At 49.5% G+C, this 57671-nt stretch carries 56 protein-coding genes, 2 tRNA genes, 1 other RNA gene and 1 pseudogene (1 of these 60 running past the window's edge); 24 read left to right on the forward strand and 36 right to left on the reverse strand.

Annotated features, from left to right (window positions below; genetic code table 11):
- Positions 1-20 precede the first annotated feature (20 nt).
- From ACJHX3_RS21995 to luxS, 5 genes are all read left to right on the forward strand, one after another.
- A tRNA-Arg gene (locus ACJHX3_RS21995) sits at positions 21-97 on the forward strand.
- Between the two features lie 210 nt (positions 98-307).
- The gene (gene yqaB / locus ACJHX3_RS22000; RefSeq protein ID WP_000273309.1) at positions 308-874 is read left to right on the forward strand and encodes a fructose-1-phosphate/6-phosphogluconate phosphatase; all 567 of its coding nucleotides are present in this window, start codon (positions 308-310) and stop codon (positions 872-874) included.
- Positions 871-1299, forward strand: coding sequence for a YqaA family protein (locus tag ACJHX3_RS22005; RefSeq protein ID WP_001287455.1), 429 nt, complete (start codon positions 871-873; stop codon positions 1297-1299). Before yqaB ends, ACJHX3_RS22005 begins: the two co-directional genes overlap by 4 nt.
- Positions 1300-1371: 72 nt before the next feature.
- The gene (gene gshA / locus ACJHX3_RS22010) at positions 1372-2928 is read left to right on the forward strand and encodes a glutamate--cysteine ligase (protein WP_000611804.1); all 1557 of its coding nucleotides are present in this window, start codon (positions 1372-1374) and stop codon (positions 2926-2928) included.
- Positions 2929-3077: 149 nt separating this feature from the next.
- A complete protein-coding gene (gene luxS / locus ACJHX3_RS22015; protein ID WP_094308535.1) occupies positions 3078-3593 on the forward strand; it encodes an S-ribosylhomocysteine lyase in 516 nt (171 codons plus the stop codon).
- Between the two features lie 63 nt (positions 3594-3656).
- Here the strand turns inward: luxS and emrB are convergent, their stop codons facing one another.
- The 14 genes from emrB to ACJHX3_RS22085 form a co-directional block, all read right to left on the reverse strand.
- Positions 3657-5195: a multidrug efflux MFS transporter permease subunit EmrB gene (gene emrB / locus ACJHX3_RS22020; protein ID WP_001295176.1), complete on the reverse strand. Its 1539-nt coding sequence runs from the start codon at positions 5193-5195 to the stop codon at positions 3657-3659.
- 16 nt (positions 5196-5211) lie between these two features.
- On the reverse strand, positions 5212-6384 hold the full coding sequence (gene emrA, locus ACJHX3_RS22025; protein WP_001295175.1) for a multidrug efflux MFS transporter periplasmic adaptor subunit EmrA: 1173 nt from the start codon (positions 6382-6384) through the stop codon (positions 5212-5214).
- Positions 6385-6510: 126 nt separating this feature from the next.
- On the reverse strand, positions 6511-7041 hold the full coding sequence (emrR, locus tag ACJHX3_RS22030) for a multidrug efflux transporter EmrAB transcriptional repressor EmrR (protein WP_000378442.1): 531 nt from the start codon (positions 7039-7041) through the stop codon (positions 6511-6513).
- 90 nt (positions 7042-7131) lie between these two features.
- On the reverse strand, positions 7132-7467 hold the full coding sequence (gene ygaH, locus ACJHX3_RS22035) for an L-valine transporter subunit YgaH (protein ID WP_000119745.1): 336 nt from the start codon (positions 7465-7467) through the stop codon (positions 7132-7134).
- On the reverse strand, positions 7457-8194 hold the full coding sequence (ygaZ, locus tag ACJHX3_RS22040; protein ID WP_000445658.1) for an L-valine exporter subunit YgaZ: 738 nt from the start codon (positions 8192-8194) through the stop codon (positions 7457-7459). Before ygaZ ends, ygaH begins: the two co-directional genes overlap by 11 nt.
- A 123-nt stretch (positions 8195-8317) precedes the next feature.
- Positions 8318-9502, reverse strand: coding sequence for an MFS transporter (locus tag ACJHX3_RS22045; RefSeq protein ID WP_094308534.1), 1185 nt, complete (start codon positions 9500-9502; stop codon positions 8318-8320).
- Between the two features lie 452 nt (positions 9503-9954).
- The gene (proX, locus tag ACJHX3_RS22050) at positions 9955-10947 is read right to left on the reverse strand and encodes a glycine betaine/L-proline ABC transporter substrate-binding protein ProX (RefSeq protein ID WP_001216531.1); all 993 of its coding nucleotides are present in this window, start codon (positions 10945-10947) and stop codon (positions 9955-9957) included.
- Between the two features lie 57 nt (positions 10948-11004).
- Positions 11005-12069 carry a glycine betaine/L-proline ABC transporter permease ProW gene (gene proW / locus ACJHX3_RS22055; RefSeq protein WP_000774975.1) on the reverse strand — a complete coding sequence of 355 codons (1065 nt, stop codon included), beginning with the start codon at positions 12067-12069 and terminating at the stop codon, positions 11005-11007.
- Positions 12062-13264: a glycine betaine/L-proline ABC transporter ATP-binding protein ProV gene (gene proV, locus ACJHX3_RS22060; protein ID WP_000985490.1), complete on the reverse strand. Its 1203-nt coding sequence runs from the start codon at positions 13262-13264 to the stop codon at positions 12062-12064. The genes proW and proV overlap by 8 nt, the downstream gene beginning before the upstream one ends.
- A gap of 355 nt (positions 13265-13619) precedes the next feature.
- The gene (nrdF, locus tag ACJHX3_RS22065) at positions 13620-14579 is read right to left on the reverse strand and encodes a class 1b ribonucleoside-diphosphate reductase subunit beta (RefSeq protein ID WP_024216519.1); all 960 of its coding nucleotides are present in this window, start codon (positions 14577-14579) and stop codon (positions 13620-13622) included.
- Between the two features lie 9 nt (positions 14580-14588).
- Positions 14589-16733 carry a class 1b ribonucleoside-diphosphate reductase subunit alpha gene (nrdE, locus tag ACJHX3_RS22070; RefSeq protein WP_042096242.1) on the reverse strand — a complete coding sequence of 715 codons (2145 nt, stop codon included), beginning with the start codon at positions 16731-16733 and terminating at the stop codon, positions 14589-14591.
- A complete protein-coding gene (gene nrdI / locus ACJHX3_RS22075; RefSeq protein ID WP_000080947.1) occupies positions 16706-17116 on the reverse strand; it encodes a class Ib ribonucleoside-diphosphate reductase assembly flavoprotein NrdI in 411 nt (136 codons plus the stop codon). The genes nrdE and nrdI overlap by 28 nt, the downstream gene beginning before the upstream one ends.
- Positions 17113-17358: a glutaredoxin-like protein NrdH gene (gene nrdH, locus ACJHX3_RS22080; RefSeq protein WP_001223227.1), complete on the reverse strand. Its 246-nt coding sequence runs from the start codon at positions 17356-17358 to the stop codon at positions 17113-17115. The genes nrdI and nrdH overlap by 4 nt, the downstream gene beginning before the upstream one ends.
- 247 nt (positions 17359-17605) lie before the next feature.
- Entirely contained in the window at positions 17606-17935 is a 330-nt protein-coding gene (locus ACJHX3_RS22085; protein WP_001295174.1) for a DUF883 domain-containing protein, read from the reverse strand.
- Positions 17936-18086: 151 nt separating this feature from the next.
- Between ACJHX3_RS22085 and ACJHX3_RS22090 the strand changes: the two genes are divergently transcribed.
- Complete coding sequence (locus ACJHX3_RS22090) at positions 18087-18431, forward strand: DUF2002 family protein (protein WP_000281320.1); 345 nt, start codon at positions 18087-18089, stop codon at positions 18429-18431.
- A 36-nt stretch (positions 18432-18467) separates the two neighbouring features.
- Here ACJHX3_RS22090 and alaE read toward each other — a convergent pair whose 3' ends face one another.
- Positions 18468-18917: an L-alanine exporter AlaE gene (gene alaE / locus ACJHX3_RS22095; RefSeq protein ID WP_000492661.1), complete on the reverse strand. Its 450-nt coding sequence runs from the start codon at positions 18915-18917 to the stop codon at positions 18468-18470.
- 667 nt (positions 18918-19584) lie between these two features.
- Here alaE and stpA point away from each other — a divergent pair.
- The gene (stpA, locus tag ACJHX3_RS22100; protein WP_000115383.1) at positions 19585-19989 is read left to right on the forward strand and encodes a DNA-binding protein StpA; all 405 of its coding nucleotides are present in this window, start codon (positions 19585-19587) and stop codon (positions 19987-19989) included.
- Positions 19990-20035: 46 nt separating this feature from the next.
- Here the strand turns inward: stpA and ygaP are convergent, their stop codons facing one another.
- On the reverse strand, positions 20036-20560 hold the full coding sequence (ygaP, locus tag ACJHX3_RS22105; RefSeq protein ID WP_001229441.1) for a thiosulfate sulfurtransferase YgaP: 525 nt from the start codon (positions 20558-20560) through the stop codon (positions 20036-20038).
- 9 nt (positions 20561-20569) lie between these two features.
- A complete protein-coding gene (locus ACJHX3_RS22110) occupies positions 20570-20869 on the reverse strand; it encodes an ArsR/SmtB family transcription factor (RefSeq protein ID WP_094308531.1) in 300 nt (99 codons plus the stop codon).
- 182 nt (positions 20870-21051) lie between these two features.
- Between ACJHX3_RS22110 and ACJHX3_RS22115 the strand changes: the two genes are divergently transcribed.
- Both ACJHX3_RS22115 and kbp read left to right on the forward strand, forming a co-directional pair.
- Positions 21052-21210, forward strand: a complete 159-nt coding sequence (locus tag ACJHX3_RS22115) for a YqaE/Pmp3 family membrane protein (RefSeq protein WP_000508177.1) — start codon at positions 21052-21054, stop codon at positions 21208-21210.
- A gap of 83 nt (positions 21211-21293) precedes the next feature.
- Positions 21294-21743, forward strand: a complete 450-nt coding sequence (gene kbp / locus ACJHX3_RS22120; RefSeq protein WP_000522413.1) for a potassium binding protein Kbp — start codon at positions 21294-21296, stop codon at positions 21741-21743.
- On the opposite strand, the gene csiR is transcribed toward kbp, so the two are convergent.
- The 7 genes from csiR to ACJHX3_RS22155 all read right to left on the reverse strand — a co-directional run bounded on the left by csiR (position 21744) and on the right by ACJHX3_RS22155 (position 31682).
- The gene (gene csiR, locus ACJHX3_RS22125) at positions 21744-22406 is read right to left on the reverse strand and encodes a DNA-binding transcriptional regulator CsiR (RefSeq protein WP_000156814.1); all 663 of its coding nucleotides are present in this window, start codon (positions 22404-22406) and stop codon (positions 21744-21746) included.
- A gap of 20 nt (positions 22407-22426) precedes the next feature.
- Complete coding sequence (gene gabP, locus ACJHX3_RS22130; protein ID WP_001295173.1) at positions 22427-23827, reverse strand: GABA permease; 1401 nt, start codon at positions 23825-23827, stop codon at positions 22427-22429.
- A gap of 237 nt (positions 23828-24064) precedes the next feature.
- Positions 24065-25345 (reverse strand): 4-aminobutyrate--2-oxoglutarate transaminase, encoded by a 1281-nt coding sequence (gene gabT / locus ACJHX3_RS22135; RefSeq protein ID WP_000097678.1) that lies wholly within the window; start codon positions 25343-25345, stop codon positions 24065-24067.
- A 13-nt stretch (positions 25346-25358) separates the two neighbouring features.
- Positions 25359-26807 (reverse strand): NADP-dependent succinate-semialdehyde dehydrogenase, encoded by a 1449-nt coding sequence (gabD, locus tag ACJHX3_RS22140; RefSeq protein ID WP_094308530.1) that lies wholly within the window; start codon positions 26805-26807, stop codon positions 25359-25361.
- 22 nt (positions 26808-26829) lie between these two features.
- Complete coding sequence (gene lhgO, locus ACJHX3_RS22145; protein WP_000272003.1) at positions 26830-28098, reverse strand: L-2-hydroxyglutarate oxidase; 1269 nt, start codon at positions 28096-28098, stop codon at positions 26830-26832.
- Positions 28099-28117: 19 nt separating this feature from the next.
- Positions 28118-29095 (reverse strand): glutarate dioxygenase GlaH, encoded by a 978-nt coding sequence (gene glaH / locus ACJHX3_RS22150; RefSeq protein ID WP_001308899.1) that lies wholly within the window; start codon positions 29093-29095, stop codon positions 28118-28120.
- A 334-nt stretch (positions 29096-29429) separates the two neighbouring features.
- The gene (locus tag ACJHX3_RS22155; RefSeq protein ID WP_094308529.1) at positions 29430-31682 is read right to left on the reverse strand and encodes an alpha-amylase family glycosyl hydrolase; all 2253 of its coding nucleotides are present in this window, start codon (positions 31680-31682) and stop codon (positions 29430-29432) included.
- Between the two features lie 559 nt (positions 31683-32241).
- On the opposite strand from ACJHX3_RS22155, the gene ACJHX3_RS22160 reads away from it, so the two are divergent.
- From ACJHX3_RS22160 to ypjA, 5 genes and pseudogenes are all read left to right on the forward strand, one after another.
- Positions 32242-32317 (forward strand) — tRNA-Ile (locus tag ACJHX3_RS22160).
- A 751-nt stretch (positions 32318-33068) separates the two neighbouring features.
- Positions 33069-34487: a DUF5507 domain-containing protein gene (locus ACJHX3_RS22165; RefSeq protein ID WP_094308528.1), complete on the forward strand. Its 1419-nt coding sequence runs from the start codon at positions 33069-33071 to the stop codon at positions 34485-34487.
- 337 nt (positions 34488-34824) lie between these two features.
- Positions 34825-34950, forward strand: a pseudogene (locus ACJHX3_RS22170) (recombinase family protein); the annotation flags it as partial.
- A 264-nt stretch (positions 34951-35214) separates the two neighbouring features.
- Complete coding sequence (locus tag ACJHX3_RS22175) at positions 35215-35334, forward strand: hypothetical protein (RefSeq protein ID WP_001131441.1); 120 nt, start codon at positions 35215-35217, stop codon at positions 35332-35334.
- A 64-nt stretch (positions 35335-35398) separates the two neighbouring features.
- On the forward strand, positions 35399-39967 hold the full coding sequence (gene ypjA / locus ACJHX3_RS22180) for an adhesin-like autotransporter YpjA/EhaD (protein ID WP_167777297.1): 4569 nt from the start codon (positions 35399-35401) through the stop codon (positions 39965-39967).
- A 160-nt stretch (positions 39968-40127) separates the two neighbouring features.
- Here the strand turns inward: ypjA and ssrA are convergent.
- Together ssrA and smpB are read right to left on the reverse strand one after the other, a co-directional pair.
- Positions 40128-40490, reverse strand: a transfer-messenger RNA (tmRNA) gene (gene ssrA / locus ACJHX3_RS22185).
- 214 nt (positions 40491-40704) lie between these two features.
- Complete coding sequence (smpB, locus tag ACJHX3_RS22190; protein ID WP_000162574.1) at positions 40705-41187, reverse strand: SsrA-binding protein SmpB; 483 nt, start codon at positions 41185-41187, stop codon at positions 40705-40707.
- Positions 41188-41357: 170 nt separating this feature from the next.
- Between smpB and ratA the strand changes: the two genes are divergently transcribed.
- Positions 41358-41795, forward strand: a complete 438-nt coding sequence (gene ratA / locus ACJHX3_RS22195; protein WP_001300750.1) for a type II toxin-antitoxin system toxin RatA — start codon at positions 41358-41360, stop codon at positions 41793-41795.
- Positions 41785-42075, forward strand: a complete 291-nt coding sequence (locus ACJHX3_RS22200; protein ID WP_001117834.1) for an RnfH family protein — start codon at positions 41785-41787, stop codon at positions 42073-42075. The genes ratA and ACJHX3_RS22200 overlap by 11 nt, the downstream gene beginning before the upstream one ends.
- Before the next feature lie 60 nt (positions 42076-42135).
- On the opposite strand, the gene bamE is transcribed toward ACJHX3_RS22200, so the two are convergent.
- The 3 genes from bamE to nadK form a co-directional block, all read right to left on the reverse strand.
- Positions 42136-42477, reverse strand: a complete 342-nt coding sequence (gene bamE / locus ACJHX3_RS22205) for an outer membrane protein assembly factor BamE (protein ID WP_001203437.1) — start codon at positions 42475-42477, stop codon at positions 42136-42138.
- A 148-nt stretch (positions 42478-42625) separates the two neighbouring features.
- Positions 42626-44287, reverse strand: a complete 1662-nt coding sequence (gene recN, locus ACJHX3_RS22210) for a DNA repair protein RecN (protein ID WP_094308546.1) — start codon at positions 44285-44287, stop codon at positions 42626-42628.
- A gap of 85 nt (positions 44288-44372) precedes the next feature.
- Positions 44373-45251, reverse strand: a complete 879-nt coding sequence (nadK, locus tag ACJHX3_RS22215; RefSeq protein WP_094321879.1) for an NAD(+) kinase — start codon at positions 45249-45251, stop codon at positions 44373-44375.
- Between the two features lie 122 nt (positions 45252-45373).
- Here nadK and grpE point away from each other — a divergent pair, with 122 nt between their 5' ends.
- Complete coding sequence (gene grpE / locus ACJHX3_RS22220) at positions 45374-45967, forward strand: nucleotide exchange factor GrpE (RefSeq protein ID WP_001296310.1); 594 nt, start codon at positions 45374-45376, stop codon at positions 45965-45967.
- Between the two features lie 54 nt (positions 45968-46021).
- Here the strand turns inward: grpE and ACJHX3_RS22225 are convergent, their stop codons facing one another.
- Positions 46022-47308 carry an HlyC/CorC family transporter gene (locus tag ACJHX3_RS22225; protein ID WP_010723175.1) on the reverse strand — a complete coding sequence of 429 codons (1287 nt, stop codon included), beginning with the start codon at positions 47306-47308 and terminating at the stop codon, positions 46022-46024.
- 20 nt (positions 47309-47328) lie between these two features.
- Positions 47329-48120 carry an inner membrane protein YpjD gene (locus ACJHX3_RS22230; RefSeq protein ID WP_001338897.1) on the reverse strand — a complete coding sequence of 264 codons (792 nt, stop codon included), beginning with the start codon at positions 48118-48120 and terminating at the stop codon, positions 47329-47331.
- A 166-nt stretch (positions 48121-48286) separates the two neighbouring features.
- On the opposite strand from ACJHX3_RS22230, the gene ffh reads away from it, so the two are divergent.
- The 5 genes from ffh to rplS all read left to right on the forward strand — a co-directional run bounded on the left by ffh (position 48287) and on the right by rplS (position 51899).
- On the forward strand, positions 48287-49648 hold the full coding sequence (ffh, locus tag ACJHX3_RS22235) for a signal recognition particle protein (RefSeq protein ID WP_000460035.1): 1362 nt from the start codon (positions 48287-48289) through the stop codon (positions 49646-49648).
- Between the two features lie 248 nt (positions 49649-49896).
- A complete protein-coding gene (gene rpsP, locus ACJHX3_RS22240) occupies positions 49897-50145 on the forward strand; it encodes a 30S ribosomal protein S16 (RefSeq protein WP_000256450.1) in 249 nt (82 codons plus the stop codon).
- Between the two features lie 18 nt (positions 50146-50163).
- Positions 50164-50712: a ribosome maturation factor RimM gene (rimM, locus tag ACJHX3_RS22245; protein ID WP_000043335.1), complete on the forward strand. Its 549-nt coding sequence runs from the start codon at positions 50164-50166 to the stop codon at positions 50710-50712.
- 30 nt (positions 50713-50742) lie between these two features.
- Entirely contained in the window at positions 50743-51510 is a 768-nt protein-coding gene (gene trmD, locus ACJHX3_RS22250) for a tRNA (guanosine(37)-N1)-methyltransferase TrmD (RefSeq protein WP_094308548.1), read from the forward strand.
- Positions 51511-51551: 41 nt separating this feature from the next.
- Positions 51552-51899 (forward strand): 50S ribosomal protein L19, encoded by a 348-nt coding sequence (gene rplS / locus ACJHX3_RS22255; protein ID WP_000065253.1) that lies wholly within the window; start codon positions 51552-51554, stop codon positions 51897-51899.
- A 75-nt stretch (positions 51900-51974) separates the two neighbouring features.
- Here the strand turns inward: rplS and ACJHX3_RS22260 are convergent, their stop codons facing one another.
- The 4 genes from ACJHX3_RS22260 to ACJHX3_RS22275 all read right to left on the reverse strand — a co-directional run bounded on the left by ACJHX3_RS22260 (position 51975) and on the right by ACJHX3_RS22275 (position 54723).
- Positions 51975-52457: an OmpA family protein gene (locus ACJHX3_RS22260; protein ID WP_000589825.1), complete on the reverse strand. Its 483-nt coding sequence runs from the start codon at positions 52455-52457 to the stop codon at positions 51975-51977.
- Between the two features lie 15 nt (positions 52458-52472).
- Positions 52473-53699, reverse strand: coding sequence for a diguanylate cyclase DgcN (dgcN, locus tag ACJHX3_RS22265; protein WP_000969021.1), 1227 nt, complete (start codon positions 53697-53699; stop codon positions 52473-52475).
- Positions 53689-54207 carry a YfiR family protein gene (locus tag ACJHX3_RS22270; RefSeq protein WP_001212391.1) on the reverse strand — a complete coding sequence of 173 codons (519 nt, stop codon included), beginning with the start codon at positions 54205-54207 and terminating at the stop codon, positions 53689-53691. The genes dgcN and ACJHX3_RS22270 overlap by 11 nt, the downstream gene beginning before the upstream one ends.
- Positions 54208-54357: 150 nt before the next feature.
- Entirely contained in the window at positions 54358-54723 is a 366-nt protein-coding gene (locus tag ACJHX3_RS22275; RefSeq protein ID WP_000976004.1) for a DUF2799 domain-containing protein, read from the reverse strand.
- Between the two features lie 208 nt (positions 54724-54931).
- On the opposite strand from ACJHX3_RS22275, the gene aroF reads away from it, so the two are divergent.
- Positions 54932-56002: a 3-deoxy-7-phosphoheptulonate synthase AroF gene (aroF, locus tag ACJHX3_RS22280; protein WP_024043869.1), complete on the forward strand. Its 1071-nt coding sequence runs from the start codon at positions 54932-54934 to the stop codon at positions 56000-56002.
- A 10-nt stretch (positions 56003-56012) separates the two neighbouring features.
- Positions 56013-57134: a bifunctional chorismate mutase/prephenate dehydrogenase gene (gene tyrA / locus ACJHX3_RS22285; protein ID WP_000225203.1), complete on the forward strand. Its 1122-nt coding sequence runs from the start codon at positions 56013-56015 to the stop codon at positions 57132-57134.
- 42 nt (positions 57135-57176) lie between these two features.
- On the opposite strand, the gene pheA is transcribed toward tyrA, so the two are convergent.
- Positions 57177-57671, reverse strand: the end of a protein-coding gene (gene pheA, locus ACJHX3_RS22290) for a bifunctional chorismate mutase/prephenate dehydratase (RefSeq protein WP_000200119.1). It continues 666 nt past the right edge of the window; the window shows 495 of its 1161 coding nt (coding positions 667-1161); the start codon falls outside the window, past its right edge — the gene reads right to left on this strand; the stop codon is at positions 57177-57179.

Consider the following 57671-nt stretch of genomic DNA (forward strand, 5'->3'; position numbering starts at 1 on the left):
AGTAAAATAAATTTCCCGATGCATCCGTAGCTCAGCTGGATAGAGTACTCGGCTACGAACCGAGCGGTCGGAGGTTCGAATCCTCCCGGATGCACCATATTCTCCGTAATCTTCAGCAATGAAGGTATCGAAGAGGTAGCGGTACTAACCGCAGGCACCATCTTCTCCCACAAATTTCCTTCAAAAATATCTCATTTCTAAATAACTACTTTATCCATTTCCTGAATTTTCTTCTCCTTCGCCATCAGCGACAAAATCAAGCAATTACGCTAAAGTAGCGTCATATTTTTCGACTTGCGAGAAGACCATGTACGAGCGTTATGCAGGTTTAATTTTTGATATGGATGGCACAATCCTGGATACGGAGCCTACGCACCGTAAAGCGTGGCGCGAAGTATTAGGGCACTACGGTCTTCAGTACGATGTTCAGGCAATGATTGCGCTTAATGGCTCGCCCACCTGGCGTATTGCTCAGGCGATTATTGAGCTGAATCAGGCAGATCTCGACCCGCATGCGTTAGCGCGTGAAAAAACAGAAGCAGTAAGAAGTATGCTGCTGGATAGTGTCGAGCCGCTTCCTCTTGTTGAAGTGGTGAAAAGTTGGCATGGTCGTCGCCCAATGGCTGTAGGAACGGGGAGTGAAAGCGCCATCGCTGAGGCATTGCTGGCGCACCTGGGATTACGCCGTTATTTTGACGCTGTCGTCGCTGCTGATCACGTCAAACACCATAAACCCGCGCCAGACACATTTTTGTTGTGCGCGCAGCGTATGGGCGTGCAACCGACACAGTGTGTGGTCTTTGAAGATGCCGATTTCGGTATTCAGGCGGCCCGTGCAGCAGGCATGGACGCTGTGGATGTTCGCTTGCTGTGAGTGAAGCGTTATCGCTTTTCTCGTTGTTTGCCAGTAGTTTTCTCAGCGCTACACTATTACCCGGCAACTCCGAAGTCGTGCTGGTGGCAATGTTGCTTTCCGGGATCAGTCATCCCTGGGTTTTAGTTTTAACAGCAACAATGGGTAATAGCCTTGGAGGGTTAACTAACGTTATCCTTGGGCGTTTCTTTCCACTGCGTAAAACATCGCGCTGGCAAGAGAAAGCTACCGGCTGGCTGAAACGCTATGGTGCAGTCACGCTATTATTAAGCTGGATGCCCGTGGTTGGCGATTTACTGTGTCTGTTAGCGGGATGGATGCGCATCTCGTGGGGACCGGTAATCTTTTTTTTGTGCCTTGGTAAAACGTTACGCTATGTTGCAGTTGCAGCAGCTACCGTTCAGGGCATGATGTGGTGGCACTAATTGTAGGCCTGCACATATGGTCACCATTACAGTTATGCTAATTAAAACGATTTTGACAGGCGGGAGGTCAATTTGATCCCGGACGTATCACAGGCGCTGGCCTGGCTGGAAAAACATCCTCAGGCGTTAAAGGGGATACAGCGTGGGCTGGAACGCGAAACTTTGCGTGTTAATGCTGATGGAACACTGGCAACAACAGGTCATCCTGAAGCATTAGGTTCCGCACTGACGCACAAATGGATTACTACCGATTTTGCGGAAGCATTGCTGGAATTCATTACACCAGTGGATGGTGATATTGAACATATGCTGACCTTTATGCGCGATCTGCATCGTTATACGGCGCGCAATATGGGCGATGAGCGGATGTGGCCGTTAAGTATGCCATGCTACATCGCAGAAGGTCAGGACATCGAACTGGCACAGTACGGCACTTCTAACACCGGTCGCTTTAAAACGCTGTACCGTGAAGGGCTAAAAAATCGCTACGGCGCGCTGATGCAAACCATTTCCGGCGTGCACTACAATTTCTCTTTGCCAATGGCATTCTGGCAAGCGAAGTGCGGTGATATCTCGGGCGCTGATGCCAAAGAGAAAATATCTGCGGGTTATTTCCGCGTTATCCGTAACTACTATCGCTTCGGTTGGGTCATTCCTTATCTGTTTGGTGCGTCTCCAGCGATTTGTTCTTCTTTCTTGCAAGGAAAACCAACGTCGCTGCCGTTTGAGAAAACCGAGTGCGGTATGTATTACCTGCCGTATGCGACCTCTCTTCGTTTGAGCGATCTTGGCTATACCAATAAATCGCAAAGCAATCTTGGTATTACCTTCAACGATCTTTACGAGTACGTGGCGGGCCTTAAACAGGCAATCAAAACGCCATCGGAAGAGTACGCGAAGATTGGTATTGAGAAAGACGGTAAGCGACTGCAAATCAATAGCAACGTGCTGCAGATTGAAAACGAACTGTACGCGCCGATTCGTCCAAAACGCGTTACCCGCAGCGGCGAGTCGCCTTCTGATGCGCTGTTACGTGGCGGCATTGAATATATTGAAGTGCGTTCGCTGGACATCAACCCGTTCTCGCCGATTGGCGTAGATGAACAGCAGGTGCGATTCCTCGACTTGTTTATGGTCTGGTGTGCGCTGGCTGATGCACCGGAAATGAGCAGTAGCGAACTTGCCTGTACACGCGTTAACTGGAACCGGGTGATCCTCGAAGGTCGCAAACCGGGCCTGACGCTGGGTATCGGCTGCGAAACCGCGCAGTTCCCGTTACCGCAGGTGGGTAAAGATCTGTTCCGCGATCTAAAACGCGTCGCGCAAACGCTGGATAGCATTAACGGCGGCGAAGCGTATCAGAAAGTGTGTGATGAACTGGTCGCCTGCTTCGATAATCCCGATCTGACTTTCTCTGCCCGTATCTTAAGGTCTATGATTGATACTGGTATTGGCGGAACAGGCAAAGCATTTGCAGAAGCCTACCGTAATCTGCTGCGTGAAGAGCCGTTGGAAATTCTGCGCGAAGAGGATTTTGTAGCCGAGCGCGAGGCGTCTGAACGCCGTCAGCAGGAAATGGAAGCCGCTGATACCGAACCGTTTGCGGTGTGGCTGGAAAAACACGCCTGACAGAAAAGAAAAAGGCCACTCGTGAGTGGCCAAAATTTCATCTCTGAATTCAGGGATGATGATAACAAATGCGCGTCTTTCATATACTCAGACTCGCCTGGGAAGAAAGAGTTCAGAAAATTTTTAAAAAAATTACCGGAGGTGGCTAAATGCCGTTGTTAGATAGCTTCACAGTCGATCATACCCGGATGGAAGCGCCTGCAGTTCGGGTGGCGAAAACAATGAACACCCCGCATGGCGACGCAATCACCGTGTTCGATCTGCGCTTCTGTGTGCCGAACAAAGAAGTGATGCCAGAAAGAGGGATCCATACCCTGGAGCACCTGTTTGCTGGTTTTATGCGTAACCATCTTAACGGTAATGGTGTAGAGATTATCGATATCTCGCCAATGGGCTGCCGCACCGGTTTTTATATGAGTCTGATTGGTACGCCAGATGAGCAGCGTGTCGCTGATGCCTGGAAAGCGGCAATGGAAGACGTGCTGAAAGTGCAGGATCAGAATCAGATCCCGGAACTGAACGTCTACCAGTGTGGCACTTACCAGATGCACTCGTTGCAGGAAGCGCAGGATATTGCGCGTAGCATTCTGGAACGTAACGTGCGCATCAACAGCAACGAAGAACTGGCGCTGCCGAAAGAGAAGTTGCAGGAACTGCACATTTAGTCAGTAAACTATCTTCACAATTAATTGAAAAAAGCCAGTTCAAATGAACTGGCTTAGTTGTACTTAGTGCGCACCGCCTCCACCGCCACCTGCGCCAAAGGGCGGTTTAGCAAACCACACCAGCCCCAGCAGGACGAGGAATATTCCGGCTGACATCCAGAAGATCTCATTGGCGGAAATAATCAGCCCCTGATTGGTGATCTGCTGGGCAATCCAGCCTGATGCCTGCTGTTGCGTCATCCCAAGCCCTTCCAGTTGACTGTACATCGCCTGGGCATTCGGGTTGAACGGGTTTACCGACTCGGTTAACTGTGCGTGGTGCATCGACTCGCGGTTGGTCCACATGGTGGTGGTAATGGATGTGCCGATAGACCCCGCCAGCGTTCGCGTAAAGTTAGAGAGGCTCGATGCCGCCGCCAGTCGTTCCGGTGGCAAACCAGACAGCGTAATGGTGGTCAGCGGCATAAAGAAGCAGGCCACTGCGAAGCCCTGGATAAACTGCGGCCAGGCCGACGCACCAAAATCCATACCCGGTTCAAAGGTATAGGCACGCCAGTAGAAGCAGACGGCATACATAATAAAGCTGAAGGTTACCAGCCGCCGCATATCCAGTTTATGCGCGAAGCGGCCGATAATCGGCGACAGGATCACCGGAATAATCCCTACCGGCGCAGAGGCCAAACCTGCCCAGGTCGCCGTGTAACCGTAGACCTCCTGCAACAACTGCGGCAGCAGAACAATCGCGCCGAAGTAGAGCATATACGCGAGGCTGATACACAAGCAGCCGATGGTGAAGTTGCGCGACTTAAACAACGACAGATCGACTATCGGGTTATCGTCGGTCAGCTCCCAGACAATCAGGAAGCAGATAGCCACCACCGCCACCACGGTAAGGATGATAATTTCCTGTGATGAAAACCAGTCCAGCTCTTTACCGCGGTCGAGCATAATCTGTAGGCTGCCGATACCAATAACCAGCAGTGCCAGCCCCACGGCATCAATCCGCCGCCGTTCGGTGCGGGTTTCGCGTCCGCGCAGGGTTTGCAGTGTCATCAACACCACCGCCACGCCAATCGGCACGTTGATGAAGAATATCCAGCCCCAGTGGTAATTATCGCTGATATAACCGCCGAGGATCGGGCCGCAAATTGGCGCGACAATCACCGTCATCGACCACAACGCCAGCGCGATCGAGCGTTTGGCTGGCGGGTAGTTATTCAGCAATAGACTTTGCGAAAGCGGGATCAGCGGCCCGGCGACAATCCCCTGAATTACGCGGAAGAAGATCAGCATATTCAGGCTGCTGGAGACACCACACGCCCACGACGCAATAGCAAAGGCGATGGTTGACCAGAGGAACAGTTTCACTTCCCCGACGCGCTTTGCCAGCCAGCCGGTAAGCGGGATCGAGATGGCATTCGCTACCCCGAAGGAAGTGATTACCCACGTTCCCTGGCTGAGCGATGAGCCCAGGTTTCCGGCGATAGTGGGGATCGCCACGTTAGCAATGGTGGAGTCCAGCACCTGCATGAATGTCGCCAGTGACAGCGCAATCGTCATAATGACCAGTTGCGCGCCTTCCAGCGGTTTTTGCTGTTGCATAACACGCACCTCTGGATTAGCCAGCGTTAGCTTTTACGATATCGTCGATCAGTTTATTGACAGGTGCCAGGCTGATTTCACGCGCGGTACTTACCGCGACCGGTGTGGAACGTACTTTATTTGCCAGTACCTGACCGTCACGGTTAGTGGTATTGACGCTCACCAGCGTGGATAAACCGATACGCAGCGGGTATTGCTCCAGCTGTTTTTGGTCCAGTTCGATACGAACAGGCAGACGCTGAACGACTTTGATCCAGTTACCGGTGGCGTTTTGCGCCGGAAGCAGCGAGAACGCGCTACCTGTGCCCATATCCAGACCAACCACTTTACCGGTGTATTTCACATCATCGCCGTAAATATCGGTGGTGATGGTGACCGGCTGACCGATGCGCATATTGGCAATCTGCGTCTCTTTAAAGTTGGCATCCACCCACATATTGGTGGCTGGAACGACCGCCATCAGCGGCGTCGTTGGGCTAATTTGGGCCCCAGGCTGTACTGCTCGGCGGGAGACATAACCAGTCATCGGGCTGACAATACGGGTACGCTCCAGTGCCAGCCAGGCGTTACGTACTTCGGTGGCAGCCTGTTGCACGGCAGGCTGATCTTCCAGTTTAGTTCCCAGAATCATCGCCTGATTGGCATTGTATTGTTGAATAGCGACGTCCAGTTGCGCCTGGGCACTGGTGACGGCGTCGCGGGCGTGTTGCAGCTCTTCGCGACCGATCAGGTTGGCATTGCCCAGCGGCACACGGCGGTTGTAGTCGCTTTGTGCTTTCGCGAGGGCGATTTTTTGCACCTCAATATTCGCCTGCAACTGTTTGCTGTTAATCATCAGCTGGTGGGTTTGGCGAACGCTGGAAGCCAGTGCAGTTTTGGCTTTTTCAAACGCCTGGCGAGCATCTGTCGGGTCGAGAGTGACCAGCACATCGCCTTCTTTTACAAAATCGGTGTTATCGGCCCAGACTTTCGTCACGCTGCCAGACACCTGAGACATAATTTGAATCTGATTCCCTGCCACGTATGCGTCATCAGTTTCTTCGAAATGACGCAGTACCAAAAACCAATAAATCCCTATCGCTACGGCAATAATTATAAAGAGCAAGGTGAGAAGGAGGAGCAGACGCTTACGTTTGCCGCTCTTCTTTACCGGTTGCTGCGGGGTTTGAGTCTCCGCATTTGCGCTCATATTGTTCTCCACGATCTTCTTAACTCATCGGCTGAGCCGACCTGCTTGCCAAAAAGGCCAGCATGTTGCGATGCTGGCCAGTCATTTTTTCTTTTATAAATCTGGATTTTTGAGCGAGATGACGCGTTAGCTCATCGCTTCGAGAACCACACCGTCTTGTTCCATCTGGTCGAGACGGGAGAGCAATTTGCGGGTGATTTGCTCGAGCTGATCTTTTTCTGTTGTGCTGAGCGCGGACCAGAGTTGATGCAGGCAGTTATGCTGCGGTGGTAAAACCTCGCGCAAAAACTCGTGACCTTTTTCCGTTAATTGCAGATGCAGGCAGCGGCGATCGTTATCGCTTTCACGACGTTCGATCCAACCGCGTTTTTCCAGTTCATCGGCAATACGCGTCGCGTTGGTACGGGATGATCCAAGAGCACAACTCAATTCAGAAGGCTGAATACTGTGGTTTTCCTGAGACTCCAGCGTAATCAACGCCATAAACAACGTCTCGTTAATCCCCTGAGCCTTCAGCATTTTATTGCGGTTCTCCAGCAGCTTGCTTTGCATGTGCATGCAAAGACGAGTCAGAAGGATCTCCTGATAAGGAAAATCTTCGTGGCGGCTGGCGCGAAATTTTAGCATTTGTTCAATGGGCGTAAACGAACTATCCATTTGGGTATGACCTCATTAATTTCAGCCGATATAGTAACGACAGAGATAAATAAAGTAAATGTATTGTTTTAGAAAAATGATTCTTGTGGGTTATATAATCGCCATCACTTTCCAGGCGAGCCCGTAGGCCAGCGCACTAAGCAGTGTTGGGATGATAATGCTGCGTGTTTTATAGAAACTGGCACCCAGTACCGCGAAGCCGACCAGCGTGGGCACGAAACGGCGTGTATCGTGCATCACTTCTGGTGCGGTAGAGACAACCAGCAGAGCGCATATCGAGGCGATGCCAATGGTGTCGAGCAATATGCCTATCGCGCCACGTTTGGTTGGGCGGGCATTACCCACACGCAGGCGCAGCGGCAAATAGCGGAAGCAATAATTCGCCGCGCCAACCAGTAACCCAAGCAGCAGAACCTCATAGCTCATCGGGCGCTCCTTGCCAGAATGCCTGGATTAACGCAGTGAGGCAGCCACAGACAATGCCTGCCAGAATGGCGACGGGAATAGAAAATAGCGTTACGCCTGCAAGGGCACCAACTAACGCTGCGGTAACGCAAAGAGATTGTTTGCGCTGGAAAGAGGCGAGCAGGAAACTCATAAAGAGTGCCGGAAGCATAAAACCTAATGCTGCTTCAACGGCGGGATAACCTTGCAGCAAACCGCTGCCGGAGAATGCCCCTATTACCGTACCAAATACCCACGATGACCATGAACTGAAGGCAATGCCGATCATCCAGTTCTCGCTCCAGCGGCGATTATTGCGTACCAGTTTTGCGGTTGCGGCGGCAAAAACCTCATCCGTCAGGCCAAACGCCCACAGGGCGGTTTTCGATTTTTGCAGACGCTGAATAATACGGCTACGCAGTGACGGGCCATACAAAACATGGCGAACATCCATTGCCATGACGGTCAGTGCAGCAACCCACAAACTACTCCCGGCTGCCAGCATCGCGGTAATGACGAACTGGCTCGCGCCTGCATAAATGATGCAGGAGAAAAAAACGCTTTCGAGAGGAGAGAATCCCAGACGGGTCGCATTCAGACCGAACGCAAAGGCCACCGGAATATAACTAATAACAATCGGTAAACTGTCTTTGCATCCTTCCATGAAGGTCGCCGAACCAGGAGCAGGCTGTGGAGTAGGGCTTTCCATAGAGTGTACGCTTAACGATTGTTAATATTATAAATAGACTGAATGAATATCTTAACCTTATCAGACTGATGGGCTTCTTAACACCCTTATAAGTGTAAAGCCACGAAAACGGTTGCTGATTGCTTAATTTGCGGCTTCCTGACGATGAAAACCTCGCCACCAGACCAGTAAGTTAACCAGGGCAATCGTCGCGCCAGCCAGACAAACGCCAGCCCAACCGCCATGTTGCCAGGCTGAGGCTGAAATTAGCGAACCGGCGGCACCGCCAATAAAGTAGCTGGTCATGTAACCTGCGGTCAGGCGATTACGCGCATCAGGGTGTATTCGATAAATTACTGTCTGGTTAGTGATATGCACGCCCTGCACGGTGAGATCCAGCACCAGGATGCCGATAATCAGCGCCAGTACGGAAGTGTGACCAAACCAGATCGTCAGCCATGAAAGTAACAGCAGCAGCAGACCGAAAGTTGTGGTGTGGTGCGATTTACCCTTATCGGCAAAACCGCCCGCCGGACGAGCGCCCAACGCTCCGGCTGCTCCCGCAAGTCCAAACAGACCAATGACGCCATCGCTGTAATTAAAAGGCGGAGCGGTGAGCAAAAAGGCCATTGAGGTCCATAGAATGCTGAAGTTGGCAAAGGTCAGGCAGCCCAGCAACGCGCGGGTGCGCAGAATTTTATCGCTGATAAACATGCTGAAAACGGAACCAAGCAACTGTGGGTAGTTGAGGTGGGTTTCTGATTTCATTTGTGGCAGACCACGCCATAATGCCAGCGCCATCAGTGCCATTAACACCGAGGCAACCCAAAAGACGGTGCGCCAGCCGCCGAGGTTTGCCAGCAACCCGGCAACGGTTCGTGCCAGCAAGATCCCCAACAGCAGCCCGCTCATAATGGTGCCGACCACTTTGCCGCGTTTGTCTGGTGAAGCCAGCGTCGCTGCCAGCGGAACCAGAATTTGTGCCACGACCGAGAATAAACCGGTCAATGCCGTACCGAGGATCATCATCGCCAGTGACTGACTGCTGGCAGTGATTAACATACCGCCCGCTGCCAGTAAGGTCATCGAGACAATCAGGCGGCGGCGTTCAAACATATCACCGAGGGGAACAAGAAACAGCAGACCTGCGGCATAGCCCAACTGCGCGGCGGTAACAATAAAGCCCGCCGAACTGGCGGAAAGGGAAAAGTTACGCGCGATGGTGTCGAGTAATGGCTGGGCGTAAGAGTTACTGGCTACCGCCAGACCGGTGGCGATAGACATCAGCACGATCAGCGCCGGGCTAAGCTCATGGTTTGTTTTAGTCATTATTTTTGTTCATCAGGTGATGATTAAGCTGGGAATCAATAATAGCGGATGTTTATGAATGTGGGGCGAAAGATAGATTGTTAAAATGTGCGGGTAATGGGGAGAGGGTATTTGAAGGTGAAATATGCCACTAAGGCAAATGTTACGTTCACTTCCAGATTATAGCTACTTTGTCACTATTTTGCTGGTGAACGTGCCAGGGTGGCTCAGTCGCCACCACCCTGGCGACCCAGGCTTTTGGCACAAAATCGCCGCTACGCGGTACATTCGACTTATTTCTTACGGCTATCGGGTACGGGCGCGAGGTAACATCCCTGTAAGACGCGCCCTCGCCGCGCATCCCTGCGCGTCGCCCCGGCCTTCAGAAAACGTCTCATCGATTTTCAGCCGGATTAAAACCATCGCTGCAATTGTTTTACTCACATGAGCATTATCTGCGCGGTTATCAATATTTACTTCTGCGCTGCCAGCGCCTCATTCACCCAGCCATCGAACTGCTGCTGGTGGGCTTTGATCCAGCCATCAACGTGGCCCTGAATATCGCCTTCTGAGGCTTTGCCGTCATGCATAATGGCGTTCTGGGCGTTAATATCTGCCACTGGTAACTGCATAATGGCAAACAGTTTCGCTGCTGCCGGGTTTTTCTCGGCCCAGGCTTTGTTGGCAACGATATGCATGGTACTGACCGGGAAGCCGTAATTCGCGCCATTCGGCAGTTTGGTATCGGCATTTTTATCGCCCGGCAGTGCGGAGAACGGCACCTGCAACCAGACCACATCTTTCCCCGGTTTCAGTTCGTTACTCACCCAGTACGGCGTCCAGGTGTAGTAAAACACCGGCTTACCCTCTTTGTAACGACTGATGGTGTCAGCCATCATCGCTGCGTAGTTCCCCTGATTATGCGTCACGGTATTGGTCAGTCCATACGCGGCAAGCTGGTGGTTGATCGCACCTTCGCAGCCCCAGCCAGGGTTACAGCCAGTCAAATCCGCTTTACCGTCGCCGTTGGTATCGAACAGTTTGGCGATCTTCGGATCTTTCAGTTGCGCGATGTTGGTGATTTTGTACTGGTCGGCAGTTTTCTTATCGATCAGGTAACCCTGTGCCGCGCCGTTAACAAATACTCCTTCACGATAAAATTTCTTATCGCCACCGGCAGCTTCGTACATGTTGTCATGCAGTGGCGTCCAGTTCACTGCGGTGAAGGTTGCATCGCCGGAAGCAAGCGAGGTGTAGCCAACGTTGTAATCCACTTCGCTGGGTTTATTGACGGTATAACCTAATTTCTCCAGCGCGCGGCTGACCAGCAGCGTCTGGAAAGTTTCTTCGGTGATGGTGCTCTGAACCGGATTAACAGTAATGCCTTTGCCCGGCAGGTCGGCAGCAAAAGTTTGTGTAGAGATAAGCGTGGCAAACGCTGTCGCAAAAAGTACGCTATGTCGCATTGTTATTCCTTTTTTTGGCAGGGTGATAATGCCCGGCGTCACCGGGCAAGTGCAGAGTTACTTAATGAATGGGCGGGTCAGCAGACCGACAGGGCCAGTGGTGTACCAGCGACGGTTGCCGCGACTGCGTGAGTCGCGCCCAACGGCCTGCGTCAGGCGGTCGAGGATAATGGCGAGGATCACAATCCCGACGCCGCCAACGGTGGCAAGCCCCATATCCAGACGACCGATACCGCGAAGCACCATCTGACCCAGCCCGCCGACGGCAATCATCGAGGCGATGACCACCATAGAAAGGGCCAGCATCAGCGTCTGGTTAACGCCCGCCATAATGGTTGGCATCGCCAGCGGTAACTGAACTTTGAACAGCATCTGGCGCGGGCTGGCACCGAATGAGCGCGAGGCTTCAATCAGATCCGCCGGAACATGGTTAATCCCTAGAATTGTCAGACGGATAATCGGCGGCAGAGCAAAGATGATCGTCACCACTACGCCCGGCACGTTACCGATACCAAACAGCATGACGATTGGTACCAGATAAACAAACGCTGGCGTGGTCTGCATGGCATCAAGCAGTGGACGAATAATTTTCGCCGCTCGTGGACTTCTCGCCAGCCAGATCCCCAACGGCAAACCGATGACGATACAGAACAGCAGGGCGGTTAACACCAGCGCCAGGGTAACCATGGCCTGCGACCAGGCACCGATTGCGCCGATGGCAATCAGCGAAACCAGCGTCGCCACGCCCATTCCGACCCCGGAAATCTGCCAGGCGATGAGAGCGAAAACGATAATCGCCACTGGCGCTGGCATACCCAGCAGCAATTGCTGGAAACCGTTGAGGATATAATCAACCGGAACGCGCACGCCCTGGAAGACGGGACGGAAATGGGTAACGACCCAGTCGATCCCTTCAGTGACCCAACTGTCGAGCGGGATCAGCGTTTTATGGAACGGATCGAGAATATTAAAATGCTCGACGTTTGGTGCAGGCGTACTGGTCAGCCAGTCAGCGCCACCGCCGTCAGTCGGTGCAGTCGCCGGTGTACCCCAGGCGTCTGCGGACTGTGCGGCACTGTCCGCCGCTGGCGTGGTATCCCACGGATTATTTTGATCAGCCATTATTTACCCCCTCACGATCTAAAGCGCGCAGCAGCATTCCTTTCGAAATGATGCCGACATACTGTTGGTCCTCGTCGACCACGGGCACCGCACAGGGGGCCTGTCCGACATGAGAGAGCAACTCGCTAAGAGGCGTTTGTGCATCGACCGCTAACGGCGCATCAATCAGCGCCGCATCAAGACCTTGCTGCTGCGTTAACGCGGCTTTAAGCGAATCGATAGACACAGCGCCGACAAACTTATTACCGCGTTCGATGACGTAGCCATATTCGCGATCTTCATCCTGCAATAATTTCAGTGCCGAACGCGGGCCGAAGCCGGGGGTTTTACGAATTAAGCCGTTCGGTGTACGACGGGCAATATCTTTCGCACTGAACACCTGGCTAATATCGACGCCACGGAAGAAGGTACGGACATAATCATTCGCCGGATTATTAAGAATTTCATCCGGTGTACCAACCTGCACCACTTCACCATTTTGCATAATGGCAATTCGGTCACCAATACGCATAGCTTCATCGAGATCGTGGGAAATAAAGACAATGGTGCGCTGATGTTTCGCCTGTAATTTTACCAGCTCATCCTGCATCTCGGTGCGAATTAATGGATCGAGTGCCGAGAAGGCTTCGTCCATTAATAATATATCCGGATTAATCGCTAACGCGCGGGCTAATCCCACACGTTGACGCATCCCGCCAGAGAGTTCATCCGGGTAGCTGTGGGCATAATTTTCCAGCCCGACCTGACGCAGTGCATCAAGGGCTTTTTCACGGCGTTCTTCGGCATTAATTCCGGCCAGTTCCATACCGAACGCAGTATTGTCCAGCACGGTCATATGCGGCATTAAGGCAAAGGACTGGAAGACCATCGCAATCTTTTTTCTGCGCACCTCACGGAGTTCGGCGTCGGATATTTTGGCAATATCCACACCATCAATCAGCACTTGCCCGCGGGTGGGTTCAATCAGGCGATTGAGAAGGCGTACCATTGTGGATTTACCCGAACCGGATAATCCCATGATGACAAATATCTCGCCTTCTTCAATGGCCAGACTGGCGTCTTTTACGCCAAGCGATAGCCCAGTTTTTTCCAGAATTTGTTCTTTTGAAAGTCCTTGTTCGATATATTTGAAAGCTCGTTGTGGATGCTCACCAAATATTTTATAAAGATTTTTAATTTCTAATTTAATTGCCATGCAATAGAAAGATTCCTGTTATTTGTTTATGTCGATACATTACCCAATGGAAATAGTCACTTTTTTCTACCCTAACATACTGAGAATTTGAGGCAACCCCTGACGGCAAATGTGGCATGAATATTGATGAGAGCAAATCGCCGGAATTTCCCGTGATATAAGGGCTGAGAGCAAATCGAGAAAAGTTGATATTTTTTGTCAAAGATAGCGAAAAAACGCCTGAATATTGTGGTTTCAGGCGAATAATGCAACAGAGTGTCAGTGTAGATCACCACAAAATATTTGCGTGATAAAAAGCTATTTGGCGGGAATTATTTCCCTGCTGCGGGTAGTGATATTTTTGAAAATAACCCCCTCAGAAATTCCAGTCTTCATCTTCTGTTTCGACCGCTTTTCCCATCACATAAGAGGAGCCTGAACCGGAAAAGAAATCGTGATTTTCATCGGCATTCGGCGAAAGCGCGGCGAGGATTGCCGGATTCACTTCTGCCATTTCTGCGGGAAATAACGGTTCGTAGCCCAGATTCATCAACGCCTTATTGGCGTTGTAACAGAGAAACGCTTTCACATCGTCAGCCCACGGGGTTTCGGCGTACAGCTCATCGGTGTATTGCAACTCGTTGTCGTAGAGTTCCAGCAACAAATCGAAGGCGAAACTCTTCAACTCTTCACGTTGTCCCAGAGATATCTTTTCCATGTTTTTCTGATATTTATAGCCTATGTAGTAACCGTGGACTGCTTCATCGCGGATAATCAGACGGATCAGGTCTGCGGTATTGGTCAGCTTTCCGCGGCTGGAAAAATACATCGGCAGCCAGAAACCGGAATAGAACAAAAATGATTCAAGAAACACACTGGCGATTTTCTTTTTCAGCGGATTATCACCGCGATAATGTTGCTGAATAATCTGTGCTTTTCGCTGCAACGGCGCGTTTTCTTCACTCCAGGCGTAGGCGGCATCGACATCTTTGGTCTGGCACAGCGTCGAGAAAATCGAACTGTAAGAGCGGGCATGAACCGCTTCCATAAAGCTGATATTCGATAATACCGCCTCTTCATGAGGCGTGAGCGCATCGGGCATCAGCGAAGGCGCGCCGATAACATTTTGCAGCGTGTCGAGCAGCGTCAGGCCAGTAAAAACGCGCATCGTCAGTTGTTGTTCTACGACACTTAATGTCTGCCAGGCGGGAATATCATTCGACAGCGGCACCTTTTCTGGTAGCCAGAAATTGCTGGTCAGGCGATTCCACACCTCCAGATCTTTATCGTCTGTTATCTTGTTCCAGTTGATGGCGCTGATACGTGAGAGTTTCATAGATATTCCTTAAAGTGCACAGGAGACGCAGCCTTCAATTTCAGTGCCTTCCAGCGCCATCTGACGCAGGCGGATGTAGTAGAGCGTTTTGATACCCTTGCGCCAGGCGTAAATCTGCGCTTTGTTGATATCGCGAGTGGTGGCGGTATCGGGGAAAAACAGCGTCAGCGACAGCCCCTGATCGACATGGCGAGTCGCTTCCGCGTAGGTGTCGATGATCTTTTCTGCGCCGATTTCGTAAGCGTCCTGATACAGCGCCAGATTCTCGTTAGTCATAAACGGGGCAGGGTAGTAAACGCGTCCTGTTTTGCCCTCTTTGCGTATCTCTACTTTCGCCACAATCGGATGAATACTCGACGTAGCATGGTTGATATAAGAGATAGAACCGGTTGGCGGCACCGCCTGAAGATTCTGGTTGTAAATGCCGTAGCGCATCACGTCGTCGCGCAGCTGCGCCCACATCTCACGGGTAGGTAACGTAATACCGCTACGGGTAAACAGTTCGCCAACTTTCGCCGTTTTCGGCTGCCAGTTCCCTTGCAGATATTGGCTAAAATATTCACCACTGGCATAGCGTGACTGTTTGAACCCGGCGAAGGTTTCACCGCGTTCGCGCGCCAGCAACATCGAGGTACGCAGTGCGTGCCAGGTGATGGTATAGAAATAGAGATTGGTGAAATCCAGTGCTTCCGGCGAACCATAAGCGATGCCTTCTCGCGCCAGATAGCCGTGTAAATTCATCTGCCCCAGTCCGATGGCGTGTGAGGCGGCATTTCCGGCTTCGATGGACGGCACGCTGCGGATATGACTCATATCTGACACCGCCGTTAAACCGCGCACGGCAGTCTCTACCGTGCGGGCAAAGTCGGGGGAATCCATGGTGTGGGCAATATTCAACGAACCTAAATTGCAGGAAATATCATGGCCTGTGCGGGCATAGTCGAGATTCTCGTCATGCTCTGAGGCGCTGTTAACCTGCAAAATTTCTGAGCAGAGATTGCTCATATTTATGCGCCCGGCGATAGGGTTAGCACGGTTAACCGTGTCTTCATACATGATGTAGGGATAGCCAGACTCAAACTGGATCTCAGCCAGTCGCTGGAAGAAATCACGGGCGTTGATGTATTTTTTGCGGATGCGTTCATCGGCAACCAGTTCGGCATAGTGTTCGCTGATGGCGATATCAGCAAACGGCTTGCCATAAACTCGCTCAACGTCATAGGGCGAAAACAGCGCCATCTGCGCATTCTCTTTTGCCAGATGGAAAGTGATATCCGGGATCACCACGCCCAGCGACAGTGTTTTAATGCGGATTTTTTCGTCGGCATTTTCCCTCTTTGTATCGAGAAAACGCAGAATATCGGGATGATGGGCATGTAAATAGACTGCGCCAGCACCCTGACGCGCGCCGAGCTGGTTGGCATAGGAAAATGCGTCTTCCAGCATTTTCATCACCGGAATCACGCCAGAAGATTGATTTTCAATACGTTTAATTGGCGCGCCCGCTTCCCGCAGATTCGACAGCAAAAATGCCACGCCGCCGCCGCGTTTCGACAGTTGCAGTGCGGAATTTACTGCCCGGCCAATCGACTCCATATTGTCTTCAATACGCAGCAAAAAACAGGAAACCAGTTCGCCGCGCTGCTGCTTACCACAGTTGAGGAATGTCGGTGTTGCAGGCTGAAAGCGTCCTGACAGCATCTCATCGGTCAGTTGCGTCGCCAGTGTTTCATCGCCTTGTGCCAGCGTCAGCGCCACCATCGTGACTCGATCGGCAAAATCTTCCAGATAACGTTTACCGTCGAATGTCTTCAACGTATAGCTGGTGTAAAACTTCCATGCCCCGAGGAATGTCTGGAAACGAAAACCGCTGGTGTGTGCGTGGGCAAACAGCGTAATGACAAAGTCGCGAGAGTAGCGATTAAGAACGCTTTCATCATAGTAACCTTCGTTGACCAGCCAGTTCAGGCGCTGCTGCTGGCTACTGAAGGTCACACTGTTCGGACGCACATGCGTCGCAATAAAGGCGTCAACGGCCTGGCGATCTTTATCGAACTGAATGCGACCTGCGCTATCGTAGAGGTTAAGCATCGCATTCAGCGCGTGGTAATCCATCGTTTCCTGCGTCAGGCATTCTGCGGTTGTCGTTGCCAAAATTCGGTTACTCCTTTACGAACGTTTTCGATATCGCTTTGCGTACCCATGAGTTCAAAGCGGTACAGCCACGGCACGCCGCATTTCCGGGCTATCACATCTCCGGCGCGGCCATACGCCTCACCAAAGTTGCGATTACCCGAAGCAATAACGCCGCGCAGCAACGCCCGATTGTGCTCGTCGTTTAAAAAGCGAATGACCTGTCGTGGCACCGCGCCAGCTGTACCGCCGCCGCCGTAAGAGGGCACGATCAGGATGTAAGGCTCGTCTACCTGAATCCGTTCCCGCTCATTGAGCGGGATGCGCACCGCGGGCAGTCCTAAACGTTCGATAAAACGCTGCGTATTTTCGGAGCTACTGGAAAAGTAGACGAGTTGGCTCATGCACTGGCCGCGTGTGGCGCTGGATGCAGACGATTGATCATGTCCGGGCGGAAACCAGACCAGCTAAGATCGCCAGCAATCACTACCGGCAACTGACGAAAGCCCTGCGCACGCAGCGCTTCCGCCGCTTCAGGAACGCGATCGACATTAATCATTTCAAAATCAAAGCCCCGGTTTTCCATCGCCCGTTTGGTGGCGTGGCACTGAACGCAATCGTTACGAGTGTAAATAGTAATGCGCATGATTCGTATTTCCGTTTAAAATGAAGATACGGCGCGATGATACGCGTCGGGTTGTCTCTCTGTTGATACAGAGATACTAGATGTAGTTGAAAAAAGATTCAACCACACAATATATAGCAAATAGTGGTCGAAATTACCCTGGGTATGAGCGTGACGGGGTAGGGGGATTTTTGTGATTCACCAGGCAAAAAGAAACCCCGAAGCCAGGCTTCGGGGTCAAAGACGCGTATTTATTATCATTGTTGCACTACGATTTGCGCATGCTTAACAGTGCGCCGATAAAAATACCAACCGCAGCTGCTGTACCCACGCTACACCAGGGTCTTTCACGAACAAAAGAATCCGCGCAGCCAACGGCATCGCGCGCGGCTTGCTGGACGCGAGTACGACCATGCATTCGCGCTCTGGTTTCTTTCAGTAGAGCCTGCGCTTTACTACGAGCGGCTTCGGCTTCCCCTTTGGCGTCGCTGCCCCAGGACTTCAATACAGATTCGAGGCTGTCAGCTAATTGATTGACATCATTCTGGATATCCTGCACGCCATCATCGACGTCGTTGCGGTTCGGTCGGTTAAACATATGATCCCCCATTAGAATTCGATGTAATTTTCAGTGTAGACCATAATTTTCTTAACTGAGGTTCATCGCGGCTTTATGGACTTTTCTGAAAGCGTTGTGAATGCGCAATCAGGTAAGGTAGGCCCGCGGTTGATAATAACGAGGATCAAATATGTATTTACGACCAGACGAGGTGGCGCGCGTACTTGAAAAAGTCGGTTTTACTGTCGATGTGGTAACTCAGAAAGCCTATGGTTACCGCCGTGGGGAAAATTATGTCTATGTTAATCGCGAAGCGCGAATGGGACGTACCGCTCTGGTAATTCATCCAACATTAAAAGAACGCAGTTCAACACTGGCTGAACCCGCTTCCGATATTAAAACTTGCGATCATTACCAGCAATTTCCGCTCTATTTAGCGGGTGAACGTCATGAGCATTACGGTATCCCGCATGGCTTTAGTTCGCGTGTTGCGCTTGAACGTTATTTGAATGGTTTATTTGGCGAAGCCAGTTAAAGACGCGACTGGCGATGCCAGTCGCGAAAAGAAGGGTCAGGCTTTTACCTGCTGGTAACGGCTGACTTTAAACAGTCGGCGGCAATAATCGAGGAAGTAGCCATAAACCGCCCCCATCAACATCGAAACAACGATGTTTGAACTGACCGCCGCCATAATCTGATGCCAGTCTGCGCCCACCACTAACAAGATCGCCACATACACCGGTGACTGGAACGTCACATACGCCAGGATATCCGCCAGATTTTTTACCCAGCCCGACGGACTAACTTTGCGTGCCGCGCGCATAAACAGATCGCGGTACATACCGTATGGCCATGCAATTAAGATGTTCACCGGAATCGCTACCAATCTGGAATAAAGAGACTGTTCGAAGCTCATTCCGGAGAGGAAAACTTCAATACACATGTTCACGACAGAACAGTAAACAACCATCGCGAACGTATCTGCAACTGCATGACGCAAGCGTGACTGCGGTGAGAACATGCTAATGCTCCTTAATAAAAGCGTAATGGGATGTTAATGGAGATGAAAACAGTGGATCTCATTGCCATCTGCATTTTCGCATAGCGTATATCGCTGGCTATGACTAATCAATTAGTGAAAAATTTTTATTTAGTCAGTTTTTGTAGATAAAATATTCCGTAACGGCTCGTTTTTTGTACATTGTGGATTTTTACATGCCGATATGATTTATTTTCAATTAAATCAATTAGATATGAGATTACCTTTAATTTAACTAATGAAAGTTTGGGGGTGAGGTAACGCTATAAACGTAGAGAATTCGGTGTATGTCGTGACCGGGTCATTTACAGCATTTTTTATGCCAGAAAATGTACATTAACAGCAGAAAGCACCAGTGAGGGGTGTTTTCTTTTATTCTGTTATATTGCATTTTTATTCACTTCGGTTTTGTCAGGCTTGCGGAATTAGCGAGCAGAGAGCGCCGTTCTGTTCACCAATAACCGAAATTACTCATCAAAATGGCTAATATATAATCTTGAAATTATTCTGAGAGTTTCAGAAAATAACAGCTGAAATAATCTCGCGCAGGACTGTAAATAGATTAAATTTTGTGGAAATATAATAAGTGATCGCTTACACTACGCGACGAAATACTTTTTTGTTTTGGCGTTAAAAGGTTTTCTTTATTATGTCCGTAATGTTACAAAGTTTAAATAACATTCGCACCCTCCGTGCGATGGCTCGCGAATTCTCCATTGACGTTCTTGAAGAAATGCTCGAAAAATTCAGGGTTGTCACTAAAGAAAGACGTGAAGAAGAAGAACAGCAGCAGCGTGAACTGGCTGAGCGTCAGGAAAAAATTAGCACCTGGCTGGAGCTGATGAAAGCTGACGGAATTAACCCGGAAGAGTTATTGGGTAATAGCTCTGCTGCTGCACCACGCGCTGGTAAAAAACGCCAGCCGCGTCCGGCGAAATATAAATTCACCGATGTTAACGGTGAAACTAAAACCTGGACCGGTCAGGGTCGTACACCGAAGCCAATCGCTCAGGCGCTGGCAGAAGGTAAATCTCTCGACGATTTCCTGATCTAATTACTGAGGCCGGATGCCGCCGCTATGGCGCGTCCGGCGTCGCTTCTCAAGCTCGTTGGTTCCACGGCATCTTACCTAACAACCTTGCCATCCCACAAAAACCGCTAATTCCTGCAAACAGTAACCCGGCACCAACAAAGCCGCTTAATAAGAAGAAACCGCTATTTACGGTATAACCTAGTATAACTCCGATTAATATTAAACCACCCGCAGCGATCTGCACCTGGCGCATTAACGGCAAGGGTTGAGATTTATTTACCGCTACTGGTAATCCTGCTTTTTTCCAGCCATCAATCCCATCTTCGAGTAAAAAGATTTCTGCGGGGGCGGCAATCGCTGCTAATTTATCGGCGTTATTACTGGTGCGTTTACCTGCCTGGCAGTGGAATATAATTTGCTCGTGACGTAATTTAGCCGGAAGACCTGACTGTTCCAGCACGGATAATGGAGCCAGATCTGCTTCAGGAATATGCTCACGAAGATATTCATCAGCGTCACGAATATCGATTAACTTTGCGCCGCGTGCGATTAATTCTTGTGCATCATGCGGCGAAATGGTTGTCAAAGCCATAGTGACTCCTTACGGACAATAGACATTTTTCAGGGTGGCGATAATGGCATTTACCGCCTCATTTTTAATGGAATATAGAATGCGTTGGGCATCCCGTTGGCTGTCGATAAACCCTTCGTCCCGCATACGAGCGAGATGCTGTGATGTCGCAGAGGCACTCAGTCCGGTAATGCGCGTCAGCTCTCCCGCGCTGGTGCCGGGGGAACCGCTAAGCATGCACAGAATCAGCAACCGTTTAGGGTGGCTCATTGCTTTCAATAAGGCCGCTGCCTGTTCGGCACTAGCCTGTAATTGCGCGAGTTCAGTCATAGTTATTTAAGTATTTTCTAAATTAAGTAAACTCTAAACTAAAAATGCAACATATACCAGCCTCAGCAGCGTAAATGAGAGTAAAAGCGTAAGCTGAAACTGGAAGGCTCCGCTAAAATTACTACGCTTAAGAGATAAAATCTCTTTTTAAACAATGAGTAATTTTCTTATAGGGAGTACATATGGGTTTCTGGAGAATCGTCATCACCATCATTCTGCCGCCGCTCGGCGTGCTGCTCGGTAAAGGGTTCGGTTGGGCGTTCATTATTAATATTCTGTTGACACTGCTTGGGTATATCCCCGGTTTGATTCACGCGTTCTGGGTGCAAACCCGCGATTAAACCTGTGCTCATCCCCGCGGCGTTAACGCGCCGCGTTCCTCTGCTACACTTTCTGAGTGTTTCCGTTAACGAATGAGGTAGCTATGGGTCTGTTCAATTTTGTGAAAGATGCCGGAGAAAAACTCTGGGACGCGGTTACAGGTCAGCACGATAAAGACGATCAGGCGAAGAAGGTGCAGGAGCATCTGAACAAAACCGGTATACCTGATGCCGATAAAGTGAACATTCAAATCGCCGACGGCAAAGCGACGGTCACGGGTGATGGCCTGAGTCAGGAGGCGAAGGAGAAAATCCTTGTTGCGGTGGGGAATATTTCCGGTATTGCCAGTGTCGATGATCAGGTGAAAACGGCGACACCAGCCGCTGCCAGCCAGTTTTATACCGTTAAGTCTGGCGACACTCTGAGTGCCATTTCCAAACAGGTCTACGGTAACGCCAATCTGTACAATAAAATCTTCGAAGCGAATAAACCGATGCTAAAAAGCCCGGATAAAATTTACCCGGGGCAAGTGTTGCGTATTCCTGAAGAGTAGTTAATTGCCAGCCATTGCCTGCTGGATAATGGGAATTGGCGTCAGTAAATGCTGGCGCATTAACTCACTGGCGCGCGCGGTATCTCGCGCCAGTACCGCCGCAGTCAGGGTCTGGTGCTGATCGCGTTTATCTTCCAGCATTTCCACCGAAAGCACTGTTCGCCGCAGCCAGATAAATCGATAGCGCGCCGCCAGATCAAACAACCGTTCACGCATTTGCAGCAAATAGTGAGAACCACAGCCCGCCACAATTGCAGTATGAAACGCCTGATGACGCAGATCCCACTCATCAAGCATTTTCTCACTGGCGTCACAGGCCTCCAGCTTACTGAGCAGATGCGCTTTTGCGAGAACGTCTGCCTCCCATTCATCGCCACCGCGGGCAATCGCCAGACTGACCAGCATCGCTTCCATATTGGCGCGGGCGTCGAAAATATCGAGCAGCTCCTGCTCTGACATAGACGCCACCCGATACCCTTTTTGATTCACCACCGTGACCAGTCGTTCTGCTACCAGTTGCGAAAGCGCTTCCCGCAACGGCCCAACGCCAAGTGCATAACGCGATGTCAGCAAACTCATCCGTAATTTTTCATCCGGTTGAAAATTACCGCGAATAATATCGTTCTTCAGCCAGCGATAGCCATCCAGAGACGTAATGGTCATGGTGTGACTCCTGATCATTATCAGCGCGTATTATGAACGGGTGTTTTTTGCCACAATACCAGCTTTTTCCAGCGAGCCATAATTGGCACGGTACAGATAATCCCTATCGCTAATAAGCCAGTGGAGATCACTTCTAACTGTTGCGCCGGGCGGAATAGCATCACTACCAACACAAAGGTAATAAAGCCGATTACCAGCCAGGTGAGCCACGGATAAAGCCACATCCGCAGGCGAATTTCGCTTCCTTCTGCTCGCAGAATTTTGCGCATCCGCAATTGTGAAACGGCGATGACTAAATAAACCAGCAGGGCGATAGCGCCGGAGCTATCGATCAGAAATTTAAACACTTTCGCAGGCGCGTAATAATTCACCACCACCGTTAAAAATGCCGCACCGGTCGAGAGTAATACCGCCACATACGGGGTTTTACTGCGGTTGATTTTACCCATTACCGCGGGAGCATCACCGCGACGGCTTAAGGAGTAGAGCATTCTGGAAGCGGTATACAGCGCCGAGTTCAGGCAACTGGTTACGGAAAGTAATATCACGCAGTCCATGATTAATTTCGCATGGGGAATATTGAGCAATTCCAGAACCGAGCGATAAGATCCAACGGCTTTCAGCCCCGGCATATTCCACGGTATTAATGCCACAACGACAAAAATAGAACACAAATAGAAAATAGAGATACGCCAGATAACCGAGTTGGTGGCGCGGACAATATGTTTTTCCGGCGTGTCGGATTCCGCGGCGGCAATGGTGACAATTTCTGCGCCCATAAACGAGAACATAGTGATCAACATCGCGCTTAATACCGCACCGAAGCCGTTGGGCATAAAGCCGCCGCTATCCCACAATCTTGAGATCCCGCTCACTTCGGCATAAGGGTAAAAACCGCTAATTGCGACTGCACCAAGGAAAATAAAGGCCAGGATAGCGATGACTTTGCACAGCGCCAGCCAGAACTCAAATTCGCCGTAGTTTTTAACGCTTAATAAATTACTGCCAGTTAAGGCGAGGGTAATGACGAGGGAAAATAACCAGATGGGAATGCCTGGAACCCACGAGTGCAGGATCATGGCGGCGATGTTGGCTTCCAGCGGGATAACCAGTACCCAAAACCACCAGTACAGCCAGCCGATGGTATAACCCGCCCAGCGGCCAATTGCCTTGTCGGCATAGGTGGAAAACGAACCGGTATCGGGCGTGGCAACTGCCATTTCCGCCAACATCCGCATAATCATAACCACCAGTAATCCGGCGAACAGATAGGCCAGTAATACCGCCGGGCCCGCTTCGGCGATGGCGACGCTGGAACCGACAAACAGACTTGCGCCGATAACACCGGCAATAGACAACATGGTGACGTGGCGTGACTTCAGCCCGCCGCCTAACTCATGTGGTTGCGATGATTGCCCCATCCTGAATCCTCTCGAAAGTGTGTCACTTGGGAGAGCGCCCCGACATTTCCCGCGTCGGGTCACGCGTTTAATTGTTATTGATTCTTTTTACCGGAGAGCGGCTCCGCCTTACCCGGCCGACATAGATTTATTCCTGTTCACGTACAGATTGTCGGATGCAGCGTAAACGCTTTATCCGACCTGGATTCGCGTAGGCCGGACAAGACGCGCAGCGTCGCCTCCGGCATGGGTACGGATCTACTGCTTCGCCTCATCAAAACATTGGCTGATGATCTCCAGACCCTGACGGATCTGAGCGTCTTCAATGGTGAGCGGTACAAGGATGCGCAGCACGTTGTAATACGGGCCGCAGGAGAGAAGAATCAGGCCTTTATCGCGGGCACGCGCCACGATCTCGGCGGTGAGTTTTGCGTCCGGCTTGCTGTGATCGCCATCTTCAAACAGCTCGATGGCGATCATCGCCCCCAGCCCGCGTACGTCGCCGATCTCAGTATGTTTTTCGGCTATCGCCAGCAATCCGTCTTTCAGTTTCTGCCCCAGATCGTTGGCTTTTTGCAGCAGATTTTCCTGCTCGAACACTTTCAACACTTCCAGCGCGGCCACGCAGGCAATCGGGTTACCCGCATAGGTGCCGCCCAGACCGCCCGGTGCGACAGCGTCCATCACTTCCGCGCGCCCGGTGACGCCCGCCAGCGGGAAACCGCCTGCGATCGATTTTGCAAAGGTGGTGAGATCTGGCGCAACGCCCATCTGCTCCATCGCAAACAGCGTGCCGGTACGCCCCGCGCCGCTCTGCACTTCATCGGCAATCAGCATGATCCCGTGCTCATCACACAGCGCGCGTAAACGCTGCATAAAGGCTGGCGTCGCGGCGTAGAAACCGCCTTCGCCCTGAACCGGCTCAATCACGATGGCAGCGATATCTTCCGGGGCGGCGTCATTTTTGAAGATCCGGTGGATGCTGGCGATAGCGTCATCTTCACTGATGCCGTGCAGCGGGCAAGGATAAAGCGCGCGATAAACATGGCCTGGCATCAGCCCCATACCCGCAGAGTACGGATTCACCTTGCCGGTCAGCGCCAGCGTGTAATGCGTGCGCCCGTGATACGCGCCGCTAAAGGCGATGGTCCCGCTGCGTTTGGTGGCGGCGCGGGCGATTTTCACCGCGTTCTCCACCGCTTCAGAACCGGTCGTTACCAGCAGCGTTTTTTTGGCAAAATCGCCTGGCACCTTCTGATTCATTATTTCGCACAGCTCCAGATACGGCTCGTAGGCCAGCACCTGGAAGCAGGTGTGCGACAGTTTTTTCAACTGCGCTTCCACCGCCGCAACCACTTTCGGATGCAGGTGCCCGGTATTGAGCACTGCAATGCCGCCCGCGAAATCAAGATACTCACGGCCTTCAACGTCCCACACCCGGCAGTTTTCCGCGCGATCAGCGAAAATGGGGTGAATTTGCCCAACGCCACGAGGAACTGCCTGACTGCGGCGCTGCATTAACTCTTTATTGCTGCTCATTCGCGTTCTCCAGTTAAAGACCGATGCACATATATTTGATTTCTAAGTAATCTTCGATGCCATACTTCGAACCTTCACGACCCAGACCCGAGGCTTTAATGCCACCGAACGGGGCCACTTCATTGGAAATAATGCCAGTATTGATGCCGACGATGCCGTACTCCAGCGCCTCGCCCACGCGGAAGACGCGGCTTAAATCACGGGCGTAGAAATAGGCGGCAAGGCCAAACTCGGTGTCATTGGCCTGCGCAATCACATCGGCTTCATCTTTAAAACGGAATAGCGGGGCAAGGGGGCCGAACGTCTCTTCTTTCGACACTTTGGCGTTGGCCGGAACGTCCACCAGAATGGTCGGCTGGAAGAAGTTGCCGCCGCGTTCATCCGCTTTACCGCCGCAAACTACACGCGCACCTTTCTCCAGCGCATCGGCAATATGCTCTTCCACTTTTGCTACCGCTTTTTCATCAATCAGCGGCCCGATGGTGACGCCATTCTCCAGCCCGTCGCCGATGTGCAGTTTGCTCACCGCCTGCTGTAATTTTTCGGCAAAGCGGTCATACACGCCGTCCTGCACATATAAACGGTTGGCGCAGACGCAGGTTTGCCCGGCGTTGCGGAATTTCGAGGCCAGTGCGCCTTCCACGGCTTTATCGAGATCGGCATCGTCAAAGACGATAAACGGCGCGTTGCCGCCCAGCTCCAGCGACACTTTCTTGATGTCTTTCGCGCACTGTTTCATTAACTGGCGGCCAATTTCGGTCGAGCCGGTAAACGACAGCTTGCGCACCAGCGGATTGCTGGTCAGTTCGTTACCGACCGCGCCCGCCGAACCGGTGACCACGTTAAATACGCCAGCCGGAACGCCTGCGCGAATCGCCAGTTCCGCCAGCGCCAGCGCAGAGAACGGCGTCTGACTGGCAGGTTTCAGCACCATCGTGCAGCCTGCCGCCAGCGCCGGACCGGCTTTACGGGTAATCATCGCCGCCGGGAAGTTCCACGGCGTGATGGCGGCGGTAACGCCAATCGGCTGCTTGATAACAATCAGGCGTTTGTCGGCCTGATGACCGGGAATGGTATCGCCATAAATACGTTTGCCTTCTTCGGCAAACCACTCAATAAAAGAGGCTGCGTAGCTGATTTCGCCTTTCGCTTCGGCCAGTGGTTTGCCCTGTTCGAGGGTCATCAGGCGCGCTAAATCGTCCTGATGCTCCATCATCAAATTGAACCAGTTGCGCAGAATGGTGGCGCGTTCTTTGGCGGTGAGCGCACGCCAGGCGGGCAGAGCGCGGTTGGCGGCGTCGATAGCGGCGCGGGTTTCATCAGCGCCCATTTTGGGTACGCTACCCAGCTTGTCGCCGTTCGCCGGATTGGTGACGTCGATGACCTCGCCATTGTTGGCGTCCAGCCATTCCCCGTTAATCAACGCCTGCTGGCGGAATAAGTTACTGTCGTTAAGTTTCATTGTTACGTCCTGTTTTCAAAGGTTATTGATTAAATGCGGCGTGTAAGGCATCCACACTACGTGCCGCTCGCAGCGTGCGTCCGGGGTTACTCTGGCTTGCCAACAGCGTTTGTACCTTGCTGACAATATGCGCACCAATAGGAATTGCTGATGTCGCTGCCGGGGAGGGCGCATTGCAGGTGTGGATCGTGCGCGGGGTGGTGACAAACAGAAAATCGTCAATCAGCTTGCCGTCCGGCGATACCGCCTGCGCCCGCACACCGGCGGGCCAGGGCTGGAGATCGCTTAACGAAAGCCGGGGACAATATTTTTGCACCAGCCGCAGATAGCCGCTTTTGCACAGCGAGTTTTTCATCTCGCCCAATCCTGAGCGTAGATGGTTTTGCAGCACCCGGCGAATCCCCGACGAGCCTAAAATCTCCAGCGTGTCACTAAACGAGAAATCGCGCTTGCGATAGCCTTCGCGTTTAAAAGCCAGCACCGCGTTTGGCCCGACGGTCACGCTGCCATCGATCATGCGGGTGAGATGCACGCCCAAAAATGGCATCGCGGGGTCGGGAATGGGGTAAATCAGGTGGTTAACAATCTGGTTATGCTCCGGCGCAAGGCGGAAATACTCGCCACGGAACGGGCAGATAATAAAGCCCGGTTCGAGGCCGAGCATTTTCACCAGCCGGTCAGCCATCAGCCCGGAACAGCTAATCAGCGTCGATGCTTCATATTCACCGCCCTGACGGGTACGTATCACCACGCCGTTTTTATGCTCACTGAGGGCGCTGACTTCGGCGTTATAAATAATCTCGCCGCCTCTGGCCTGGAAGATTTTTGCCATCGCCGCCGTCACTTCGCGATAGCTGACAATGCCGCTGGACGGCACAAAAATGCCGCCGAGCCCGGTGATATTCGGTTCGCGCTCGCGCAGTTCCTCGGCGTTTAACCACTCGCGCTCGATACCGTTCGCCGCCGTGCGTTCCCACAACGCGCGCATCCGTTCCATTTCGAGTTCAGAGGTGGCGACCAGCATCTTGCCGCAGTTGTCATAGCGAATGGCGTTTTGATCGCAAAAGGCTTTGGTGGCGCGGTTCCCCGCCAGGCAAAACTGCGCCTTCAGGCTACCGGGCGTGTAATAGACCCCGGCATGGATCACGCCGCTGTTGTGACCCGTCTGGTGACTGGCCGGGCCGGACTCTTTTTCCAGCAACGCAATGCGGGCATCCGGATAGACATCAATCAGTTGCATGGCGGTCGACATGCCGATGATGCCGCCGCCAATAATCACAAAATCATACATCCGCTCAATTCCTTTGCGCTTACTGATGCGTCTGGTAGTGGTTAGTGGCGTAAGCGAAATAGCCACGCTGACGCATCAGTTCACGGCGCAGATCCGGGTGCGGAGTAAAGCGGTCGCGACCGTGCAGCCAGAATAGATTGTTAATCAACAGGAATTTGCCAACGGGAACGGGCACAGAAAGAATGCCTTTGCTGGTTTCGATGGCGTCGGAAAGCTCGCTCAGCCACACGCCTTCTTCGAAGTCTTTTGGCTGGACGAACTGGTCGATATAACGCATCACCGGGCGACCCTGTTGATCAACGTCGAACACTGGATGGAAAACATCTTTGCTGACGTTTTTGCTCGGAGGCGCGGCAAAGCGCATCGGGCGACGCGCCAGCGGGTGGCGGAAATAGTGGTCCAGATGTTCCCAGTCATCGAGATGCAGCAGCAACGAATTTCCACCCTGCATGTTCTGCTCGTCGATTTTCATCATCAGCACATAGTCGGTGATCTCTTCGACGTAGGTGCCGTCGTTGTGCAGCTCCATTACGCGGTGCGGCTGACGCAGATAGCTGTCTGAGTTATCGACATTTTTCACCACGAATCGCGCGTAATACTGACCGCTCATCGCATCGAAATTTGAGCGACCAATCAGATGCGCTACCGCCGTTGCCAGCTTCACCATCTCATCCGCTTGCTTCACATCATCGACACCCACCGCATTGATCAACAGCGCACCTTCAGCACGGTTTAGCAGGGTCTTCAACAGCAATGGTTGCAGCTGGTTCGCACACAGATCGTCAAGAATTTTGCCTACCCGAAAACGCAGAAAAGATTTGTACTCCAGCGCCTGCACGGGCCATTCGGCAACCTGTTCGAGAAACTGTTTGGTCGTCTGTTCGGTGAAGGTGAGTTCCAGCAGGCGCGGGGATTGCGCCGACGGGGTGAGGGTGAATCCGCTATAGTCCTGGCCTGAATCGACAGCGTTGTTTTGTACGGCGGTCAGTGCATTCATCAGAAGCGATCCTCTTATGAGATGTAGGGTGACATGGCGATGCTCATTTCGTAGCCATAATCTAAAAATATCTACATTTCTGAAAAATGCGCACAAATGCGCCATATTGTTTTCTTATTGTGATCAAAAGCAACAAATTGGTAACATTTAACGTAGGGTATTAAGGCAAAGTGAGACAGGAAATGAATAACTAAAGCAACAGGTTAGGGGGGGATTACCATCAGAGAACAGATTATCTGGTCGATAAAACGGTAAATGGCTTCACTGCAAAATGACCGTTAGTAAACTAAACATATTATCTGCCCCGTTTTAGCGGGGCAGATGTAACATTAAATTACAAATAGAGATAGTTCGGCGGTTCTCCTGTTTTCCCTAAAAGAAGAGCGCTGCGCCCAGGGATATTGATATTTAGAGTTCCGCCTCTAAGCGTAAATACTTTACCAGGGGGGATAATTTTTCGGGTATTATTATTAATAATACAAACGCTATTACTCCCCATGTTTTTATATATTCCTGGTTGCAATTTGTTAGGCCAGGTACCTTCAACTTCTTCGTTTCCTTTATTTATTATAACTAGTCCATCATGAGGAGAGTGATTAATGTTCACAGAATCCCCACGACTAAAGGCCAGAACATTTTTAGTTGCAAATACACCCTCAAATGCGCTCCATATTCCTTCTTTATCTATATATAATGCGTGGAATTCATTGTAGAGCTGCTGATAGGTAGAGCAACCTTTATTAAGCCACGCCTCACCGCCGACACGAGTGGACCCATCATCATTTTTAATCTCAGTCGTTGATTTTAATACCTGACCATCCCAGTAAACTAAAGGCCTGCTGAACGGGAGAGCGGCCATATATGCCATTGCTAATTGTTCATCTTGCTGATGGTTAAATAAAAAGTCATTGAAAAGATTACCATTGTTAGGGAAATCGTGGTTGATGTTAATCAATATCCGTCTTTCTGATGGGATGCTTGAGATTGCGGAACCCGGTTTTGATGCAAGGGTTTGGAGATCTCCACCGAATGAAAAGGCTTTTATCGTCTTCATGAGCAATGAAAAATCAATGGCGCTTAAATCATCTCTTTCATAAAGCAGCGATGACATTTGTTGTTCATCTAACGGACAAGTTACCAGGTATTCCATGTAATTCATAACAGCTTTTTTTTGATATTTTGGATTAAATAAATTTGTATTGTGCAACCGCTCATTATAATTTTTAAGCGGTGGGGTTATCGATCTCTCTATTTGTTCATGTTTTGAGTGTTTTGCTGCATCATAACGTAAACCTCGTACGCCATATTTTCGCATTTCACGAACGTATTGATTTTGCAACATAATAACCTGGTCACTTTTGGGTGTTGTTTTAGGCATTCCATTTAAACGCTTTTCTTTTAATGCATGGAGGTTTTCCCATTCATCCTTAGAAATATTATCTTTACTTGCTTCGAAGTCTTTTGCAGTGAGATGTATATCTTCTGGATGGATCTGGTCACGTTCTTTTGTTACTGGATCTATAATAAAGGGAATCAAGACCTGACCTTGCCAATAGCCAGGGATACCACTTTCTATATCTTTACTGATCTTCGCTCGTATATCGGCAGAGGGATAATCCAGATCATTTTTACCACTACCCCCGATTCCCATAAAGTTAAATGTATAATCAGGGATAATATCGATACCAAATTTTTTGGCATCTTTAACCAATGCGATAAAATCCTGTAAATCTCCCATTGGATTATGGATGGTACAAAGATCTTCGGGTTGATAAGCGTGAAACCAGTAACCTTTTTCTTCTTCGGGAGTTTCTGGTCCGTCGGCGCGGAAAGTGGTTACGGGAGGGATTTGTATATACCCATAATGACAACGTGCAAACTCAGATATATTTTTCCTGATTTGCTGATAGGTGGCATTAAAAGCATGAAGAATCGCTTCGCCAGGTTTTTTGGGGGTGATGATTTCACATTGTGATTTCTGAACAGCAGTAAGAGATTTACGCTCAAGTGTTTGCCGTAAATGTTCTGGATTGATTAATATTTTAAATGTTTCTTGCTGGCCGGTAGGTGACGTTACGTTAATATTATATACATCAGCTGCCAGTTCATAGTCAGGAATGTTAATAGCATATGCAACATACTTATCTTTTGGGGACGGTTTGTCAGATATAATGTGAGTGAAATGTTCAGCTGGACCATACTGATGAACACCGCTGTTATCACCTCTTTCAACTATTATATCTCGTTGATAAACCCATGTTTTTCCTTCTCCTATCCTGTCTGGCGCTGTAATGCTACGCTGTGCTGCTTTATTCAACTCTCGGTAAGTTGTATCTGGAAAAAGGGAAATTTTATAATCGTTTTTTAACAGATCATTAATAACTTTTTCTGCGTGAAAAGTTGATATAATTTCTCTGTCTTTTAAATCCTGAGGATAAACTCCACAAGAATTAATAATATTTGTTATACAGTTTAGATATTCTAATGTATTTAATTTGGAATTTAGATCCCCGTCAGTAATGTTCCATGATAACAATGTGGGGTTGTCGATAGGTAAATTTCTTGGTCCTGGTTTTATAGAAAACATAATAAAGTTCCTCTAATGGTAGAGTAATATGGTGTATACGGAAACATAAAAATGTTTAATTGTTGTGAAAGTAATTGCAAACAGATGTCCTACTTTTATCCAATATTTATATGGAAAAGGATAATGCTTAAATCTGTTTTTTTAATTATCGATGTGGTCTGGAGAGGCAACTGTCAAAAATCGCTCATACGAATCTAATGATTAGCAGAATAAGATCTATGAAAGAATATATTGCTATATGAAGTTTATTTTTATGGCGTGAAAAGTAACAGATATCATAATGATGCGAAAACTCTTCAGCTAATGTAATAAAGTTATATTATTAGATACAAAATCATTACAAAGTATCATTGAATCGATGATAACTATAAATAGTGCTAAGTATTAGCATTTGCTTGTTGACTGAGAGTATCGACTTTGTGAATGGAAGCGGTGTCGGGTTTTATGTCGCAGGTAATGACGACCCAGGATGAATGAGAACGCATAAAAATCTGTTATTTACATCATAAGATCATCATGTTTATTGCGTGGTTTATAAGTATTGTTATTGCATACTCAAGGCCCTTTAGCTCAGTGGTTAGAGCAGACGACTCATAATCGTCCGGTCGCTGGTTCAAGTCCAGCAAGGGCCACCAAATCATCATTCAGGTATCAGGAAGAGTTAAGGGTACAAGGGGTACTCGATGGCAGTCTATATTTCACGACTAACGCCATTTCAAGGAAGAAGTGTGGTGGGTGGTTTCGAATGAGGGCTGGTGTTTTGGTACGTGGCACGCCACTGCAATGTATTTATCCATCAGTACTCATTCAAAAGTACCTGGAAAAAATGCCCGCTATGCCAAGCGGGCAAATTGCTTACATGTGGAATTAAGTAATTAACGATAAAGCCAGAGTATTATCATTTATTATACCCCTTCATTTAATCAGGTTAATTACTCAAATCACTGAACTATTCTCTTTTCGCTCACTTATGCTGAGTGAGTACCACGACCAATGTATGTAGAACAATGCCGTAGAGTAAGGATGAAATGTCTCTGCCACGCCTTAAACATCTACTACTGACTAGAACCGCCGTCGAATGCAGAAGAGTCTTGTGAGCGTTACAGGAGTCTGGCTTTGGTCATTAATCAACGCTATTTAGATATAAATTTCTAACACTCAAAAAACGATTCTCACGAATAAATTATAACGGGTGGTTTTTATCATACAGTGAAATAACCTTTTGCTTATTAAATTTAACATTCTTGTGCTAAATTAATTAAAAGTGCCATGTATAGCATATGAAGCTGTTAATGCCAGCAATTGTCTCAAATGAGCGATTTTTTATAGTGACAAAAAGTAATAACGTTAAAAATAGCCATGTAGACATTAACTGAGGAATAGACAATGTTAGTTAGTAAAAGCAACGAAATTAACACTAGCACATTTATAAATAGTGGAAGTTGTAATGAAAGAAAATCTTCTAAATCCATGGAGTTACTAGCTTATAGTATTATAAAATTAATTTGTAAGGAAGCTGCCTCAGGGACGTATAACGGTGCTCTTGAAATTTTACAAAAAATGATGTCTGAATGTAAATATCATGAAAGCAATGCTTTTGTCATTATGGGAGCCGGAGAGCAATTAAAACGTATTAAATATGATGTTAATGAAAATAAATTAAAAGTATACAACGTACACTTTGATAATAATCAAGAGTTAGTTGCTGATGGTGAGCCTGACGTAGTATTTTTAAAAAAAACGGTGTGGGAAGACCTTCTCGTTAAACTAAAGCTGGAGAACAAAGAAAATGCGGTTTCTGAAGTTCATAAATCAGCGAATAAAGGTGAGATTGAGCAATTAGTTGAATGCTCTAAGAGAAATGAAAAGACGCTTCTTGATAATATAAGTAAAAATACTGCTATCTATAATATTTACAATAACCAACGAGCAACAAACATTACTACATCTTTATCTGAACCACCTGCACAAGGTAAAAGTAATGATGTAGATAAATTAAAACAAACGCAGTTTATCAATGCTAGTCAATTTGATATTAATGAGCTTCAGCAGAGTTCTGCTTTTTTAGCGTCAAAATATCACACCATAGATATTCAAGAAAAAACAGATGCGTTTGTGAAGAAGTTCAAGGGGATATTATTTGATAAAAATGGAAGGTCTTCAGAGCTTCTGTTTAATTTTTATGAGTGTTGCTATAAGTTTTTACCAAGAGCGCAGCCTCAAGATAAAATTGAAAGCTATAATTCAGCACTGCAAGCTTTTTCCATCTTTCGTTCATCTACTTTGAATAATAATGATGTAGGGTTTAATTTCAAATTATTCCCAGAAGTCAAGCTGTCTGGAGAACATCTTGAAACGGTATTCAAATACAAAAATGGCGATGATGTCCGGGAGATAGCCAAAATTAACATTACTCTCCAAAAAGAAGAGGGTGGTTTATATAATTTACGTGGATTGGATTTTAAGGGATGCTTCTTTTCTGGACAGAACTTCAGTAACTATGATATTCAATATGTGAACTGGGGAACGTCATTGTTTGATGTTGATACTCCGTGTATTTTTAATGCGTCTGCTTACAACAAGAGTAATGAAAAATCATTAGAACGCGTCAGCGAAAACGGTTTAAGTGGAGTCTTGTCTGATCGTAATAATAAAATAAAACTCATCACGGGCGTGGCACCATTCGATGATATTTTATTTATGGATGATGACTTTGATGATAGTTCTTCTGAGGATGATCCCGTTGAAAATAGTCCTGTTGTGACTAGTCCCCTTGTATCAAGTTCTAAAAGCAGTTTTCAATGATAAATAAATGGCAATTTTTACAAAGAGATAATAACGTAGATTGAAACAATATGTATTATTGATTGATTAAACGGGATTATTTTTTACACTACAACCATTTTGCTGCCACTACCAAAGAAAAAGGGGCTACGCTTTCACGTAACCCCTTGATTTATTTGGTGGGCTGGCGGTGTCTGAATTGGTGCTGTAATGGGTTGAAATATTTCATCTAATGTCTGGTTCAACTTTCCTTAGCTGCCTGAAAGTTTTTTTGATATTACCCATCAATAATAGGGTTACGGTGTACCACGCCTGACTGATGAACTGCGTGCTCAGAGTTACCACTTCAGCGCATAACCGTGGCAGCAGACCCGGACAGAGCAAACGGCTCAGGACATTATCGGTAGGGGACGTACTGGTGGTATGGAAACTGAACCGACTGGGGCGCAGTATGCGACATCTTGCCGTGCTGTTGGAGGAGCTGTGAGAACGTGGTATTAACTTTCGTGCTCTGACTCTACCAATATTTGCCCAATAATGGGGGACGAAAGCTGTAAAAGTAAAACAATCTGCAATCTCAATGTTATTGTGTGATTTTTATGTGAGCAGAAGATATTCATCAGAAACGATTATGTAAATCATTTTATTTTTCCGACGGCTTCAATGTCGAAAGAAAAGAATACGCCCGTATTTCCTGAATAGATTGACTTTTTTATCCAACCACACTTCAGCGCACTGCGTTTAAAAAATGCCTCTTTCTTATGCGGAATATCATCATTTCATCATGATGTCTTTGATGAGCGGTGAACACAATACACTTGCGCTGTCTCTTCAGGATGAATCCCCTGGTCTGGTGCCTGTGGGCTGATGTTGCAGCAGAGCTACGGTCGCTTAAACGCTACTCAGTATTCACTTTTCAGAGGATGAAATTTATGAACAGGACCAGTCCCCATTATTGTCGCCGCTCAGTACTTTCCTTATTGATATCTGCCTTGATATATGCCCCGCCAGGGACGGCGGCCTTCACTCCTGATGTTATTGGTGTGGTAAACGATGAGACTGTAGATGGCAGCCAAAAAGTAGATGAACGAGGTACAACAAATAACACTCATATTATCAACCATGGCCGGCAGGAGGTCCATGGTGGGATATCTAATAGTAGTATTATTGAAACTGGTGGCGAGCAACTAGTATCAATCCATGCCGATATTAACGGGCAAGCTAATAATACAACCATTAATGGAGGCAGACAGTCAATTGAGTACGGAGGAATTTCTACTGGCACGATAATCGAAAGTGGCAATCAATATGTTTATAAAGGCGGTACCAGCAATGGCACGATGATTAAGGCCGGAAGTTCACTCGTAGAGGGGGGGACTGCGAATGGAACAATCATTGATGGTGGCAACCAACGAGTAACAACTCAGGGGCATGTTGATGGTACAACGATAAATAAGTCCGGTTATCAGGACATCACGCAAGGAAGTCTGGCGACGAACACAACCATAAATGGTGGTCGACAGTATGTTGAACAGAGCACAGTAGAAACAACCACCATTAAAAATGGCGGTGAGCAAAGAGTATATGAAAGCCATGCGCTGGACACGACGATTGAAGGTGGAACTCAGTCTCTGGATAGTAAGTCAACGGCAAAAAATACTCAGATCTATTCTGGTGGTACGCAAATTGTTGATTACACTAGCGCCTCGGATGTTATTGAAATTTATTCCGGTGGCGTGCTTGATGTTAGAGGTGGTATGGCAACAAATGTTACTCAGCACGATGGAGCCGCTTTGAAAGTAACGACTTACGATTTGACGGTGAGCGGTACGAATAGTGAAGGGGCATTCTCCATCCACAATAACGTGGCAGACAATGTGTTGCTGGAAAACGGTGGTCATTTAGACGTATATGGTTCGGCAACCAGGACGATAATTAAAGATAAAGGAACAATGTCAGTTTTAACGAATGCTAAAGCTGATGCGACCCGAATAGATAACGGCGGCGTTATGGATGTTGCCGGAAACGCGACAAATACCATAATTAATGGTGGCACACAGAATATTAATAATCATGGTATTGCCACGGGCACCAATATCAACAGCGGAACACAAAATATCAAGAGCGGCGGGAAAGCTGACACGACAAATATCTCCTCCGGGAGCCGGCAGGTTGTTGAGAAAGATGGTACGGCAACTGGCAGCAATATTAGCGCTGGAGGCTCGCTGATTGTCTATACCGGTGGTATTGCACATGGGGTTAACCAGGAGACGGGCAGTGCTTTAATTGCCAACACGGGCGCAGGGACTGATATTGAAGGATACAACAAGCTCTCTCACTTCACTATTACCGGAGGGGAGGCTAATTATGTTGTGCTGGAAAATACCGGCGAACTGACGGTAGTGGCTAAAACCACGGCGAAAAATACTACCGTTGATGCTGGCGGTAAGCTGATTGTCCAGAAGGAGGCTAAAACAGATACCACCAGACTTAATAATGGTGGCGTTCTGGAGGTTCAGGACGGTGGTGAGGCTAAGCATGTTGAGCAACAATCCGGCGGCGCATTAATTGCTTCCACGACTTCCGGAACCCATATCGAAGGAACCAACAGTTATGGTGATGCTTTCTACATCAGGAATTCAGAAGCTAAAAATGTAGTGCTGGAAAACGCTGGCTCATTAACAGTCGTCACTGGTTCCCGGGCAGTTGATACGATTATTAATGCCAACGGCAAAATGGATGTTTATGGAAAAGATGTTGGCACTGTACTCAATAGTGCGGGCACCCAAACAATATATGCCAGTGCCACTTCTGATAAAGCAAATATCAAAGGTGGCAAGCAAACGGTATATGGTTTAGCCACTGAGGCAAATATTGAAAGTGGTGAACAAATTGTTGATGGTGGGTCAACAGACAAAACGCACATCAATGGCGGCACGCAAACCGTTCAGAATTATGGTAAGGCGATCAATACCGATATCGTCTCTGGCTTACAACAAATTATGGCAAACGGGACAGCGGAAGGTTCCATTATTAATGGCGGTTCACAGGTAGTTAATGAGGGCGGTCTGGCTGAAAACTCGGTGCTTAATGATGGCGGCACACTCGATGTGCGGGAGAAAGGCAGCGCTACGGGGATACAGCAGAGTAGCCAGGGCGCGTTGGTGGCAACCACCAGGGCGACGCGGGTCACAGGGACACGCGCTGATGGCATTGCGTTCAGCATCGAACAGGATGCGGCGAACAATATCCTGCTGGCAAATGGCGGCGTGTTAACCGTGGAGTCAGACACCACTTCCGCCAAAACACAGGTCAATACGGGCGGACGGGAGATCGTCAAAACAAAAGCCACTGCGACTGGCACGATGCTTACCGGCGGTGAACAAATCGTCGAGGGTGTGGCGAATGAGACAACGATTAACGACGGCGGAATACAAACAGTTTCGGCTAACGGTGAGGCAGTAAAAACAACGATTAATGAAGGCGGTACGTTGACAGTCAACGATAATGGCAAAGCGACAGATATCATCCAGAACAGCGATGCCGCTCTCCAGACGAGCACGGCTAACGGTATTGAAATCAGCGGTACTCACCAGTACGGCACCTTTTCCATTGCCGGAAATTTAGCGACCAATGTGCTGCTGGAAAATGGTGGTAATTTATTGGTATTAGCAGGTACCGAAGCTCGCGATTCCACGGTTGGCAACGGTGGGGCAATGCAAAACCTGGGTCAGGACTTCGCCACAAAGGTTAATTCTGGTGGGCAATATACCCTCGGTCGGTCAAAAGATGAGTTTCAGGCTCTGGCCCGGGCAGAAGATCTACAGGTTGCTGGCGGGACGGCAATCGTCTACGCAGGTGCGCTGGCGGATGCATCGGTCAGTGGCGCGACAGGAAGCCTGTCGTTAATGACGCCACGGGATAATGTTACGCCAGTTAAACTTGAAGGGGTGGTCCGGATTACCGATAGCGCGACATTAACTATCGGAAATGGCGTCGATACGACGCTTGCCGACCTGACGGCTGCCAGCCGGGGCAGTGTCTGGCTTAACAGCAATAATTCCTGTGCAGGCACCAGCAACTGCGAATATAGAGTAAACAGTTTGCTCCTCAACGACGGTGATGTTTATTTATCAGCACAAACAGCAGCGCCTGCCACAACTAACGGTATCTACAATACGCTGACCACCAGTGAACTTTCCGGCAGCGGTAATTTCTACTTGCATACCAACGTTGCAGGCTCCCGGGGCGATCAACTGGTCGTCAACAACAACGCCACTGGCAATTTTAAAATCTTTGTTCAGGATACAGGCGTCAGCCCTCAGTCTGACGACGCGATGACGCTGGTGAAAACAGGGGGAGGGGATGCTTCGTTTACGCTGGGTAATACTGGCGGTTTCGTTGATCTTGGGACCTATGAGTATGTCCTGAAAAGCGATGGTAACAGCAACTGGAACCTGACCAATGATGTCAAACCCAACCCGGACCCCAACCCAAATCCGAAGCCGGATCCAAAACCAGACCCAAAACCGGATCCGAAACCAGACCCGACTCCCGATCCAACACCGACACCCGTCCCGGAGAAACGCATCACGCCTTCTACGGCAGCCGTACTCAATATGGCAGCAACATTACCGTTGGTCTTTGATGCTGAGCTAAACAGTATTCGCGAGCGGTTGAACATAATGAAAGCGAGTCCACACAACAATAATGTCTGGGGGACGACGTATAACACCCGTAATAATGTCACCACCGATGCGGGTGCCGGGTTTGAGCAGACGCTGACCGGAATGACGGTGGGGATCGATAGCCGTAATGATATTCCTGAGGGGATTGCGACGCTGGGCGCTTTTATGGGTTATTCCCATTCACATATCGGTTTTGATCGTGGAGGGCATGGCAGTGTGGGCAGTTATTCTCTGGGGGGCTATGCCAGCTGGGAACATGAAAGTGGTTTCTATCTGGACGGTATCGTGAAGCTGAACCGCTTTGAAAGTAACGTAGCCGGTAAAATGAGCAGCGGTGGAGCCGCCAACGGCAGTTATCGCAGCAACGGGCTGGGCGGTCACATTGAAACCGGGATGCGATTTACCGATGGTAACTGGAACCTGACGCCGTATGCATCGTTAACGGGGTTCACCGCTGATAACCCCGAATATCATTTATCCAATGGTATGGAATCGAAATCAGTCGATACCCGCAGTATATATCGTGAACTGGGCGCAACGCTGAGTTACAACATGCGTCTGGGGAACGGCATGGAAGTTGAGCCGTGGCTGAAGGCGGCTGTGCGCAAAGAATTTGTCGATGATAACCGGGTGAAGGTGAATAATGACGGTAATTTTGTCAATGATTTGTCGGGCAGACGTGGAATATACCAGGCAGGTATTAAAGCCTCATTCAGCAGTTCGTTAAGCGGGCATCTCGGGGTGGGGTATAGCCATGGTGCCGGTGTGGAATCCCCGTGGAACGCGGTGGCTGGTGTGAACTGGTCGTTCTGACCATCATCGAAAAAGCCCACATCTGTGGGCTTTCATATCACCAGGAGCCGCGGCTCCTTTGCGTATCCTTTTATGTCTCCTCACCGTCTGGTCGGTGTCTTGCTGAGACTTCTAACTTCCTGTTTTTGTTGGTGTTGTCCTTGCACCGTCCAATCATGATTGGTGGAGCTGGCGGGAGTTGAACCCGCGTCCGAAATTCCTACATCCTCGGTACTACATGCTTAGTCAGTCTTTACATTCGCTTGCCAGCTGCGGACGGACACGCCACTAACAAACTAGCCTGATTAAGTTTTAACGCTTCAACCCCAGGCAGGGCTTCCACGCGATCTCTTTTGGGTTTGACCTCTCTTGATCCCCGTCCTAAGAGCGGAGGCTAGGGAGAGAGGGCTCTAAGCAGGTTATTAAGCTGCTAAAGCGTAGTTTTCGTCGTTTGCGACTATTTTTTGCGGCTTTTTACGAGGCCAACCGCCCCTCGGCATGCACCTTGGGTTTCGCAAATCCCGTCGAATCCAGAATCAGCCCCAATGTGTAACGGTAAGTATACCAGATTCATGAGTGCCATGACCAGCCTCAATGGCGTTATCGTTAAAGATTTAGCACCCATGTAGCCTGATTTTTATTCGATTAAGCAATGGGATGGCAACATTTGTGTCGGATGTGATAGCCAATAAGATGTTCATTCGCGCCGCCGGAGAGGGAGGCGCGGTGAGGAACTGGTCAATAATTGGAGTGCAGATTTAACGGTGGGCGTTTTTCATGATACGCGCTTTATCCACCTGCCATTCGCGTTCTTTGATATCTGAACGTTTATCATGCTGTTTCTTACCTTTGGCGACGCCGATTTTCACTTTGCACCAGGCATTTTTCCAGTACAGGGAGAGCGCCACTACGGTATAGCCTTCTCGATTGACGCGACCGTACAATGAGTCCAGTTCGCGCTGGTTGAGAAGTAACTTGCGGGTACGGGTAGGATCGCACACCACATGCGTGGAGGCCACAGCCATTGGCGTGATGTTAGCGCCAAACAGAAATGCTTCTCCATCACGTAGAAGGACGTAGCTGTCGCTGATATTGGCTTTTCCTGCGCGCAGGGATTTAACCTCCCAGCCTTGCAGGGCAAGTCCCGCTTCGAACTCTTCTTCGATAAAGTATTCGTGACGGGCGCGCTTGTTAAGCGCGATGGTCGCTGAACCAGGTTTATGTGCTTTTTTCTTCGTCATAAGCGTCGTGAATCATCGGTAATCTGAAATCGAAAACACCCCATATCAATCCTGCGGGGGACAAGGCTCTATCTTAGCATGAACCCGATGTTACCCAGCGCCGGGATAGCGTTTTTTTTACAGCAGGATAAATGATATTATTTGTTGGATTTTTGTTGATGGAAATTGTTATGCCTCAGATTAGCCGGACCGCACTGGTACCCTACAGCGCGGAGCAAATGTATCAGTTAGTGAATGACGTTCAGTCTTATCCTCAGTTTTTGCCGGGTTGTACCGGAAGTCGGATTCTGGAGTCCACTCCTGGGCAGATGACTGCGGCGGTAGATGTCTCTAAGGCTGGGATCAGCAAAACGTTTACTACCCGCAACCAGTTGACCAGTAACCAAAGTATTCTTATGAATCTGGTGGATGGGCCGTTCAAGAAATTGATCGGTGGATGGAAGTTTACGCCGCTGAGCCAGGAGGCGTGTCGTATCGAGTTTCATCTCGACTTTGAGTTTACCAATAAGTTGATTGAACTCGCCTTTGGTCGCGTGTTTAAAGAGCTGGCGGCTAATATGGTCCAGGCTTTTACGGTTCGTGCGAAAGAGGTTTACAGTGCCAGGTAAAATTGCCGTTGAGGTGGCTTATGCGCTACCTGAGAAGCAGTACCTGCAGCGTGTGACGCTGCAGGAGGGTGCGACGGTTGAAGAAGCTATTCGTGCCAGTGGCTTGCTGGAATTGCGTACCGATATCGATTTAACTAAAAACAAAGTCGGCATTTACAGCCGTCCGGCAAAACTCAGCGATATTGTGCATGATGGCGATCGGGTGGAGATTTATCGTCCTCTCATTGCCGATCCGAAAGAGCTGCGCAGGCAACGAGCAGAAAAATCAGCGAATAAATAACAGACAGAAAAAAGGTGCTCATTGAGCACCTTTTTAACGTCTTTGAGGGCAACTTTATGATTAGTTACCACTCAGCGCAGGTTTATTATCAATGTTGGTCAACACTCCGCTACTATTAAAGGTCAGCGTCAGCGTTTGCTGCGTTACACCTTCATGACCTGGTTGCTGGCGGAAGACATAGAACCAGGTATTCGTACCAAATGGATCGGACATCAGCGGTGTACCCAATGCGTACGCAACTTGTTGTTGCGTCATGCCAACACGTATTTTGGATACGTCGTTAGCGGTCAGATAATTCCCCTGGTTGATGTCAGGACGGTAAACCACTCGCTCCAGAGTGGAACAGCCTGCGGTCAACATCAATAGTACTGCTGCTGCAGCAGTCAGCGTTTTACAGCGCATAGTGATTTGATTCCTTTTCGGGCCCGAGCAGTACGTGGCTCATCTGTAATATGCCGATGATAATAGACCTTTCATCACTTTAAAACCTTTTGCTTTCCGGTCCTACGGCGTTTTGCTGTTTACTCTGACCGTGAAGCAGGAAAAAAGTTTACGCCGCAAGCAGTTCTTTCGCATTCGCCAGTGTGTTACGTGTGACTTCACTGCCACCAAGCAGGCGCGCCAGCTCTTGTAACCGCGCTTTTTTATCCAGGGATTGCATATGCGTTTCTGTCATCGCACCATCGGTTTCTTTGCTGACAAAATAGTGTTGATGACCACATCCCGCGACTTGTGGCAGGTGGGTAACACACATCACCTGAGTTGATTCGCCAAGTTGACGCAGCAGTTTGCCGACAACTGCCGCTGTTGGACCGCTAATCCCTACATCCACTTCATCAAAAATCAGTGCCGGGGTTTCCATTTTACGCGCCGTGATGACCTGAATTGCCAATGCGATGCGTGACAATTCACCACCGGATGCGACTTTGGCAATAGGCTGCATTGGCTGACCTGGGTTGGTGGTTACCCGAAACTCAATACGATCGGCACCGTCAGCGCCCAGGTGATGCTCGTCAAATTTAACATCGATCGTAAACTGCCCATGCGGCATTGAGAGCGCATGCATACTGTCGGTGATCAGCTGTGCCAACTCATTTGCATAATGCTGGCGTTGCAGGTGTAATGCGTGCGCGGTTTCCAGTGCCTGCTGATGATGTTTCGTTACCGCCAGCGCGAGCGTTTCTTGTGAGTCGGCCTGATCGTCCAGTTGCTGCTGTTCTTCCAGTAGCGACTGGTAATACTGTGGCAATGCCTCAGGGCTGACGTGATGTTTACGTGCCAGCGAAATCTGTTTTGAGATGCGCTGTTCAAGTTCAAACAGGCGGTTGGGATCGAGATCCAGACGATCGCAGTAGTGGCGCAGTTCATCGCTGGCTTCAGCAATCTGGATGGTAGCTTCTTCCAGCATATCAAGTACGCCGGACAGTTTGCTGTCCATGCCAATCAATTCGCTCACCAGTTGTTTAGCCGTGTAAAGCTGACTTTGCAGGTTTGCGTCTTCACCGTCGGCCATTATTGCCAATGCATTCTGGCTGGTAGTCAGCAATTGACCGCTGTTCGCCAGACGTTTGTACTCTTCGTCGATTTGCTCAAACTCTCCGGGCTGCGGATTAAATTCGTTAAGTTCTTTTAATTGGTATTGCAGCAGTTCCGCACGGGCGGCGCGTTCCTGACTTAACTGTTGATGATGCGCGAGGTCACGGCAGCTTTGATGCCACAACTGATAACGTGCGGTCATTTCCTGGAGCAGAGAGGTTTCATTGGCATAGCCATCAAGCAGGAATTTTTGGTGCTCGGGTTTGGTGAGTAACTGATGGGCGTGCTGACCATGGATCTGAATCAGCAACTGGCCCAGTTCGCGAAGTTGTGACAGAGGAACAGCTGTACCGTTGATAAAACCTCGTGAGCGACCATCGCTACTGATTACGCGACGAAGCAAACATTCATGACCGTCTTCAAGCTGGTTTTCTTCCAGCCAGCGCAGGGCCGCTGGCGTATCTTTCAGAGAAAAACGGGCGCACAGGTCGGCACGAGCAGCGCCGGTACGCACCATGTCGGCTTCAGCGCGACCACCGAGACAAAGGCCGAGGGCATCTATTGCAATAGATTTACCCGCGCCGGTCTCGCCAGTTATTACGGTCATGCCGCTATGAAAATCAATCTCAAGCTCACGAACGATAGCAAAGTTGCTGATGGTCAGTTGTGCCAACATAGTTGTTTTCCTGTATGAAAAACCATTACTGTTATTGTGTACAGTATAAACTGGTTTTATATACAGTAAAGAGGCTGGCGTAAAATTAGAATAATTTTTTTGACCAGCCGAGCTTGGTGCTTAATGTATTGAAATAACTGTAATCTTTCGGATGAATCAGATTCAGATGGTAATCACAGCGACGAATCAGGACATCTTCGCCCTCCTGAATCGGCAGTGCTATCTGGCTGTCGCAACTGATTTCCAGGTCGTTACGGCGATGCGAAAAACGCAGACGGATCGTGCTGCTGCTGTTTATAACCAGTGGTCGTGCTGACAACGTATGCGGGAACATGGGCACCAGGGTAATCGCATCCAGAGAGGGTGTCAGGATCGGACCTCCCGCTGAGAGGGAATAAGCGGTGGAGCCTGTTGGCGTCGAAATAATCAGTCCATCAGAACGCTGAGAAAACGCAAAGATCTCGTCGATATACACTTCGAACTCAATCATATGCGCCACTTTGCCAGGGTGAAGTACCACTTCGTTAATCGCCGTGCTGATGCGTTTCTGGCAATCTTGCTGACAGACTTGCGCTTCCAGCAAAAAACGTTTTTCACTGATGTAGTGGCCTTCCAGTACATCGGCTAATTGTTGCTGGGCGTTATCGGGGTCAAGGTCAGTCAGGAAACCCAGGTTGCCACGGTTGATGCCGATGACTTTAATATCGTAGCGCGCGAGCGTGCGCGCCGCGCCCAACATATTACCGTCGCCACCAACGACTACTGCGAGATCAGCCAGTTGCCCAATCTCCGCGAGTGTGCCGGTTTTCACATTCTTCAGTTGCAGTTCGTGAGCGATTTGCTGCTCGGCGATAACCTCGTAACCTTTTGTGCACAGCCAGCGGTAGAGCATTTCATGTGTTGTCAGTGCAGTGGGGTGCCGTGGGTGTCCCACAATGCCAATACACTTGAAATGATTATTCATTTTTCCGAGGTCCTTGTTGCGAAGATTGATGACAATGTGAGTGCTTCCCTTGAAACCCTGAAACTGATCCCCATAATAAGCGAAGTTAGCGAGATGAATGCGAAAAAAACGCGGAGAAATTCATGAGTAGTAAAGAACAGAAAACGCCTGAGGGGCAAGCCCCGGAAGAAATTATCATGGATCAGCACGAAGAGATTGAGGCAGTTGAGCCAGAAGCTTCTGCTGAGCAGGTGGATCCGCGCGATGAAAAAATTGCGAATCTCGAAGCTCAGCTGGCTGAAGCCCAGACCCGTGAACGTGACGGCATTTTGCGCGTAAAAGCGGAAATGGAAAACCTGCGTCGTCGTACTGAACTGGATATTGAAAAAGCCCACAAATTCGCGCTGGAGAAATTCATCAACGAATTGCTGCCGGTGATTGATAGTTTGGATCGCGCGCTGGAAGTGGCTGATAAAGCTAACCCGGATATGTCCGCGATGGTTGAAGGTATTGAGCTGACGCTGAAGTCGATGCTGGATGTTGTGCGTAAGTTTGGTGTTGAAGTGATCGCCGAAACTAACGTGCCGCTGGACCCGAATGTGCATCAGGCCATCGCAATGGTGGAATCTGATGACGTTGCGCCAGGTAACGTACTGGGCATTATGCAGAAAGGTTATACGCTGAACGGTCGTACGATTCGCGCGGCGATGGTTACTGTAGCGAAGGCAAAAGCTTAATTTCTGCTTTCGTAATAAATCACGGCCCAGCATGCGAATGCCGGGCCGTTTTCGTTACTCCGCCACACTCTCGCGCAGCGGTTTCACAGGAAAAACTTTTACCTGTTTAATCATATTGTCCTGTACGTCGAGAATGTCGATGTCGTACTCGCCAATACGTACACGGGTGCCCGCGACCGGGATCTCTTCCAGTGCCTCAAGAATGACGCCATTAACAGTGCGGGCATCATCTTCCGGTAGATGCCAGTTAAAGGCTTTGTTGATTTCCCGCACGTTGGCGGTGCCATCAATAATCACTGAACCGTCGTTTTGCGGCGTGACCTCTTCGGCAAGTGTTGGCGACATCGACGTAGTGAAATCGCCGACAATCTCTTCCAGAATATCTTCAACCGTCACCAGCCCCTGAATGTCTCCATACTCGTTGACGACCAGGCCGACTTTCTTTTTGTTGCGCTGAAACTTTACCAACTGCGTGCTGAGCGGCGTACCTTCTGGCACAAAATAGATCTCGTCCGCAGCACGCAGCATCGTCTCTTTGGTGAACTCTTTTTTCTCCGACATGAGTCGCCAGGCTTCACGTACTCGCAGCATACTGATGGCGTCGTCCAGCGAGTCACGGTAGAGCACGATACGTCCGTGAGGTGAGTGGGAGAGTTGGCGCAGAATCGATTTCCAGTCATCGTTGATATCAATACCGATAATTTCACTGCGCGGCACCATGATGTCATCGACGGTCATCTTTTCCAGATCGAGTACTGACAGCAGCATATCCTGATTGCGACGGGAAATTTGTGAGCGCGATTCGTGCACGATGGTGCGCAACTCTTCTTTGCTTAAAGAGCCGCTAACAACGATATCGGTTTTGATGCCCATCATGCGCATTAACATGCGGGTAATAGCGTTCAGCAACCAGACCAGCGGCATCATCAAAATTTGCAGCGGAGCCAGCAGAAAACTACTCGGATAAGCGACTTTTTCCGGGTACAGCGCGGCAATGGTTTTCGGCAATACCTCAGCAAATACCAGTACGACAAAAGTCAGCACACCAGTTGCAATTGCCACGCCCGCATCGCCGTACAAACGCATCCCAACAATAGTGCCGAGCGCGGAGGCAAGAATATTGACCAGGTTATTGCCGATTAACACCAGGCTTATCAGGCGGTCTGGCTTACGCAGCAATTTTTCGACGCGTTTGGCCGAGCGATTACCCTGTTTCGCCATATGTCGAAGACGATAGCGGTTGAGGGTCATCATTCCGGTTTCGGACCCGGAAAAATAGGCTGAAATGACCACCATGATGATCAGAATAATGATCAACGTAGTAGTAGAAATGTGTTCCAGGGGAAACTCCTTTTCTGGGTTTAGCTGATTAACTGCTGGACAATTCGGCTGCCGAAGTAGGCCAGTGTCAGGATGACTGCACCCGCAACGTTAAACCAGACGACGCGGCGTCCACGCCATCCTTCATGATAATGTCCCCACAGCAGCACAATATAGACAAACCACGCCACGATAGAGAGCACAGCCTTGTCGATATTTTCCATGCTAAATAAGTTGTGCATGTAGAACAGGCCAGTGCAAAGCGTGAGCGTTAGCAGCACCACGCCAATCTGCGTGATGTGGAACATTTTACGCTCGATACTCATCAATGGCGGCATTTCCTGGTTAAACGCCAGCTTCTTGTTCTTCAGTTGGTAATCAATCCACGCCAGTTGCAGCGCGTACAGGGCGGCGATAATCAGCGTGGCATAGGAAAAGAGCGATAAGCCAATGTGCACCAGCATCCCAGGCGTTGCTTCCAGATGGGTGATGTATTCATTGGGCATGAATGTCGCCAGCGCCAGGTTGATAAGCGCAAAGGCATAGACAATGGGTAGCAGCAACCAGCCACGATTGCGAGAAGCCACAATGGTCATTACCGTACAGATCATCAAACTGACCAATGAACCAACGTTCAGCAGGCTGAGGTTTTGTCCGCTATCACCGTCGGGCAGGATGCGGGCTTCCAGAGCGATTGCGTGGCAGACCAGCGCGATGACCGCAGAAATAATAGCCATGCGCCGCCAGCCGCCGTTTTTTTGCAGCAGACCGGGAACAATCAGCGCAAGACTGACGGAGTAGGCGACAAGCGCGAGCAGAGCAAAAACGGGCATAGTAATGTCGACAGTTTGAGCAATAAGAAAGAGAAGCAGTATAGCGTTAGGTGAACGCTGCTCCAACCGTTGCATAACAACAAAGACGCCTTCATGTTATACTGCGGCAATATACTGATGATGTGTCGCGATTGCGGCCAACCGTTTCCACCCCAGGCGAGAGACAATGTTTGATAATTTAACCGATCGTTTGTCGCGCACGCTGCGCAATATCAGTGGCCGTGGACGCCTCACTGAAGACAACGTAAAAGATACGCTGCGCGAAGTGCGCATGGCGCTGCTGGAGGCGGACGTCGCTCTGCCGGTAGTGCGTGAGTTTATCAATCGCGTAAAAGAGAAAGCGGTTGGTCATGAAGTTAATAAGAGCCTGACGCCGGGGCAGGAGTTCGTCAAAATCGTCCGTAACGAACTGGTTGCGGCGATGGGCGAAGAGAACCAGACCCTGAACCTGGCTGCGCAACCGCCTGCGGTCGTGCTGATGGCAGGCCTGCAAGGTGCCGGTAAAACAACCAGCGTTGGTAAACTCGGTAAGTTCCTGCGCGAGAAGCACAAGAAGAAAGTGCTGGTGGTTTCCGCCGACGTTTATCGCCCGGCGGCAATCAAACAGCTTGAGACGCTGGCAGAGCAGGTGGGCGTTGATTTCTTCCCTTCTGATGTTGGTCAGAAGCCGGTAGATATCGTTAACGCGGCGCTGAAAGAAGCCAAACTGAAATTCTACGACGTGCTGCTGGTGGATACTGCTGGTCGTCTGCACGTTGACGAAGCGATGATGGATGAGATCAAACAAGTCCATGCGTCGATTAATCCGGTTGAAACCCTGTTTGTGGTTGACGCCATGACCGGTCAGGATGCGGCCAATACGGCAAAAGCATTCAATGAAGCGTTACCGCTTACCGGTGTAGTGTTGACCAAAGTGGACGGCGATGCCCGCGGCGGTGCGGCGCTCTCTATTCGTCACATCACTGGCAAACCGATCAAGTTCCTCGGTGTTGGCGAGAAAACTGAGGCGCTGGAGCCGTTCCATCCTGACCGCATCGCGTCGCGTATTCTCGGCATGGGCGACGTACTGTCACTGATCGAAGATATCGAAAGCAAAGTTGACCGCGCGCAGGCAGAGAAATTAGCCAGCAAGCTAAAAAAAGGCGACGGCTTCGATCTCAACGACTTTCTTGAGCAGCTGCGCCAGATGAAAAATATGGGCGGCATGGCTAGCCTGATGGGCAAGCTGCCGGGCATGGGGCAGATCCCGGATAACGTCAAGTCGCAGATGGACGATAAAGTGCTGGTGCGTATGGAAGCCATCATCAACTCGATGACGATGAAAGAGCGCGCTAAGCCAGAAATCATCAAAGGTTCGCGTAAGCGTCGTATCGCCGCCGGTTGCGGGATGCAGGTACAGGACGTTAACCGCCTTCTGAAGCAGTTCGACGACATGCAGCGCATGATGAAGAAAATGAAGAAGGGCGGAATGGCGAAGATGATGAGAAGCATGAAGGGTATGATGCCGCCGGGATTTCCTGGTCGCTAATCGGCCTGGCTTGTTTGCCATTTTGGCACCGGGGTGTGCTCGTCATCCTCACGTACTGCGTGTACGCTCCGGTGACTGCGCGCACTCCGGCACCAAACTGGCTGCACCGCCGACGGCCTTTTACAGCAGAGTTAGCAACTGTTGATTGCAATTTCCGCAAAAATGAGTAAAATTTTCGGGCTTTTAATATGACACCGGACTCCGTTCCTCGATGGGGTCCGGTTGTTTTATTCACACAAGAGGATGTTATGGTAACTATTCGTTTAGCACGTCACGGCGCTAAAAAGCGTCCGTTCTACCAGGTTGTTGTCGCTGACAGCCGTAATGCACGCAACGGTCGCTTCATCGAGCGCGTTGGTTTCTTCAACCCAATCGCTAGCGAAAAAGAAGAAGGCACTCGCCTGGATCTGGATCGCATCGCTCACTGGGTTGGCCAGGGCGCAACTATTTCTGATCGCGTTGCTGCGCTGATCAAAGAAGTAAACAAAGCAGCTTAATCTGTCACGGTGGTCATGATGAGCAAACAACTCACCGCGCAAGCACCTGTTGATCCCATCGTTTTGGGAAAAATGGGTTCGTCTTACGGTATTCGTGGGTGGCTCAGAGTGTTTTCTTCCACCGAAGACGCCGAAAGCATTTTTGACTATCAGCCCTGGTTTATCCAGAAGGCGGGTCAGTGGCAGCAAGTCCAGCTGGAAAGCTGGAAGCACCACAATCAGGACATGATCATCAAGCTGAAAGGCGTTGACGATCGTGATGCGGCGAACCTGCTGACGAATTGTGAAATTGTCGTGGATTCATCGCAGCTGCCTCAGCTTGAAGAGGGTGACTACTACTGGAAAGACCTGATGGGCTGCCAGGTAGTAACCACTGAAGGCTACGATCTCGGTAAAGTCGTCGATATGATGGAAACCGGATCTAATGATGTTCTCGTCATTAAGGCAAACCTGAAAGATGCGTTTGGTATCAAGGAACGTCTCGTACCGTTCCTCGATGGGCAGGTTATCAAGAAAGTCGATCTCACTACTCGTTCAATCGAAGTAGATTGGGATCCTGGTTTTTAAACCACCGGATAAACGGTAAAAGACGGCGCTATGTGGATTGGCATAATTAGCCTGTTTCCTGAAATGTTCCGCGCAATTACCGATTACGGGGTAACTGGCCGGGCAGTTAAAAATGGCCTGCTGAGCATCCAGAGCTGGAGTCCTCGCGACTTCACGCATGACCGGCACCGTACCGTGGACGATCGTCCTTACGGCGGCGGACCGGGGATGTTAATGATGGTGCAACCCTTGCGGGACGCCATTCATGCAGCAAAAGCTGCGGCGGGTGAAGGCGCAAAGGTGATTTATCTGTCACCACAGGGACGCAAGCTTGATCAAGCGGGCGTCAGCGAACTGGCAACGAATCAAAAATTGATTCTGGTGTGCGGTCGCTACGAAGGTATAGATGAGCGCGTGATCCAAACCGAAATTGACGAAGAATGGTCAATCGGCGATTACGTTCTCAGTGGTGGTGAGTTACCAGCAATGACGCTGATTGACTCCGTTTCCCGGTTTATTCCGGGAGTACTGGGACATGAAGCCTCAGCAACGGAAGATTCCTTTGCTGAAGGATTGCTGGATTTCCCGCACTATACGCGGCCTGAGGTGTTAGAAGGGATGGAAGTTCCGCCAGTGTTACTGTCGGGCAACCATGCCGAGATACGTCGCTGGCGTTTGAAACAGTCGCTGGGCCGTACCTGGCTTAGAAGACCTGAACTTCTGGAAAACCTGGCTCTGACTGAAGAGCAAGCAAGGTTGCTGGCGGAGTTCAAAACGGAACACGCACAACAGCAACATAAACATGATGGGATGGCGTAAGCCCCCGAGATATCAGTTTACCCAGGATAAGAGATTAAATTATGAGCAACATTATTAAGCAACTTGAACAAGAGCAGATGAAGCAGGACGTACCTTCCTTCCGTCCGGGTGATACCGTGGAAGTGAAAGTATGGGTTGTTGAAGGTTCCAAAAAACGTCTGCAGGCATTCGAGGGCGTGGTTATCGCTATTCGTAACCGCGGTCTGCACTCTGCATTCACTGTTCGTAAAATTTCCAACGGCGAAGGCGTTGAGCGTGTCTTCCAGACTCACTCTCCGGTAGTTGACAGCATTTCTGTCAAACGTCGTGGTGCTGTTCGTAAAGCTAAACTGTACTACCTGCGTGAGCGTACTGGTAAGGCTGCTCGTATCAAAGAGCGTCTTAACTAAGGTTTCGCTTAAGCGACATCCTGTTAAGAAGGGCTGGCCAATTGGCTGGCCCTTTTTTATCTGTTTGCTCGTGTTTTAAGGGGTTGTAATCACCACTGCGACGCGGCGGTTCTCGGCGCGGCCCTGGGCGGTCTTGTTACTGGCTATGGGATATTTTTTTCCTAAACCCTGTGTGGTGAGATTGCTGCGTGGAATTTGTCCACCAATAGCCCATGCATCGGCCACGACATTCGCCCGTTTCAATGATAAGCCTTCGTTGTAACTGTCTTCACCATAGTTATCGGTGTGTCCATCCATACGGGCATGTGTTAGCCCTGTCGAGGCCAATTTGGCTGCCATGGTTTGGATCTGTTGCTGGCTTTCCGGGAGCAATTTGTAGTCATTTTTTGCGAACAGAATGGCATCTGATAAGCCCAGCGACCAGTCGCCGGCGGATTCAGTAAATCCATAAGATTGCATAGCGGCGACTTGCTCAGGAGTAAACTTTCCCTGAGGGGACTGGCAGCCAGTCAGTATTAGTGAGGTGAAAATCAGGGGTGCTACCAGGTGCTTTATCATATCGATATATCCTTGTTATCTCACCAGCTTTTCGGCACGCTGGTGTTTGGCCTGATACATATTGTGATCGGCAAGCTCTTGTAATTTTTCCGCAGAGGCGTGCTCAATGGTCATCGCGTAACCAATGCTTAATGTCATGGTGGTCTGATGGCCATTATGAAGATCAAACGGGAGATTAAAGATTTGTGTCAGTGCTGAGCATATCTGCTGCACTTCAGATTCCGACTGTACATCATAGAGCACCATCGCGAATTCATCGCCGCCCAGGCGGTATGCTTTATGTCGCAGCCCGCCAAATTCAGCTAACCGTTTTGCGATTTCAATCAAGACTCTATCGCCCGTCGCATGACCCCAGGTATCATTGATATATTTGAAATTATCGCCATCAAGAAATAGTAACGCCGACGTTTTTCGGGCATCGGAATTGTTCATCAACGTATTGATGCCGCTACGAAACGCTGCGCGGTTAGCCAGCCCGGTTAATGGGTCATGTAGCGCGGTACGCAGAAGCTGCGCATTTTTGGCCTGTAAACGAAGCTGCCACTCTTCCATTTCATCCAGCAGACTGTTGAAGTCGAGAGCGAAGCGGTGAAACTCAGCGATACGTTCTTCCGAAACTCGTCGGGAAAAATTGCGGTTGGAACGCACATCATGTACGACATCGGTGATATTTTTCAGTGCTTCCACCAGGCCATTGTGCAAATGGCGGGTGAGGGTAATTGCAATGCCTGACGCTAGCAGAATGCAGGCGGTCAGGACAGCGAGCGAAAACCAGATGAAATGGCTGATTGAACTGTCGCGAGCGGTTAAGCGTACTTCGCCAATGGTTTCGCCATTGTGACGAATCGGCTGAATGATGGGGGCAGGGAAGAGCCAGTGGCTTATGAAATTGCTGAAAGTATCGCCTGGATCCTTACGGGTGTAATGCCAGGATGCCAGAATATTTTGCTGCTTATCACGTACTTCTGCAGTTGAAAATTGCCCTTGCTGGCCCAGCGCTGCCAGTGTTTCAGTTGCTGCAGGGCCATCGGCAAAAACGACAGCTGCTTCCAGACTGTAAGTCATTGTTGCTGCTGTCAGTGCCAGGTTTTTTTGCGCGTACTGTTTCAGGGTCAGCACCGAGGTCACGGAAAGCAGCAACCAGATCAGCATCATAGTGATAAATATGCTGGTCATACTGATGTTGCGTAATGCTCTTTTAAACGTGGGGCGCTTATTAAGAGAATTATCGTTATCCATCATTTTTCTTCCGTGCGAGCATCAAGACATCCGGGTTGACCTTTACACCGCTACGCGATAAGGCATCCAGGTTTACGGCAAATCTGACGTCATTATTGTGGATGATCAGACAAAAGGCGCTACCAATAATGCACTCGGTATTTTGTTCGGCAATTAATAATAACGCCTTTGACGGATATTGTTCGGTTAATTCCATCTGGAATGTCGGTGACTCGTTGCCAAAATAAAAACCATTGCAGCCTGAAATCATCGCCTCTTGTTGAGTGTGAATGATGACAGGCAGATAAGGCAAAGATGTCGCGGCATTCTCTTGTAGGGCGGTACTAAAACGTGAAGATGAAAAGATACATAACTTTGGTGGCCCTGATAGCGCAGGCCAGCGGGTGTAACTGACAATACCGGAAACCATCATACGCACGTTTTTCGCAACGTCAGAAGGCTCCTGAGCGAGTATTGGTGCTCCCGTCAGCAGGAGAATCAGAAGTAAGAACAGTCGGTGAGAAAAACGCATTCAGGGATCCCCACCATCTTCGCTCGAAATGCATCGATATTTTTTCAGAATGCTCATTAAAATATCATTTTTTCATGCGACCGTCATCAATGTGAGAAATAAAACACAATGAGATAAAATCTTATGTTTAATTTATTTGTGGGGTTTTAATTAATTTAATCGTATTGTGCTGGCATTTTCATCAGCCCCTTTTTGCCATACTTCATGCAGTTGGCTGGCATTTTCAACATTGTTGCAGCTGGCAGGAAAGCTTTTACCGGAAAGTCCTCGGGCATAAGTAAAATCGGTCTGGCAAGTTTTCTTTTGTCCTTCGGCATATCCTTTAAGGTATAGACCGCGATCCGCCTGTGAATCGCTAAATGCATCGTCATCTTTTATGGCGCTGCCCGATATCGCATCTTCCATACCGACATCATACCAGTCGGTGCTGGTCAAGGTTGGCGCGTGAGTATAAGGATCAATCTGACATCCGCTAACCAGTAAAGCCAACAAGGGGGCGATAAACTTTTTCATCATTTCTTTCTCCTTTTTCAAAGCATAGCGGATTGTTTTTAAATGAGGTGTAAATTTATTTGTACGAAATAAGCATCAAAAGCGCGAGAAAATTGTTTCTGTAAAGAAAAATGTACGAAATATGGATTGAAAACTTTACTTTATGTGTTATCGTTACGTCATCCTCGCTGAGGATCAACTATCGCAAACGAGCATAAACAGGATCGCCATCATGCAAAAAGACGCGCTGAATAACGTACATATTACCGACGAACAGGTTTTAATGACTCCGGAAAAACTGAAGGCCGCTTTTCCATTGAGCCTGCAACAAGAAGCCCAGATTGCTGACTCGCGTAAAACCATTTCAGATATTATCGCCGGGCGCGATCCTCGTCTGCTGGTAGTATGTGGTCCTTGTTCCATTCATGATCCGGAAACTGCTCTGGAATATGCTCGTCGATTTAAAGCCCTTGCCGCAGAGGTCAGCGATAGCCTCTATCTGGTAATGCGCGTCTATTTTGAAAAACCCCGTACCACTGTCGGCTGGAAAGGGTTAATTAACGATCCCCATATGGATGGCTCTTTTGATGTAGAAGCCGGGCTGCAGATCGCGCGTAAATTGCTGCTTGAGCTGGTGAATATGGGACTGCCACTGGCGACGGAAGCGTTAGATCCAAATAGCCCGCAATACTTGGGCGATCTGTTTAGCTGGTCAGCCATTGGTGCTCGTACAACGGAATCGCAAACTCACCGTGAAATGGCCTCCGGGCTTTCCATGCCGGTTGGTTTTAAAAACGGCACCGATGGCAGTCTGGCAACGGCAATTAACGCTATGCGCGCCGCCGCCCAGCCGCACCGTTTTGTTGGCATTAACCAGGCAGGTCAGGTTGCGTTGCTACAAACTCAGGGGAATCCGGACGGACATGTGATCCTGCGCGGTGGTAAAGCGCCGAATTATAGCCCTGCGGATGTTGCGCAATGTGAAAAAGAGATGGAACAGGCGGGACTGCGCCCGTCTCTGATGGTAGATTGCAGCCACGGTAATTCCAATAAAGATTATCGCCGTCAGCCTGCGGTGGCAGAATCCGTGGTTGCTCAAATCAAAGATGGCAATCGCTCAATTATTGGTCTGATGATTGAAAGTAATATCCACGAAGGTAATCAGTCTTCCGAACAGCCGCGTAGCGAAATGAAATACGGCGTGTCTGTAACCGATGCCTGCATTAGCTGGGAAATGACCGATGCCTTACTGCGTGAGATCCATCATGATCTCAACGGGCAGCTGACGGCGCGCGTGGCTTAAGAGGTTTATTATGGTTGCTGAATTGACCGCATTACGCGATCAAATTGATGAAGTCGATAAAGCGCTGCTGAATTTATTAGCGAAGCGTCTGGAACTGGTTGCTGAAGTTGGCGAGGTGAAAAGCCGCTTTGGACTGCCTATTTATGTTCCGGAGCGCGAGGCATCTATGCTGGCCTCGCGGCGTGCAGAGGCGGAAGCTCTGGGTGTACCGCCAGATCTGATTGAGGATGTTTTGCGTCGGGTGATGCGTGAATCTTACTCCAGTGAAAACGACAAAGGATTTAAAACGCTTTGTCCTGCGTTACGCCCGGTAGTTATCGTTGGTGGTGGCGGTCAGATGGGACGTCTGTTCGAGAAGATGCTGACACTCTCGGGTTATCAGGTGCGGATTCTGGAGCAACATGACTGGGATCGAGCGGCTGATATTGTTGCCGATGCCGGAATGGTGATTGTTAGTGTGCCCATCCACGTTACTGAACAAGTTATTGGCAAATTACCGCCTTTACCGAAAGATTGTATTCTGGTCGATCTGGCATCGGTGAAAAATGGACCATTACAGGCCATGCTGGCGGCGCATGATGGTCCGGTGCTGGGGTTACACCCGATGTTCGGCCCGGACAGCGGTAGCCTGGCAAAGCAAGTTGTGGTCTGGTGTGATGGACGTAAGCCGGAAGCATACCAATGGTTTCTGGAGCAAATTCAGGTCTGGGGCGCTCGGCTGCATCGTATTAGCGCCGTCGAGCACGATCAGAATATGGCGTTTATTCAGGCTCTGCGCCACTTTGCTACTTTTGCTTATGGGCTGCACCTGGCAGAAGAAAATGTTCAGCTTGAGCAACTTCTGGCGCTCTCTTCGCCGATTTACCGCCTTGAACTGGCGATGGTTGGGCGACTGTTTGCTCAGGATCCGCAGCTTTATGCCGACATTATTATGTCGTCAGAGCGTAATCTGGCGTTAATCAAACGTTACTATAAGCGTTTCGGCGAGGCGATTGAGTTGCTGGAGCAGGGCGATAAGCAGGCGTTTATTGACAGTTTCCGCAAGGTGGAGCACTGGTTCGGCGATTACGCACAGCGTTTTCAGAGTGAAAGCCGCGTGTTATTGCGTCAGGCGAATGACAACCGCCACTAATAATCCAGTGCCGGATGATTCACATCATCCGGCACCTTTTCATCAGGTTGGATCAACAGGCACTACGTTCTCACTTGGGTAACAGCCCAATACCTTCATCGAACGGGTGATGTCCCCTAACTCTTTCAATGCTTTTTGCATTTCCGCTGATTCCAGATTGGCCTGAATATCCAGATAAAACATCTCTTCCCATGGATTACCGTGAATCGGGCGTGACTCCAGACGGGTCATAATCAGATTGTGGTTGCGCAGTACCAGCAACGCTTCAACCAGCGCACCAGCTTGTTGCCCGGTCGCCATTAACAACGTCGTTTTCGCTGGAACCTGGTCAGACACGTTAATGGCTTTACGTGCCAACACCACAAATCGGGTGAAGTTTTGTCGCTGATTCGCTTCAATACGCTCCAGTACCTGCAAACCGTACAAAGTGCCGCCAGCTTCGCTTCCCAACGCAGCAACATGCGGTGATTTTGCCTGTGCAACCTTTTCCATTGCCGCAGACGTACTTTCGGTATATTCAATCTTCCAGTGCGGATA

The organism is Escherichia sp. WS1265, assembly GCF_046487585.1.
Lineage (GTDB): Bacteria > Pseudomonadota > Gammaproteobacteria > Enterobacterales > Enterobacteriaceae > Escherichia > Escherichia coli.

Coding starts and splice junctions, on each gene's coding strand:
- yqaB (WP_000273309.1), top strand. CDS start 308: ATGTACGAGCGTTATGCAGGTTTAATTTTTGATATGGATGGCACAATC.
- luxS (WP_094308535.1), top strand. CDS start 3,078: ATGCCGTTGTTAGATAGCTTCACAGTCGATCATACCCGGATGGAAGCG.
- emrB (WP_001295176.1), bottom strand. CDS start 5,195: ATGCAACAGCAAAAACCGCTGGAAGGCGCGCAACTGGTCATTATGACG.
- emrA (WP_001295175.1), bottom strand. CDS start 6,384: ATGAGCGCAAATGCGGAGACTCAAACCCCGCAGCAACCGGTAAAGAAG.
- emrR (WP_000378442.1), bottom strand. CDS start 7,041: ATGGATAGTTCGTTTACGCCCATTGAACAAATGCTAAAATTTCGCGCC.
- ygaH (WP_000119745.1), bottom strand. CDS start 7,467: ATGAGCTATGAGGTTCTGCTGCTTGGGTTACTGGTTGGCGCGGCGAAT.
- ygaZ (WP_000445658.1), bottom strand. CDS start 8,194: ATGGAAAGCCCTACTCCACAGCCTGCTCCTGGTTCGGCGACCTTCATG.
- ACJHX3_RS22045 (WP_094308534.1), bottom strand. CDS start 9,502: ATGACTAAAACAAACCATGAGCTTAGCCCGGCGCTGATCGTGCTGATG.
- proX (WP_001216531.1), bottom strand. CDS start 10,947: ATGCGACATAGCGTACTTTTTGCGACAGCGTTTGCCACGCTTATCTCT.
- proW (WP_000774975.1), bottom strand. CDS start 12,069: ATGGCTGATCAAAATAATCCGTGGGATACCACGCCAGCGGCGGACAGT.
- proV (WP_000985490.1), bottom strand. CDS start 13,264: ATGGCAATTAAATTAGAAATTAAAAATCTTTATAAAATATTTGGTGAG.
- nrdF (WP_024216519.1), bottom strand. CDS start 14,579: ATGAAACTCTCACGTATCAGCGCCATCAACTGGAACAAGATAACAGAC.
- nrdI (WP_000080947.1), bottom strand. CDS start 17,116: ATGAGCCAACTCGTCTACTTTTCCAGTAGCTCCGAAAATACGCAGCGT.
- nrdH (WP_001223227.1), bottom strand. CDS start 17,358: ATGCGCATTACTATTTACACTCGTAACGATTGCGTTCAGTGCCACGCC.
- ACJHX3_RS22085 (WP_001295174.1), bottom strand. CDS start 17,935: ATGTTTAACCGACCGAACCGCAACGACGTCGATGATGGCGTGCAGGAT.
- ACJHX3_RS22090 (WP_000281320.1), top strand. CDS start 18,087: ATGTATTTACGACCAGACGAGGTGGCGCGCGTACTTGAAAAAGTCGGT.
- alaE (WP_000492661.1), bottom strand. CDS start 18,917: ATGTTCTCACCGCAGTCACGCTTGCGTCATGCAGTTGCAGATACGTTC.
- stpA (WP_000115383.1), top strand. CDS start 19,585: ATGTCCGTAATGTTACAAAGTTTAAATAACATTCGCACCCTCCGTGCG.
- ygaP (WP_001229441.1), bottom strand. CDS start 20,560: ATGGCTTTGACAACCATTTCGCCGCATGATGCACAAGAATTAATCGCA.
- ACJHX3_RS22110 (WP_094308531.1), bottom strand. CDS start 20,869: ATGACTGAACTCGCGCAATTACAGGCTAGTGCCGAACAGGCAGCGGCC.
- ACJHX3_RS22115 (WP_000508177.1), top strand. CDS start 21,052: ATGGGTTTCTGGAGAATCGTCATCACCATCATTCTGCCGCCGCTCGGC.
- kbp (WP_000522413.1), top strand. CDS start 21,294: ATGGGTCTGTTCAATTTTGTGAAAGATGCCGGAGAAAAACTCTGGGAC.
- csiR (WP_000156814.1), bottom strand. CDS start 22,406: ATGACCATTACGTCTCTGGATGGCTATCGCTGGCTGAAGAACGATATT.
- gabP (WP_001295173.1), bottom strand. CDS start 23,827: ATGGGGCAATCATCGCAACCACATGAGTTAGGCGGCGGGCTGAAGTCA.
- gabT (WP_000097678.1), bottom strand. CDS start 25,345: ATGAGCAGCAATAAAGAGTTAATGCAGCGCCGCAGTCAGGCAGTTCCT.
- gabD (WP_094308530.1), bottom strand. CDS start 26,807: ATGAAACTTAACGACAGTAACTTATTCCGCCAGCAGGCGTTGATTAAC.
- lhgO (WP_000272003.1), bottom strand. CDS start 28,098: ATGTATGATTTTGTGATTATTGGCGGCGGCATCATCGGCATGTCGACC.
- glaH (WP_001308899.1), bottom strand. CDS start 29,095: ATGAATGCACTGACCGCCGTACAAAACAACGCTGTCGATTCAGGCCAG.
- ACJHX3_RS22155 (WP_094308529.1), bottom strand. CDS start 31,682: ATGTTTTCTATAAAACCAGGACCAAGAAATTTACCTATCGACAACCCC.
- ACJHX3_RS22165 (WP_094308528.1), top strand. CDS start 33,069: ATGTTAGTTAGTAAAAGCAACGAAATTAACACTAGCACATTTATAAAT.
- ACJHX3_RS22175 (WP_001131441.1), top strand. CDS start 35,215: ATGCCTCTTTCTTATGCGGAATATCATCATTTCATCATGATGTCTTTG.
- ypjA (WP_167777297.1), top strand. CDS start 35,399: ATGAACAGGACCAGTCCCCATTATTGTCGCCGCTCAGTACTTTCCTTA.
- smpB (WP_000162574.1), bottom strand. CDS start 41,187: ATGACGAAGAAAAAAGCACATAAACCTGGTTCAGCGACCATCGCGCTT.
- ratA (WP_001300750.1), top strand. CDS start 41,358: ATGCCTCAGATTAGCCGGACCGCACTGGTACCCTACAGCGCGGAGCAA.
- bamE (WP_001203437.1), bottom strand. CDS start 42,477: ATGCGCTGTAAAACGCTGACTGCTGCAGCAGCAGTACTATTGATGTTG.
- recN (WP_094308546.1), bottom strand. CDS start 44,287: ATGTTGGCACAACTGACCATCAGCAACTTTGCTATCGTTCGTGAGCTT.
- nadK (WP_094321879.1), bottom strand. CDS start 45,251: ATGAATAATCATTTCAAGTGTATTGGCATTGTGGGACACCCACGGCAC.
- grpE (WP_001296310.1), top strand. CDS start 45,374: ATGAGTAGTAAAGAACAGAAAACGCCTGAGGGGCAAGCCCCGGAAGAA.
- ACJHX3_RS22230 (WP_001338897.1), bottom strand. CDS start 48,120: ATGCCCGTTTTTGCTCTGCTCGCGCTTGTCGCCTACTCCGTCAGTCTT.
- ffh (WP_000460035.1), top strand. CDS start 48,287: ATGTTTGATAATTTAACCGATCGTTTGTCGCGCACGCTGCGCAATATC.
- rpsP (WP_000256450.1), top strand. CDS start 49,897: ATGGTAACTATTCGTTTAGCACGTCACGGCGCTAAAAAGCGTCCGTTC.
- rimM (WP_000043335.1), top strand. CDS start 50,164: ATGAGCAAACAACTCACCGCGCAAGCACCTGTTGATCCCATCGTTTTG.
- trmD (WP_094308548.1), top strand. CDS start 50,743: ATGTGGATTGGCATAATTAGCCTGTTTCCTGAAATGTTCCGCGCAATT.
- rplS (WP_000065253.1), top strand. CDS start 51,552: ATGAGCAACATTATTAAGCAACTTGAACAAGAGCAGATGAAGCAGGAC.
- ACJHX3_RS22260 (WP_000589825.1), bottom strand. CDS start 52,457: ATGATAAAGCACCTGGTAGCACCCCTGATTTTCACCTCACTAATACTG.
- dgcN (WP_000969021.1), bottom strand. CDS start 53,699: ATGATGGATAACGATAATTCTCTTAATAAGCGCCCCACGTTTAAAAGA.
- ACJHX3_RS22270 (WP_001212391.1), bottom strand. CDS start 54,207: ATGCGTTTTTCTCACCGACTGTTCTTACTTCTGATTCTCCTGCTGACG.
- ACJHX3_RS22275 (WP_000976004.1), bottom strand. CDS start 54,723: ATGATGAAAAAGTTTATCGCCCCCTTGTTGGCTTTACTGGTTAGCGGA.
- aroF (WP_024043869.1), top strand. CDS start 54,932: ATGCAAAAAGACGCGCTGAATAACGTACATATTACCGACGAACAGGTT.
- tyrA (WP_000225203.1), top strand. CDS start 56,013: ATGGTTGCTGAATTGACCGCATTACGCGATCAAATTGATGAAGTCGAT.